Source organism: Arthrobacter rhamnosi (assembly GCF_054510855.1).
This window is the reverse complement of sequence record NZ_JBTNDT010000004.1, coordinates 55,022-111,166: the sequence shown is the minus strand read 5'-3', so window position 1 is coordinate 111,166 and position 56,145 is coordinate 55,022. Positions and strand designations below refer to the sequence as shown.

Here is a 56,145-nt window from a genome sequence, read left to right as displayed (position 1 = left end):
ATGCGGATGGGGCCCCGCGCCTCCGCCTCCACGCGCTCCCCGTGCTGCGTGACGTCCACGCGCCCCTCGCCGGCGAGCTCGAAGGCGATCCGCCGCGCCGCGGGCATCAGCTCCCGCCAGGTGTTGCCGCCGATGCTGCGGGCCGCGTCCGAGGGGCACAACGTCTTCTCACTCCCCCGGTGCTCGGCGATCCGCAGGATCTCCGCGCGCAGGGCCTCGTCGGAGGGATGGTCAGTCATCCCCGGACCGCTTCCGGTCGGTACCGCCGGGCCGCTGCGGGTGCAGCGCGTCGAGTTCCTTCAGTGCGGCGGCCCAGCGGGCCGTCCGTTCGGCCTCGGACTGCTCCCACCAGGGAGTCCCCCGTTCGCCGAGCCCTTCCTTGGCCAGCTGGACGGTACGTCGTGCGCGGGGAAGCGCTCCGCCGTCGTCGCCCCTGGCGCTGTTGCGGACACCCGATCGGCCGCGACCCAGGTGGGACATCAGCCGCGCCTTGATGTCCTCGGGCAGCGACGGATCGGCCCTGCGCCAGCGGCGTCCGCCGGAGAGGAAGTACCGCTCGTCGTCAGTGGTGCCGTCTGGCTCGGTCATGGTGCGCCCGTCAGCTCGAGGATCCGGGAGGCCCGACGATCAGCAGCACGGTGAAGACCACCGAGATGCCGGCGACGGCGACCAGCAGTGCGGCGAGCGGGCTCCGCAGCACCCAGGCCTGGAGGTTCTCGAGGGGGTTCCGGGGTGCCTCGGCGCCGGGGGCGAGGCGCCAGGCCCGCGCGAGCCGCCCGTGGCGTTCGAGCCATCGCTCGTAGGGGACGGTGGCGAAGGGGAGGACCGCCGACGCGAGCCCCAGCAGGCCCGTCGCCACGGACCAGCGCTGGTTGATCCAGACGAACACCGTCGTGACCACGAAGCACAGGAACACGAATCCATGCACCGCTCCCGCCGGCGGCACGAGCGCCTCGGTGGTGCGAGCGACGTACTTGAAGAACATGCCGAGCAGCAGGAAGGCCCAGGTCACCGCCTCCGCGACGGCGACGGTGCGGAATAGCGTGCGGGGGTTCATGGGGGTTGCTCCTGGTCGGTGGTCGGTACTGCCAATTCTTCCATCCCCCGGGGTCGGCACCGCTCCGCCCCGTCCTGCTGTGGGCCGGGTCACACGGCCGTCGGTGGGACATGATGGACTGTAAGAGTCCTGGCAGCACGACGGAAGGGTCCGCAGCACATGTTCCTGCTCGACGGTGGCCCCAAGGCGTCCGGCCCCGATCTCGTGTTCTCCGCGACCGACCTCGTCCTGGCCTCCGAATGCGGGTACCGGCTCCTGCGCGTCCTCGACGAGAAGCTGGGACGGGCCGAGCGTGCCGAGTTCGCCGCGAACGAGATGCTGCAGCGTGCGGCCGCCCTCGGCGACCTGCACGAGCGCAGGGTGCTGGACGAGCTGGTGGCCGAGCACGGACTCTGGTCGCCGGGCAACCCCACGGGCGTGTACGACGTCGAACCAGCCGCGGTGATGGACCGCGGCGTCCTGGCGGACAAGCACGAGGAATCGATCCGCGCGCTGCGCTCGGGAGCATCCGTGGTGTTCCAGGCGGCGTTCTTCGACGGCACGTTCCACGGCCGCTCCGACTTCCTCGTCCGCCAGGGGGACGGCTCCTACGCCGTCTGGGACACGAAGCTGGCGCGCCACGCGAAGGTCGGCGCCCTGCTCCAGCTCGCCGCCTACGGCGATCAGCTGCAGGCGGCCGGCATCCCGACCTCGCCGGACGTGACGCTCGTGCTCGGCGACCGTACGCGCAGCGTCCACAGCCTCTCCGACCTCCTGCCGGTGTTCCGCGAACGCCGCGCACGCTTCCTCGACCTCGTGCACAGCCACCGGAACCAGCCGGACCCCGTGGCCTGGGAGACGGCGGACCTCGCCGCCTGTGGCCGCTGCGACTACTGCGGGGAGCAGGTCGAGGCGACGCGCGACCTGCTGCTCGTCGCCTCGATGACCGGGGAGCGCAGGGCGAGGCTGCGCCGCGAGGGCATCGCGACGATCGAGCAGCTCGCCGCCATGGCACCGCGCCCGGAGGATGCATCCCTCACCCGGCTGCAGGAGCAGGCGCGCCTGCAGCTCGGCACTGCGGAGGTCGACGGTGGCGTCACCTACCGCGACGCCGGAGGCCGGGAGCACACCGTCTCCTACCGCGTCCTCCCCGGCCACGCCCTGGCGTCGCTCCCCGCCCCGAGCAAGGGGGACATCTTCTTCGACTTCGAGGGCGATCCGCTGTGGCAGGACCCCGCGGATGGGAGCTGGGGCATCGAGTACCTGTTCGGCGTCGTCGAACAGCCGGCCGACGACGCGGCGGAGCCGACCTTCCGTCCGTTCTGGGCGCACAGCAGGGCCGAGGAACGCAGTGCCTTCGCCCACTTCCTGGACTACGTGGCGCAGCGCCGCCGGCAGTATCCGGACCTGCACGTCTACCACTACGCGGCCTACGAGAAGAGCGCGCTGCGCCGCCTGTCCCTCGTCCACGTCATCGGCGAGGACGCCGTGGACACGCTGCTGCGGGACGGTGTGCTCATGGACCTCTACGAGACCGTGCGCTCCAGTCTCCGCATCTCCGAACGCTCCTACAGCCTCAAGAAGCTCGAGCCCCTCTACATGGACGGCGACCTCCGCTCGGGCGATGTCACGGATGCCGGCGCCTCCGTCGTCGCCTATGCCGCCTACTGCACCGCTCGTGACGCCGGTGAGCAGGCCGCTGCGGCGGAGATCCTGGCCGGGATCAGCGACTACAACCGGTACGACTGCGTCTCGACGCTCCGGCTCCGGGACTGGCTGCTCGGCCTCCGGGTACGCCACGCGGGGCCAGACCCGGTGGACCGGGATGGTCCGGCCGCCGAGGAGCGGATCGCCTACGGGCCCGCCCCCGAGGAGGCGCGGCTGCTGGACCACCTCGCGCGGCTGTCGCCCGAGGAGGCGAAGCACCCCGACCAGCAGGCCGTCGCCCTCGTCGCGGCGGCGGTGGGCTACCACCGGCGGGAGAGGAAGCAGTTCTGGTGGTCGCACTTCGACCGCCTGGCGGCTCCCGCCTCCGAGTGGGAGGAGTCCCGCGATGTGATGGTCTTCCGCACGCTGGAGGTCGTCGAGGACTGGGCCCGGCCGACGTCCCGGTCCAACCCCGTGCGGACGCTGAAGGTCACAGCCCGGCTACAGCCCGGCGCGGACTTCCGTGAGGGCTCCTCCTACTTCGCCATCTACGACTCCCCCGTGCCCGCCGGCGCCGACGTCGCGGACAGCAGCGGCACCGGGCGCGGCGGGTGGTTCGGGGTCGAGGTGACGGAGCTGTCGGAGGACGGCGACGGCGTCACAGCGGTCCTCCGGGAGAAGCTGAAGCGCGGTGCAGAGCCTCGTCCCGTCGTGCCCGTGGCCCTCTCCCCGGACCAGCCCCTCCTGACGAAGTCCCTGCAGGAGGCACTGGTGGCGCTTGCGGACCGTGTCGGCCGGGCGCTGCCCGGGATCCCCGCGGGTCCTGCACTCGACCTGCTGCGGCGCATACCGCCACGCCTCTCGAGCGGCGTCCTGCCCGCCGTCCCGCCGGGGAGCAACGGCTATGCGGAGGCGATCACCGCGGCACTGCGGTTGCTCTCCGACTCGTACCTCGCGGTGCAGGGACCGCCCGGCACGGGCAAGACGCACGTCGGCGCCGACGTCGTCGAACGACTGGTGCGGAGCGGCTGGAAGGTCGGCGTCGTCGCCCAGTCCCATGCCGTGGTCGAGAACCTGCTGTGCCGCGCGATGGAAGCGGGGGTTCCCGCACAGCTGGTGGCCAAACGGACCGAGGACCCCACCACGCCCTGGAACCAGCGGTCCGACGACGACGTCGCCCGCCTTCTCGGCACGGCGGGCGGGTGCCTCATCGGCGGCACGGCCTGGACGATGACCGGCAGCAAGGTCCCGGCGGGCTCGCTCGACCTGCTGGTCATCGACGAGGCGGGTCAGTTCTCACTCGCCAACACGATGGCCGTGGCGCAGGCCGCCTCCCGGCTCCTGCTCCTCGGGGATCCACAACAGCTTCCGCAGGTGACCCAGGGGACCCACCCCGAACCGGTCGATGCCTCGGCGCTCGGCTGGCTCTCCGCCGGCCACTCGACCCTTCCGGCGGAGTTCGGTTACTTCCTGGCGGACACCTGGCGGATGCACCCGGACCTGTGCCGGGCGGTGTCCGCCTTCGCCTACGACGGACGCCTCACCACGGCTCCGGCCGCCCGGGGCCGCCACCTGGAGAGGTCCGGACCCGGCGTCGAATGCGTGTCCGTGGAGCATTCCGGCAATGCCACGTCCTCACCCGAGGAGGCCGAGGAGGTGGTCGCTCAGGTGCGGCGGCACCTCGGTCTTCCCTGGACCCCGGACGCGCGCGCCACGCCCCGCCCCCTCGCGCAGACCGACATCCTCGTGGTGGCCGCCTACAACGCACAGGTGCAGCTCGTGCGGAAGGCACTGGCCGCCGCGGGGTACGGGGACGTCCGGGTGGGAACGGTGGACCGGTTCCAGGGCCAGCAGGCCGCCGTCGTGATCGTCACCATGGCGGCATCCTCGGCTGCGGAGGCACCGAGGGGCATCGGGTTCCTGCTCAACCGCAATCGCATCAATGTGGCCGTCTCACGCGGTCAATGGCGGGCCGTCCTCATCCGCTCGCCCCGGCTGACCCACCACCTGCCGTCGACGCCGGCAGCCCTCGAGGAGCTCGGCGCCTTCATCGGACTCTGCGCCGGCGTCTCCTGACGGGCGACCCCGTCCGCTGCCCGGCGAGTTAAACGAAGAAGCAGGACGGACCGGAGTCCATCCTGCTTCTTCGAAAAGATCTAGTTGAAGATCCGAGCCTTAGAGGGGCTGGATGTTCGACGCCTGGGGACCCTTGGGGCCCTGCTCGGTGTCGAAGCTGACCTTCTGGTTCTCGTCGAGCGAGCGGTAGCCGCTCGCGTTGATCGCGGAGAAGTGTGCGAACACGTCTGCGCTTCCGTCGTCGGGAGCAATGAATCCAAAGCCCTTTTCAGCGTTGAACCACTTCACGGTACCTGTTGCCATTTTTTGTTCATCCTTCTGAAATTCAGACGCGCTCCGACTTTCGGAACGCCCCAGTCGCGGCGTGCTTGTCCGCTTTTTCAGAGACGCGGCCTATCCCGCGAGGGCTAAACCGCGCGAAATTCAAATGCGCAACACTACAACTAGGTCCTACTTAACCAAACGTTGGAGGGTGATGGCAAGCAGAAGTGCGAGGTTCTTTTTTTCGTGGCCCTCAGGCGCCGACGCGAAGCATGGCGTCGGCCACCAGCTCGAAGGAGCGCAGCCACGCCTCCGTGCTGCCCGCCTGCGTCGCGATGATGAGTTCGTCCGCCCCGGTCTGGGCGGCGAATCGGTCCAGGTAGTCCTGCACGACGTCGGCCGTTCCCACCGCGCTGTAGCGGGCCATGTCGGCCATCTGCTGGCCGCCCGGAGAGGCGAGGATGGCTTCGGACTCCTCGCGCGTGAAGGTCTGGCCGCGCCCGAGGAGGAGGCTCACGCGACGCAGCATCGCCTCGTGGAACTCGTGGTGCGCATCGTTCGCGCTGTCCGCCGCGATCACGTTGACCCCGGCGATGAAGTGCGGCCTGTCGGCCTGCTCGGAGGGCTTGAACTCCCGGCGGTAGATCGCGGCGGCATCCTGCAGGGCCTGCGGCGCGAAGTGGGAGGCGAAGGCGAAGGGCAGGCCGAGGGCAGCGGCGAGCCGCGCGCCGAAAAGCGAGGACCCGAGGATGTACAGCGGGACGTTGGTGCCCTTGCCGGGGGTGGCCTGGACGCCGGGAACCCTCGTCTCCCCCGTGAGGTAGCCCTGCAGTTCGAGGACGTCCTGCGGGAAGCTGTCCGCGGACGCGGGATCGCGGCGCAGCGCGCGGGCCGTGACCTGGTCGCTCCCCGGGGCGCGGCCGAGCCCGAGGTCGATGCGTCCGGGGTGCAGGCTCTCGAGGGTGCCGAACTGCTCCGCGATCGTCAGCGGTGAGTGGTTGGGCAGCATGACGCCGCCGGAACCGAGCCGGATGCTCGAGGTGTGGGCGGCGATGTGGGCGATCAGGACGCTCGTGGCCGAGGAGGCGATGCTGCCCATGTTGTGGTGCTCCGCGTACCAGATACGGCGGTAGCCCCACGTCTCGGCGTGCTGCGCGAGCGACACGCTGGACGCGAACGTCTCCGCCGGAGTGGAACCCTCGGCGACCTGCGCCAGATCCAGGATGGACAGGGGGACAGTCATGGATGCACCTCTCGATTTCCAGAACCACGACGGCAGTCGTGGGCCTGTTGAGGGAACGGTTGCCTCGGCGCATCTATTTCCTGCAGGGCCCGGGCCCTGCAGGGCAGTGGCCGATATCACGCCGCGGCAGGCCGCGCTCTGCGAGACTGGGAGCATGCCGAATCCCGACCTGCCGACCTCCGAGACGGCGCTCCGCGAGCGCCAGGACTCCCTCGTCCGGGCACTCGCCGTGGAACAGAACACCGCGCGCCTGCAGTCCCTCAGCGACGAACTGGAAGCCGTGCAGCGGCGCCTGGAGCAGGTCCGCAACGGCTGAGGGGACGCGGGCGTCCGATCGGCCCTACCTGACCCTGCTCAGGCCGGCCCCCTCGGAGTCTCGATGACGAGGACTCCTTCGGCTCCCTCCGCGGACCCGTAGCAGTGCACCGTGTCGCCGGACCACGACCGCGACCCGCCTGCGTCGACCGGCCGCTCGGCGCCCCGGGGCCCCACCTGCGCACTCCCCCGCACCAGCCGCAGATGCTCGGTGGTGCCCGGGGCATGCGGTGGCGAGGTCCTCGTGCCGCCGGCGGCGATGGTGAGCCAGAAGATCTCCGTGGTCCCGCCGTCGTCGTGCAGGCGGACCGACAGGAGCCGGGCGTCCACCACGCCGTCGGACACGCTGCGGCCCGTCTCGTCCCCCACGAGGCCGGTCAGTGGAACTCCCAGCGGACCCGCCAGCGCGTACAGGGTCTCGAGGGTCGCATTGCGGGTGCCGGCCTCGAGTTCGGACAGCGTGCCCTTGCCGATCCCTGCCCGGGCGGCCAGGCTGCTGAGTGAGAGCCCTTTCTCCTGTCGCAGCGCCGTGATGCGCCGGGCGACGGCGGTTCGGAGCGATCCGGTCCGGTCGGGCTTGTCCTCGGGCATCCCCGCATCCTACGCTTGCCGTTCCATATACAGAACACTTCGATCGACTGGGCGCTCGGCGTTCCGAACAGGAGACCCCGGTGCACACGAGTACCGCCGTCCGGCCCGGCCTGCACGAACCCGTCCTCGCCGGGGTCGTCACGGCCCTCGTCGGCTTCACGTCGTCCTTCGCCGTCGTCCTCGCGGGACTGCGGGCCACCGGCGCCACGCCGGAGCAGGCTGCTTCGGGGTTGCTCGCCCTGACGGCCGTCGTGGGCGTCGGGATCGTCCTGCTGTCGCTGCGGTACCGCCTCCCGGTCACCCTGTCCTGGTCCACGCCCGGAGCCGCCCTCCTGGCCGGCGCGAGCATCCCGGCGGGAGGCTGGCCGGCAGCGGTGGGCGCGTTCCTCGTCACGGGCGTCCTGATCGCCCTGACCGGCGCGGTGCCCTGGCTCGGCCGCCTCGTCGCCCGGATCCCGCAGCACCTCGCCCAGGCCATGCTCGCAGGCGTGCTGCTGCCGCTCTGCCTGGCCCCTTTCCAGTCCCTGGGCTCCATCCCGCTGCTGGTGTTCCCGGTGATCGCCGTCTGGCTCGCTGCCTCCGCGCTCGTGCCGAAGTGGGCCGTTCCGCTCGCCCTCGCCGCCGCCCTGGCGGTGATCGGCGTCCAGCTCACCCTCCACGGGACCGTCATCGACCCCTCCTCCCTGGCACCGACGCTCACCGTCACCCTGCCGGCCCTGGATCCGGCCGCCGTCGTCGGCATAGCCCTGCCCCTCTACGTGGTGACCATGGCGTCGCAGAACCTCCCCGGCGTCGCCGTCCTCGCGTCCTTCGGCTACCGGGCACCCTGGCGGCCGGCGCTCGCCGTGACGGGACTCGGCACCGCCGTCGTCGCGCCCTTCGGCGGGCACGCGGTCAACCTCGCGGCCCTGTCCGCGGCGCTGTCCGCCGGGGAAGGCGCAGGCGAGGACCGGGACCGCCGCTGGATCGCGGCCCTGACGGCCGGGCTCTCCTACCTGGTGCTCGCCGGCGTCTCGGGTGCCCTCGTCGTCGTCGTGGGCGCCGCCCCGGCAGGGCTCGTGGAGGCCGTGGCCGGCCTGGCGCTCATCGGCACCATGGCGACGGCGGTGACGGCATCCTTTCAGGATGCGAGGGGCCGGATGAGCGGCGCCGTGACGTTCCTGCTGGCGGCGTCGGGCCTGTCCGTCCTCGGGATCGGAGGGGCGTTCTGGGCACTCGTCGGCGGGCTGCTGGTCCGGGCGGCCCTGGAACGGAAGGCTCCGCTCGGCTGACGCGGGTGCGGCTAGACGGGGGTGTTCGGCGCCTGCGCCTCATCGCCCTGCGCGCGCGCCTTGCGCTGGCGGGCGCGGTCCAGGGCGTTGATGACGGGCGCGGCAGTGATGCCGTGGACCACGATCGACAGGACGATGACGAGTCCGCCGACCCGCCACAGTGCCGTCTCGTCCGCCGCGAACTCGCCCTTCGACAGCGCGTAGCTGAGGTAGTAGATGGAGCCGATCCCGCGCACCCCGAAGAAGGCGAGCACGGTGCGTTCCCTGGGGCCGGTCTTGCCACGCGCGAGGCTCAGCCAGGCGGTGAGCGGGCGGACCAGCAGGATGAACGCGACGGCGACCACCACCTCCAGGGGTCGCAGGCCCTCGAACAGCCCCCGGGCGACGGCGCCGCCGAGCAGGACGAGCACGACGACGGTCAGGAGCCGCTCCAGCTGCTCGATGTAGCTGTGCAGCACTCCGTGGTAGCCATGGGTCTGTTCGCCGGCCCGGATGGTGACGGCGCAGACGAAGACCGCGATGAAACCGTAGCCCTCCACGGCTTCGGTCAGTCCGTACGTCAGGAACGTCGCGGCCAGCGCCACGAAACCCTCGGAGTAGTTCGCGAGGCGGACGCTCTTGATCGGCGTCCGGAAGAAAATACGGCCCAGCAGCCTGCCGATGCCGAACCCGAAGGCACAGCCGATGATCATCCGCCACAGCACGTCGAGCAGGATCCATTCCGGGAACCAGGCGGACGGCGCCAGCCCGACAGTGCTCATCAGGATGGCGAGGTAGACGAAGGGGAAGGCCAGCCCGTCGTTGAGGCCGGCCTCGGACGTCAGCCCGAAGCGCACCTCGTCCTCGGCACCGAGGTCCTCCTCCGACTCCGACGGCTCACCGACCTGCACCTCGGAGGCGAGGACGGGATCGGTCGGCGCCAGAGCCGCAGCCACCAGCAGGGCGGAGGCCAGGCCGAGCCCGAGCAGCCACAGCCCCATCAGGGTCAGGAGGAGGATGCACAGGGGCATCGCGATGCCGAGGAGGCGCCACGTGGTGGACCAGCTGCGCCAGCCCACCCTGCGGTCCAGGGCGAGCCCGGCTCCCATGAGCGAGATGATCACGCACACCTCGCTGAGGTGGAGCGCCACGTCGCTGTACTTCAGCGGGTCGGGATCGGGCAGGTCACGCGCGAAACCGAAGACCAGGATGCCCGCGGCGAGGAACACCATGGGCATCGAGACCGGCGCGCGCATGAGCAGCCGTGGCAGGAGCGCGGCGGCGAACACGGCGAGCCCCGCCGCCGCATAGATGATGCTGGGTACCTCGAACACGCACGACCTCTTCCGTTTCCGCCGACCCCGGCGTTTGTCAGCCCCCTTACCAACAGTAGGGCAGGCATTCCGACCCATCATCCGGTTGCACCGTCAGGGCGCATGGTCCAGGACCCGCATCCGGGCGGGCGGCGGCAGCCGGCCGCAGCATCCGGGCGCGCGGTGGCGGGCAGCTGCGCGCGAAAGCGGACTCCTGTGGCCCGGGGCGTCACCCTCGCGTGAGAGCATGGAATTATGCCCAATTCCAGCCACCCCATGGTCGATGTCACCGACATCATCCGGATCGTGGGCGGGGCTGCGTTCCAGCGCGGACAGACCTACGCCAAGGACGGCGCCGTCAGCTCCCTCGCGTGGGATGCGGAGTCCAAGATCCTGACCGGAAAGGTCCGCGGCACCGCACCCTCCGACTACCGGACCAAACTCCGCCTCGGGGTGAAGGGCGACGGCCGCTTCCGCCCGCTGGAGAACTTCTGCAGCTGCCCCGTCGGCGCGGACTGCAAGCACGTCGCCGCCACGGCCCTGCAGAGCAACACCGAGAACCTCCTCGCGCAGCACGAGCGCGAACTGGGCGCACGGCCCGCGCCGCGTCCGTCGGCTCCGGAAGGCTGGCAGGCCTCCCTCCTCGAGCTCCTCGACGCCGACGGCTCCGACGAGAGCCCGGCGGCGGCGCTGACGCCCCTCGGGCTCCAGTTCGAGCTGCGGACCCCCGAAGTGGCCGTCCAGCGGTGGGGGTCGGCAGCCCAGCGCCAGGGGCAGCGAACGCTCAATACGCGCCTCGGGGTGCGGCCGGTCAGCCAGAACGGCAAGGGCAAGTGGATCAAGAACAACCTGTCCTGGGGCAGCATCAGCTACCAGACGTACGGGCTGAAGCTCGACCCCGACCAGCACCGCTGGTTCTCCCAGTTCCCGGCGCTGCACCGCGGGACGGGCGTCAACTACTTCGGCAACAACGACTCCTGGCTGTACCTCGACGACTTCAGCAACCCGCTCCTGTGGCAGCTGCTGGATGAGGCGCAGCGCCTCGGGATCGCCTTCGTGGGGTCCAAGAAATCGGTGACGATCGAGCTCGCCGCCCGCGCCACCTTGAAACTCGACGCGACGGAGACGGAGGACGGCTCACTCCAGCTCTGCCCGGCCCTCGACGTCGACGGCCGGCCCCACCCCTCGGAGACCGCCCACGTCATCAGCACCCACGGCATCTACACCGTGGCCCTCGATGACACCATCACGCTCGCGCCGACCTCGCGGAGGCTCACGCCCAAGGACATCGAGCTCCTGCAGCGCGGCCGCGCCGTCGTCGTCCCCGAGGAGGAGAAGTCCCTCTTCCTGCAGGAGTACTACCCCAAGCTGCGGCAGTCCATCTCCGTGGAGAGCAGCGACGGCACCGTCGAGCTCCCCGAGATCCAGCCCCCGGTCCTCGTCCTGACGACGGCCTACGGCGCCGACGGGTCCGTGACCCTCGACTGGCACTTCGACTACCCCCTGGGCGACGCCGTGCAGCGCAGGCCGTTCCGCCGGGGTGGTCCGGGCAGCGACGACGGCTACCGCGACACCGACGCGGAGGACGCGCTCGCCGCTGCTGTCCGCCAGGTCCTCGGGGCCCTGCCCCTGAAGTCCCAGAAGCTCGAGGACATGCAGGCCGTGGAGTTCGCCGAGGACGTGCTGCCGAGACTCCTGGAGCTCGACGGCGTGAGCGTGGACGTCGTCGGCGAGAAGCCGGACTACCGGGAGCTGACGGAGACACCCACGCTGCGCATCAGCACCGTCGAGACGGACAACCGCGACTGGTTCGACCTCGGCGTCATGGTGACGGTGAGCGGGCGCACCATCCCCTTCGACTCGATCTTCCGTGCGCTGGCACAGGGCCGGACGAAACTGAAGCTCGTCGACAACAGCTACCTGTCCCTCGAGCAGCCCGTCTTCGACCAGCTCCGCGAACTCATCGAGGAGGCCCGCGCGCTGAGCGAGTGGGACCCCGAGTCCGGCCTGCAGATCAGCCGCTACCAGGCGGGCTTGTGGGCGGACTTCGAGGACCTCGCCGAGGAGACGGAGCAGGCGCAGTCCTGGCGTGACGCCGTGAGCGGTCTGCTCGAACTCCAGGACGTCGAAGCCACTCCTGCACCCGCGGGCCTCGTCGCGGAGATGCGGCCCTACCAGGCGGAGGGCTTCAGCTGGCTCGCCTTCCTGTGGCGGCACCAGCTCGGCGGAGTGCTCGCCGACGACATGGGCCTCGGCAAGACCCTGCAGGCCCTCGCGCTCATGGCCTACGCGAAGGAGAGCACGGGGCTCGACGCTCCGTTCCTCGTCGTCGCGCCCACCTCCGTGGTGCCCAACTGGTCCAAGGAGGCGCACCGCTTCGTGCCCGGCCTCAAGGTCGCCGCGATCAGTGACACGCAGGGCGCCTCCGGCGTCCCGATCCGCGAGCAGGTGGGCGACGCCGACGTCGTCATCACCTCCTACACCCTGTTCCGGCTCGACTTCTCCGCCTACCAAGACCTCTCGTGGTCCGGGCTCGTGCTCGACGAGGCCCAGTTCGTCAAGAACAGGGCGTCCAAGGTGCACCAGGCGGCGAAGGACTTCGACGCGCCCTTCAAACTCGCCATCACCGGAACGCCCATGGAGAACAACCTCATGGAGCTGTGGTCCCTGTTCAACATCGTGGCGCCGGGCTTGTTCCCCTCCGCCCGGAAGTTCACGGAGGACTACCGGACGCCGATCGAGAAGATCGGCGACAACCGGCCGCTGGTGCGGCTGCGCAAGCGCATCCGGCCGCTGATGATGCGCCGCACCAAGGAGGCCGTCGCGTCCGACCTCCCGCCGAAGCAGGAACAGGTCCTCGAGGTGGAGCTCCATCCCGAGCACAGGCGCATCTACGAGACGTACCTGCAGCGCGAGCGGCAGAAGCTCCTCGGCCTGATCGAGGACATGAACCGCAACCGGATGATCGTCTTCCGGTCCCTGACCCTGCTGCGCATGCTCAGTCTCGATGCCTCGCTCGTCGATCCCGAGCACGAGGGCGTCCCGTCCGCCAAGCTCGAGGTCCTGTTCGAGAACCTCGAGGACGTCCTCGCCGAGGGACACCGCGCGCTCGTCTTCAGCCAATTCACGTCCTACCTCAAGAAGGCCGCCGAGCAGCTCGACGCCCGGGGCATCGAGTATGCGTACCTCGACGGCTCCACCCGCAGCCGGGGCGAGGTCATCGACTCCTTCAAGGACGGCAAGGCCCCCGTGTTCCTCATCAGCCTCAAGGCCGGCGGTTTCGGCCTCAACCTCACCGAGGCGGACTACTGCTTCCTCCTCGACCCCTGGTGGAACCCGGCCTCGGAGGCGCAGGCCGTGGACCGCACCCACCGCATCGGGCAGACGAAGAACGTCATGGTCTACCGCATGGTGTCCACGGGGACCATCGAGGAGAAGGTCATGAAGCTCAAGGAGCAGAAGGCCAAGCTGTTCACCTCGGTCATGGACGACGACGCCGTCTTCAGCTCCGCGCTCACCGCCGAGGACATCCGGGGCCTGCTGGAGGCGTAGCGCGCGCCCGGAACCTCGATCAGGCCTCGCCGCGCAGCGAGGGGTCGAGCAGTTCCGCGAACTCCCGGGGTCGCGAGGCGATCCACCAGTGGCCACCGTGGACAGTGGTGACGGTGAGGTCCTCCACCCACTCCTCCAGTCCGTCGACGAGGTGCCGGGACAGGAACGGATCCTTCCGGGGGACGATGACATGCACGGGAAGGGTGACCGGTCGGCCCCGGGGAGGCTCTGCAGTACGGGACATGTTCGTCCGGTACAGGGCGAGGCCGCGGAGAGGGTCCGCGCCGACGTTGCGCCGCGCCGTCAGCTCGTAGCGGCGGGTCAGGACGTATTTCCAGGACAGCTCGGGCAGGACCGGCAGCTGGAAGGCCGCGACGTACCAGCTGCGCAGTACCTGTCCGATCCCCTGGGGGACCAGCCGAGGGTTCCGGAAGCGGCCGCGCAGCCAGCGGGAGAAATGGCGCAGGTCGGGACCCGAGATGCTCGTGTAGTCGGTGATCCTCCCGTCCGCGCGCTCGTCCTGCACGGCGGCCCAGCCCTGGATGGAACCCCAGTCGTGGCCCACGAGGCGGACCCCGCCGGGGGCGTCGATCCCGTCGAGGACGGCGAAGAGGTCGTCGACCAGTTCCGCCAGCGTGAAACCGGCTCCGTCGCGGGGGCGTGACCGGCCGGCGTTGCGCGTGTCGAACGCGACGAGATGGTGTGTGGGCGCGAGCTCCCGCAGGACCGGGTGGAACACCCGGTGGTTGTCGGGGTATCCGTGCAGGAAGACCATCGTCGGAGCGTCGGGGTGAGGGTCCCGCCCGTACTCGAACACCGCGAGGTCCGCTCCCTGGGTGCGGATCGTCCGATGCCTCTCGCGCAACACGTCCATGCGTCCCACCCTAGGTGCTCACCGGCGCGGACGGGCGCCGAGCCGGTGCAGAAATCCTGTATCAGGAGCCGGAACCTCGTATCAGGAGCCGGGTGCCGAGCCGGGCGCCGAGTCAGGAGGCAGCGCCGGTGCCAGTGCCGGTGGCGCGGATCCTGCCGTCCTCGAGCCAGACGGACCTGTGCGCGACAGTGTCGGCGAAGGCGGCATCGTGCGTCGCCAGGACGACGGCGCCCCCGCCCTCGGCATGGCGGGTCAGCAGGGTGGCGAGCATCGAACGGGTGGGCTCGTCGAGGCCCGCGGTCGGCTCGTCGAGCGCCCAGACCAGCGGGCCCGTGGCCATGAGGGAGGCAAGGGCGACGAGACGCCGCCGGACGAAGCTCAGTTCGTAGGGATGGGCGTCCTTCAGCCCACCCAGTCCCACGCGGTCGAGGGCCTCACCGGCCTTCCGGACGGCGTCCGCCCTGCGCGACCCGGTGGCCCGCGGGCCGTAGGAGACCTCGCGCAGCACGGTGCGCTCGAAGAGCTGCCGGTCCGTGTCCTGGAACAGGTAGCCGACCGTGGTGGCGAGGGTGCCCGTCGGCTGGCGGCGGATCGTGATCCCGTCCACCGTGACGGAACCGCTGTCCGCCCGGTACAGGCCGTCCAGGTGCTGGAGGAGCGTCGACTTCCCCGAACCGTTGGGTCCCCTCACCGCGACGATCTCGCCCGCCGAGATCGTCAGGTTCACGTCCGTCAGGCCCGTCGGCGGGTGGGGCCCACCGGCGGCAGGGTAGCGGAAGGTGACATCGCGCAATGCGACGAGCGGAGGGCCGGGTTTCCGGTCGGGTCCCGGGACGGGAGCGGGGACGGGACCGGGGACGGGAGCGGGGACGGGACCGGGGACGGGACCGGGGACGGGAGCGGGGACGGGACCGGGGACGGGAGCGGGGACGGGACCGGGGACGGGACCGGAGCGGCCCCGGGCGGCTACGGCCCCGGGATCGACGCGGGGAGGTTCCCCTGCCGTGCCGATCCCGTAGCGCCGCAGTCCAGCCCGGAGCCCTTCCTGCAGCGCGCCGTCGAAGACGGGACGTCCGTCGGCCAGCGCGACGACGCGGGCACCGGAGGGTGCGGACCGCGGGAGCATCGGCTCGCAGACCACCACGGCGGTGCCGTCCCGACGAAGGGCCTCGAGGGCCGCCGCTACGTCCTGTACCGCGTCGTCGTCGAGCCCCTGGAACGGCTCGTCGAGGACGAGGATCCGAGGTCGCTGGACCACGGCAGCGGCGATGAGAGTCCGCTGCAGCTGGCCCCCGGAGAGCCGGCGGGGGTCGCGGCCGAGCAGCGGTGTCAGCTTCAGGGACGCTGCGACCTCCGCCACGAGCCGGCGCAGCCGCTCCGTGGGGACGCCGCGGTTGGAGGGGCCGAAGGCTATCTCCTCCCCGACCGTTGCGGATATCATGGACAGCTGTCCCCACGCTCCCTGCGCCACGTAGGCGACCCTGCTGCTCCAGGCGGCGGGGTCGATCCGCGGATCCGTGGGGGTACCCGTGAAACGGATCGTCTCGCCGTCCAGTGCTATCGAACCGCGGAAGACGGACCCGGCATCGGCGCCCGTCATCCCGGCGAGCAGCCGGGCCAGTGTCGTCTTGCCGGAACCCGACGCTCCCGCGATAACGACGTACTCCCCCGGCCGTACCGTGAGGGTCAGACCCGCCAGGAGCGGCACGCCGTCGTCGTAGGCGAAGGTCTCGCTGTCGACGCTGATCACGTGATCGCCGTGACCACGAGCCATGCCGCCGAGAACACGCCGACGACGCCGACCATCGCGCGGCGCACCCGGCGCTGGAGCGGGGTGTCCGTGTCCGGCAGATAGCTCGTGCGCGCGCCGGAGGACGAGAAGCCCCGGGCCTCGAGCATGGAGTTGCGTTCCGATGCGTCCACGAGGAGCCCGATGACGAGCGGCGTCGTGACGGCCACCAGTGCCCGGAAGCGCGAGAGCGGGCCGCGGCCGACGACCAGTCCGCGGGCCTGCTGGGCGCGTGTCACCTGCCCCGCCCGCAGGGTGACATGGGGAAGCAGCCCGACAGCGGATCCCACGATGAACACGAGTTTCCGGTTCCAGCCCCGATGCGTCATGGTGGCCAGGAGTTCGGGGATGTCCAGGGTCATCGTCGCCGTCAGCAGCACTCCGGTGAACACGGTCATGCGCAGGCCCATTCCGGCCGCGAAGGTGAGGCCCTCCGCCGTGACCCGGGCGATGCCCAGATCGACCAGGACCGTGCTGCCCTCGGGGAAGAACAGGCCGTGGAGCAGGAGCGACGAGAGCAGCAGCGGCCCGGCCACCAGCACGATCGCGAGGCCGATCCGGCGCGCCCTGCCGGACAGCAGTACCGCAGGGAGCACCCCGAACACCAGGACCGCGAGGGAGAACTCCCAGCGGTTCACCACGAGGACGAGCACCACCAGCAGGACCGCGGCGAGCAGTTCGGTCAGGGGGTTGTAGATCCGTCGGCGGGGCATGGCCGAGGCTGCGCGGGTGCTATTTCCCCGCGGGCTGGACAGCAGCGTCGCCACTCCGGGTGCCGGCCCGCGTCCCGAGGACCCGGTGGGTCCGTGCGAACGGGAACTGGCGGACGGCGCGCTGCGGCAGGGCGTACACGATCAGGGCCACCAGGACGAAGACCACGATCTTGTCCAGCGAGTCCGACAGCAGTCCCTGCTTGGTGGCCGCGACCAGCAGCTTGTCACCCATCGAGCGGAAGGCGGCGATGATGGCGTTGGTGCCGAAGGTCCCGGCCGCGCCGAACATGAACACGGCCACCGGGGCGGCCACCAACCCGCCGATGGCACCCACGACGAGACCCGCGATGGGCGCGAGGTACACCCGGCGGAACGCCCCGTACTTCGCGGCCAGGCCGGCGAGCAGCCCGATGAGGGCGGCGCCCGCCGCGAAGGGCAGCGCGAAGGGGTTGAAGAGGCCCCAGATCGCGTTGCTGATCGCGCCGGTTGCCGCTCCGGCGGCAGGACCGGCGAGGACGGCCACGAGGACAGTCCCGATCGCGTCGAGGTAGATCTGCATGCCCAGGGAGCCGGCGATCTGCCCGATGGCGATGTTCAGGGCGATGCCGAGCGGCATGACGACCAGGGAACTCGTGGTCAGCATCGGCAGGATGCCGCCGACCAGCAGCGCACCGCCGCCGAGGAACCCGAACAGGGAGACGAGCGACGCCGTGCTGCCCATCCCGCCGGCGATCTCCGCCGGCTGGACGATCACGAGGAACAGGTAGGTGGCAACGATGAGCGCTCCGCCCAGGGCGAGGAGCAGGCGCCGCGGGCGCTGTGCGGTGGGCTCGGCTGCGAGGGTCAGGGGTGAACTCACGATATTCCTTGGGCGCGATGGAGGGAGGAGGACGCACCTCATGTCACCTCGGCGCCAGCCGCGCAGCACTGCGGGCAGCTACCAGTGTACCGGGGCGTTGCGCCGCCGCGCCGGGCGTCCAGACCCGGGGCAACGCCGCCACGGGTCTGCACCGCCGCGCCGGGTGCCCGCTCGACGAACGTCTGCACGCTCGACGAACGTCTGCCCGCCCAGACGCCAGGTGCACACCGGACAGCAGGCCTCAGCCGTGCATCCTCGCAAGGCTCGACAACCGGCGGACCAGAAGCTCGAACACCGCGGCAGGATCGTTGCCCGTGACGATCCGCGCGTTCGGCGCCCGCCTCCACATCCCCGCGACGTCCGCGACCGTCTGCCCGATGGTCAGCGGCGAGTCCGTCTCGACATCGACGGTTGCGAGCCGCTCCTCGAAGCCCGCCTCCCCCGTCGCCACCATCGCCGCGAACAGGTCGTGCAGGTGCGCGATGTAGCCCTGGTCGTACAGGCGGTGGAACTCCATGTAGAAGCGCAGGGCGTCGGACACGCAGGCGACGACGGCGTTGTCGCTGCCGCTGCGGGTCCCCTCCGGTTCGTCGGGGTCGAGCACCTCGGGCCCGGCACCGGCAGCGCGCGCGAGGGCGTCGATGTGAGCCGGCGTGCACTCGATGCGCTCGGTGGTCTCGAGCGCGCACACCACGGGCAGCTTCTCCCGCGGCAGCCCCTCGTAGGCCGCGAAGACCTCCTTGGCCGCGTGGGGGTCCACATGGATGTTCCACTCGGCTACCGGCGTCGTGTTCCCCGGGTAGTTGAAGGCCCCGCCCATGATCACGAGCCCCTTCAGGAGCATGGGCAGCTCCGGTTCGGCACGGAGGGCCAGAGCGAGGTTGGTGAGCGGTCCGGTGACCAGCGCGGTGATCTGCCCCGGATGGCAGCGGACGGCTTCGAGCCACACGTCGACGGCGTGGCGTGCCGAGACGGAACCCCGCGGCGGCGGCAGGACGGCGTACCCGATGCCCTGGTCGCCGTGCGTCTCCTCGGTGGTGACGAGCGGGACCTCGAGCGGGACCTCGCTGCCGATGGCCACCTCGACGCCGGCATGTCCGCACAGTTCGAGCAGGGCGAGGTTGTTGAGGGCCACCTGCCGGGCACCGACATTGCCGGCCGTGCAGGTGATGGCCTCGATGCCCACGCCGGGCGTTGCGAGCAGGTACAGGAGGGCGACGGCGTCGTCGATGCCGGTGTCGACATCGAGCAGGAGGCGCTGCCGGGTGTCCGCCACCGTCAGTCCGCCGCGGCGGTGCGGAGCAGCTGCAGCCGGAGCGTGCGGGCCGTCTCCATGTGCGTGCGCGCGATGGCGCGGGCATCGTCGCTGCGCCGTTCGGCGATGGCGCTGATCAGCGACTCGTGTTCGAGGAGCACCTCCTGCCAGCGGTTGCCCACGGACAGCGTGGAGCGCGGCGTGTGGATGAGGTGGGTCGAGAGCCGCTGCAGGAGGTCCATGAGGATGGGGTTGCGCGCGGAGGCCCAGAGGGAGGTGTGGAATTCGAGGTTGTTGGTCACCTTGGTGGTGTCATCCGGGTCGATGACGGCGCGGTCGCGTTCGAGCAGCGCCTCGAGCCGCATGATGTCCGCCGATCCGCGGTTCAGGGCCGCCTGGCCGGCAGCCTCCTCCTCGAGCATGACCCGGAGGTCGTAGATCTGGATGACTTCCTGGGCATCGATCTGGGGCACCTGCAGGCCGCGGGCCGCCCTCTCGAGGAGCCGCTCGTGCTGGAGCCTGCTGAGGGCTTCACGGACGGGCGTCCGTGACACCCCGAAGCGCTCCGAGATGACCACTTCCCTCAGCGCGGTCCCCGGCGGATGCACGCCGGCGAGGATCTCGCTGCGGAGGACCCGGAAGATGGTATCGCCGTCCACGCGCGCCGACAGTTCTGTGGACTCGGCCATGGCGCCCCCTCGGAATGTCGCGGATCGGATCGCAGGACCGGTGGCCTGCGGACGGCCCGGGCCGGGAGGACTCCCGGCCCGGAACCATGCGGTCGCTAGCTGGCGAGCTGGCGCAGCACGTACTGCAGGATGCCGCCGTTGCGGTAGTAGTCCGCTTCACCCGGCGTGTCGATGCGCAGGACGGCGTCGAACTCGACCGGCGCGCCGCCGTCGGCGGGCGTCGCCGTGACCCGGACCGTACGGGGAGTCCGGCCCTCGTTGAGCTCGGTCACGCCGCTGACCGCGAAGGTCTCCGTGCCGGTGAGGCCCAGGGACTGCGCGTTCTGGCCCGACGGGTACTGCAGCGGCAGCACGCCCATGCCGATGAGGTTCGAGCGGTGGATGCGCTCGTAGCTCTCGGCGATGACGGCCTTGACGCCGAGCAGCGCGGTGCCCTTGGCGGCCCAGTCACGGGACGATCCGGAACCGTACTCCTTGCCGGCGAGGACCACCAGCGGGGTGCCCGCCGCGCGGTAGTTCTCGGCGGCGTCGTAGACGGCGGCCTGCGGCGCGTCCGGCTGCGAGAAGTCCTTCGTGAACCCGCCCTCGACGCCGTCGAGCAGCTGGTTCTTGATGCGGATGTTCGCGAAGGTGCCGCGGATCATGACCTCGTGGTTGCCACGGCGCGAGCCGTAGGAGTTGAAGTCCTTGCGCTGGACGCCCTTCTCGGTCAGGTACCGGCCGGCGGGGGTGTCCGACTTGAACGATCCCGCGGGCGAGATGTGGTCGGTGGTCACCGAGTCGCCGAGCTTGAGCAGGACGCGTGCGCCGTCGATGTCCTCGACCGGGCTCGCCTCGCGCTGCATGCCCTCGAAGTACGGGGGCTTCCGCACGTAGGTGGACTCCGGATCCCAGGCGAAGGTGTCGCCGGCGGGCGTGGGCAGGGACTGCCAGCGCTCGTCGCCCTCGAAGATGGTCCGGTAGCTCGAGGTGAACATGTCCTCGTCGATGGACTCGTCGATGACCCTCTGGACCTCGACCGGGTTGGGCCAGATGTCCTTCAGGAAGACGTCGTTACCGGCTTCGTCCTGGCCGAGCGGCTCGGCGTCGAAGTCGAAGTCCATGGTGCCGGCGAGTGCGTAGGCGACCACCAGCGGCGGCGAGGCCAGGTAGTTCATCTTCACGTCCGGGTTGATGCGGCCTTCGAAGTTGCGGTTGCCGGACAGGACGGCGGTGACGGCGAGGTCGTTGTCCTGGATGGCCTGCGAGATCTCGTCCTCCAGCGGGCCGGAGTTGCCGATGCAGGTCGCACAGCCGTAGCCCACGGTGAAGAAGCCGAGCTTCTCCAGGTACGGGATCAGGCCCGACTTCTCGTAGTAGTCGGTGACGACCTTGGAGCCCGGGGCCACGGAGGTCTTGACCCACGGCTTGGACACGAGGCCCTTCTCGACGGCGTTGCGCGCCAGCACGGCGGCGGCGAGCATGACCGACGGGTTGGACGTGTTGGTGCAGGAGGTGATCGACGCGATGCTGACGGCGCCGTGGTCCAGCTCGAACTCGCGGCCGTCCTTCATGCTCACGCTGACCTTCTTCGACGGACGCGTGGACTCGTTCGCTCCGGCCGGGACCGTCTCGCGGGGCTCTGCGTTCTCGTCGGTGACCGACGAGGTCGTCCCGGGGGTGAAGCTCGGCGAGTCGGAGGCGGGGAAGCTCTCCTGGGAGGACTCGTCGACCGTGCCGCCGGGGGCGAAGGACAGCTCCGGGTCGGTCGAGTAGTTGCGCAGGTCCTCGCGGAACTGGCCCTTGGACTCGGTGAGCGCCACGCGGTCCTGCGGGCGCTTCGGGCCGGCGATCGAGGGGACCACGGTGGACAGGTCCAGCTCGAGGTACTCGGAGAAGCGGATCTCGCGGGACGGGTCGTGCCAGAGGCCCTGCTCCTTCGCGTACGACTCGACCAGCGCCACGTTCTCGGCCGGGCGGCCCGTGAGGCGCAGGTAGTCGAGCGTGACGTCGTCGATCGGGAACATCGCGGCGGTCGAGCCGAACTCGGGGCTCATGTTGCCGATGGTCGCGCGGTTGGCGAGCGGCACGGAGGCGACGCCCTCGCCGTAGAACTCCACGAACTTCCCGACGACGCCGTGCTTGCGCAGCATCTGGGTGATCGTGAGGACGACGTCGGTCGCGGTGGCGCCGGCGGGGATGTCACCGGTCAGCTTGAAGCCGACGACGCGCGGGATGAGCATCGAGACGGGCTGGCCGAGCATGGCAGCCTCGGCCTCGATGCCACCGACGCCCCAGCCGAGCACGCCGAGCCCGTTGACCATCGTGGTGTGCGAATCGGTACCGACGCAGGTGTCGGGGTAGGCGCGGAGGACGCCGTCGACCTCGCGGGTCATGACGGTGCGGGCCAGGTACTCCAGGTTGACCTGGTGGACGATGCCCATGCCAGGCGGGACGACCTTGAAGTCGTCGAACGCGGTCTGTCCCCAGCGGAGGAACTGGTAGCGCTCCCCGTTGCGCTGGTACTCGATCTCCATGTTGCGCTCGAGGGCTCCGGCATTGCCGAAGGCGTCGATCTGCACCGAGTGGTCGATGACCATCTCGGCGGGCGCGAGCGGGTTGACGCGCTTGGGGTCTCCGCCGAGGTCTGCGACGGCCTCACGCATCGTTGCGAGGTCGACGACGCAGGGAACCCCGGTGAAGTCCTGCATAATGACGCGCGCAGGGGTGAACTGGATCTCGGTATCAGGCTCCGCTGCGGCGTCCCACCGCGCGAGTGCACGCACGTGGTCGGCCGTGATGTTCGCGCCGTCCTCGGTGCGCAGCAGGTTCTCCAGCAGGACCTTGAGGCTGAACGGAAGGTTCTCGGCGCCCTCGACCGCGCTTAGCCTGAAAATTTCGTATTCAGCGCCGGCGACATCGAGTACGCCCTTCGCGCCGAATGAGTCCGCGGTCGACATGACGTTGGCTCCCTTCAGAGAGATTGTGGAATACCTTCATCCTATTCCACGTCCAGCGTCACTGTATACAGTCGTACACCAATGCTGCCGACAGCGAGATTCTAGGCTTCGCGGCGCCTCGGGCCGTCCCGCCCGACAGTGCCCTGCGGCCCGGCGAAGACGCCCTCCTGGTCCGGCGATCCGATCCTGCTGTGGTCCACCACGGGGCCCGTGCCGGCGATCTCCCGGATGAGTTCAATCCCCGCGATCGCCTCTTCCTTCGAGGCGTAGTACGTGGAGACTGCGACGAGCGTTCCATCCGGAGCGGTCAGTTTCACCCGGAACCCGTCGTCATGCGCATCCACCAGTTTGAAGTATCCTGCCATCGTCCTACCTCCTTGTAAGGGGCATTCCCACGAACCTGCGGTCCCATATGATAAGCATACTTACCGACCTGTTTTGCGGGACCCGGTACTCGTTTCCGGGGAACGGACACCACGCGGGAGCGGAGGGGTCCAGTAGTGTTCCCGGTGCCACCTCCGTTTCGACCAGGCGGTGTCGACGACAGCGCATCGACCAGAAGGAGCACGATGACAGAGTCAAGCAGCGCCGGGAACCCTGCCGGCGCAGCCCTTCCCGCTGATCACCCCCTCGGGCCCGCAGTTCCCGTTCCCCCGCTCGAGAAGGAAGCGCGGCGCAGCCGGGAGGACCCCATCACCCCGACCGGTCGCCGGGATTCCGGTTCCGCAGTCCGGGGCGGCGCGTCCGGTCACGGCGATGACGGTCGCCCCCACGCGGATCGACGCGAGAACGCCCTCGATCCCTCGCCGGGATCCGGCGACCACCACGGGACCTCCATCCGGGACGAGCAGCACACCCACCAGGCAGGCGTGGTGCCCGCCGCGTACGTGGGCGGAGGCACGCCGGACCATCCGGACGAGAACCGCCACCCCGAGGACGCCGTCCTGGAGCCCGATGCCTGGGACCGCGACACGGAGGACTGACGCGAGGAGTCAGCGACCCCGCTGCGCGAGCCGCGCCACGACCGACGACGGCGCCACCCGTGCCAGTGCCGTGAGCGCCTTGTAGCGGAGGCTGGGCACGGACACGGCCCTGCCCGCGGCCGTATCCCTCAGTGCCTCGCGGACCACGAGCCCGGCGTCGAGCCACAGGACGGCAGGGACGCTGGCCTTGTCGGCTCCCATCCGCTGGTGGAACTGGGTGTGGACGAAGCCCGGGCAGACCGCCGTCACCCGGACACCCTCCGGCCCGTAGGTGAGGTTCGCCCAGCGGCTGAAGCTGATCATGGCCGCCTTGGCCGCGCCGTAGGTACCCCTCGGGGTGAATCCGGCGACGCTCGCCACGTTGATGATGGTCCCGGCCCTCCGCGGGCGCATGGACTGCAGGGCCGCGTGGGCGAGCGCCAGGGGCACCTCCACGTGGATCCGGAGATGCCGGATCTCGTCCTCGAGCGTATTGTCCGCGAACGGCCTGACCAGCCCGTACCCGGCATTGTTGACCAGCACCGTGACGGCACGCGGCACGGCGCCCGGTCCCCCGGCAGCAGGCTCCCCCGGATCGGATTCCCCCGCGGCGCGGATCCTGCCGAGCACCCGTCCCAGGCCGTCGTCGTCGAGCAGATCGGCGGCGAGAGTCTCCACGTCGACGCCCCACGTCTCCCGCAGGATCGTCGCCGCCTCCTCGAGCGGACCGGGAGCCCGGGCCACCAGGACCAGGTTGCAGCCGCGGGCGGCGAACTGCCGCGCGAACTCGGCTCCGATGCCGGACGTGGCACCCGTGACAAGCACAGTCTCAGTCATGCAGCCACCTTCCCCCGCGCCGGCCACCCGCGCAAGACAGCCTGCTGACCATGCAACGTCGATGCGACCCTTCGGGTTGTACGGTCGCGCTATCGGCGTCATCGGGCATTCCTGCCCGTCGTACGCCGGGGTGCAGCGCCCGGGCACACCGGACCCACCACGTGCAGGCACGAGAGGAAGTTCCATGAGCGGTAACAGAGCTGTTGCGTACAAGGGACCAGGGAAGGTCGAGGTCATCGACACCGACTACCCGACATTCGAACTCAAGGACGGACCGGGGGTGAACCCGGCCAACATCGGCCGGAAACTCAATCACGGCGTGATCCTGAAGACCGTGACCACCAACATCTGCGGCTCGGACCAGCACATGGTCCGCGGCCGCACCACGGCGCCGTCCGACCTCGTGCTGGGGCACGAGATCACCGGCGAGGTCGTGGAGGTGGGGCCCGACGTCGAATTCATCAAGAAGGGGGACATCTGCTCCGTGCCCTTCAACATCGCCTGCGGGCGGTGCCGCAACTGCAAGGAGCGCAAGACGGGCATCTGCCTCAATGTGAACCCGGCTCGTCCGGGAGCCGCCTACGGCTACGTCGACATGGGTGGCTGGGTGGGTGGCCAGGCCGAGTACGTCCTGGTCCCCTACGCGGACTGGAACCTGCTGAAGTTCCCGGACCGCGACCAGGCGCTGGAGAAGATCCTCGACCTGACGATGCTCTCGGACATCTTCCCCACGGGTTACCACGGCGCCGTGACGGCCGGAGTAGGGGTCGGCTCGACGGTCTACATCGCCGGGGCCGGTCCGGTCGGTCTTGCCGCTGCTGCGTCGGCACAGCTGCTGGGCGCCGCCGTCGTGATCGTCGGCGACCTCAACGAGGGCCGGCTGGCGCAGGCACGGAGCTTCGGCTGCGAGACGGTGGACGTGTCCAAGGGTGATCCCCGGGACCAGATCGAGCAGTTGCTCGGCGTCCCCGAGGTGGACTGCGGCGTGGACGCGGTGGGCTTCGAGGCGCGCGGACATGGGAAGGGCTCGTCGAGCGAAGCCCCTGCCACGGTGCTGAACTCCCTCATGGAGGTCACCGCGGCCGGCGGCGCCCTGGGCATCCCGGGACTGTATGTCACGGGCGACCCGGGCGCGGTGGACGATGCCGCGAAGGTGGGATCCCTCTCCATCAGCCTCGGCACGGGGTGGGCAAAGTCACTGTCCTTCACCACGGGCCAGTGTCCGGTCATGAAGTACAACCGGGGGCTGATGATGGCCATCCTGCACGACAGGGTGTCGATCGCGAAGGCCGTCAACGCGAAGTCGATCGGACTCGAGGAGGCACCGCGCGGCTACGAGGAGTTCGACGCCGGAGCTGCGACGAAGTACGTGCTCGATCCGCACGGCTACGTGGCGGCCTGACCGGACGACGCGCCTCGAGGACGGCGAGCCGACGCGGCAGGAATGACTCGTCGATGCCGTTCTGACGTGGTGGCGAAGCCCCACTGACGGGCGGTTGCGACGCCCTGTCCACGGAGCGGCGAGGGGCCCGGGCACGAGCTGTCCGGGCCCTTCCTGCGCCCTCCCGGGACTGCAGAACGCAAGTGTGCCAGAGGATCCTCAAATGATCCACTTTTTCTTCCCTTGTTTTTCATCAATGTCAAGCACCGCACCGTACCGGTTTGGCAACGAATGAAAATTAATCTACGGTGGAGGTAGTTCCCCGTCCGGGGAAGCGAAAAAGCTGCCGACAATCGGGCAGCGATGAATGCCCGGCGCCGCCCTCCACCGCTCGTTGCTCAACAGGCGGCTGCCGAACCATGACCTCTATATCGTCAAGGTGAGCAGCGGCGCGAAGAAGTCCGGGGACGGGCCTAGTGCGGGTGGCCTTTCGGAGCATCGTAACCCCATGAACAAAATGACCTTCAGCACCAGCGCACGTCGCGGACTCGCAGCAGTAGCACTCACCGGCCTCGGCCTCGGCGCAGCGGCTGGCGCAGCCAACGCTGCCCCCGCCAGCGACTGGGATGCACTGGCACAGTGCGAGAGCGGCGGAAACTGGGGCATCAACACCGGCAACGGCTTCTCCGGCGGACTGCAGTTCACCCCCTCGACCTGGGCAGCCTTCGGCGGCCAGGGCGCCCCCCAGAACGCATCCCGCGAGCAGCAGATCGCTGTCGCCGAGAACGTCCTCGCCGGTCAGGGCTGGGGAGCATGGCCCGCATGCTCGGCCAAGCTCGGCCTCGGCAGTGCAGCCGCTCCGGCTCCGGTCCAGTTCCAGCAGGCCCCGGCTCCGGTTGTCGTCCAGGCTCCCGTTGTCGTCCAGGCTCCCGTCCAGGCTCCCGTCGTCGAGGCTCCCGTTCAGGTCCAGGCCCCCGTCGCGGCTCCGGTCGTCGTCGAGGCTCCCGTCGCGGCTCCGGTCGTCGTCCAGGCTCCCGTCGCAGCTCCCGTCGCAGCTCCCGTCCAGGCTCCCGTCGCACTGAGCGGCCAGACCTACACGATCCAGGCCGGCGACACCCTCAGCACGATCGCCGAGAAGCTCGGCATCGAGGGTGGCTGGCAGGCTCTGTTCGCCGCCAACACCGACACCGTGATCCACGCGGACCTGATCTTCACCGGTTCCATCCTGCAGCTCCCGGCCTAGTCCGGCCGATCGGCGCCGGGCCGGACCCCACGCCCTCCGCGTGACCTGCCCGGCCTGACTCCGAACTGAGCCCCCGTCTCCTCGAGACGGGGGCTCAGTCGTTTAACGGCTACGCGGCTCGGACACCGGCTGCTCGGCGAATGCCGGGAGTACGTACCTAGCCGCAGGACGTGGCGTCGACGTCGATCGCGAGGTCGTGGGCCACCGAGTAGTCGCGATCGGGGGTGGAGTAGGCGACGAGGATGTTGTCCGCGCTCCCATGGCTGACGCCCTCCGCCAGTTCGACGGTGATGATGATGTTGACATGCGCATCGGGCTCGAACTCGTAACCGTCCGCGGGGACGGGCGGGCCGATCGGCTCCGGCGGTGTGCTCGGGGTCGGCGTGGCGGCGTGTTCTTCGTGGGCGCCCGGAGTCGATTCCGCCCCCGGGTGGTGGTGCCCCTCGCGATTCGCGGTCTGCACCATGGACGAGAGGACCACCAGGCCCTCGGGATCGCCCAGTGTCATCTTCCCGAAGGTGAAGGTCTCGAGGGTCGGATTGTGCAGCATGACCGTGTAGCGCAGGCGGCTGTCATCGGGCTGCACACCGCACAGCTGCGCGCCGTCGATGCCCACGCCGAGTGGATCGTCCCCGAGGTCCCCCACGGGCACGGCCTGACTGCCGTCCTGCGGGGCGCTCTCCGATCCGGGCTGCTCCCGGCCCGAGGTGTTGACGCCCAGAGGATTCTCCTCGACGGTGCCGCAGCCCCCGAGTGCCAGCGAGGCCGACAGCGCGACAGCGAAGAGGGCGATCCGGCGTCCGGGCGGCAGTGCGGTTCCGAGGTTCACGATCGATTCGACCCATCCTGTCAGCTGGCCGCCGGGGTGCGAGGCTCCGGCGCTGGTACCTGGCATTCGTCGCACCGCCGGGCCCGGCTTGGTCCTGCTCCGGAACCGTCCGGAGGACGCTCCGTCAGGCGAGCGGCTTGCCACCTGTGACGCCCAGGATCTCTCCCGAGACGTACCGGGCGTCGTTGGAGGCGAGGAAGACGTAGGCGCCCGCCAGTTCGGCCGGCTGCCCCATCCGGCCGAGGGGCGTGTCCTCCCCGAACGACTCGAGTTTCTCGCTGGTGGTCGTCGCCGGTTGCAGTGGGGTCCAGATGGGCCCCGGAGCCACGGCATTCACCCGGATCCCGCGCTCCCCCAGCAGCTGGGCCAGGCTGAAGGTCAGGTTGTTCAGCGCGGCCTTGGTGGCGGCGTAGTCCATGAGGCTCGTGGACGGATGGTAGCCCTGCACCGAGGTGGTGTTGATGATCGAGGAGCCCTCGGTGAGGTGGGGCAGGGCGGCCTGCGTCAGCCAGATGGTGCCGTAGACGTTCGTCTCGAAGGTGCGGCGCAGTTGGTCCGCGTCGATGTCGGGAAGACCCTGGGGCTGGGCGATGTGGAAGCCTGCGTTGTTCACGAGGATGTCGAGCCCTCCGAGCCCGTCCACCACCTGGCGGACAGCCGAGGACGCGTACGCCTCGTCGCGCAGGTCTCCCGGCACGGCCATCGCCGTCCGCCCCTCAGCACGGATCAGTTCCAGGCAGCTGGCGCCGTCCTCCTCCTCCTCGGGAAGGTACCCGATCGCGACGTCGGCACCCTCCCGGGCGAAGGCGAGGGCCACCGCCCTGCCGATGCCCGAGTCACCGCCGGTGATGAACGCCCGCCGGCCCTGCAGCCGGCCGTGTCCCGTGTAGCTGTCCTCCCCGTGGTCCGGACGCGGGTCCATGCGCTCCGTGAAGCCGGGATATTCCTGCAGTTCCGGAGACGCATCGACGGCGGGCCCTCTCGGGTCGTCCTGGTCGAGCGTGCCTGACGGATCGTTGCCCATGGTGCTCCTGATGGTGGCGGACGGGAATACTAAGCCTACTGTCATTGTGTTTGTCGCGTTAGTCCTCTAGTAATTGACCTATGACAGTGATCCTGAGGTCCCTTGAAACGGCTGTACCCGACACGGTCCTGGTGCAGTCCCAGGTCCGGGACGCGTTCGCGGCGCAGCCGGGACTCACGCGGCTGGGGCAGCGCCTCGTCGGGGCGGCCTTCGACTCCTCCGGCATCGAGACCCGGTACAGCGTCATCGGGGAGTTCACCCTCGGCAAGTCCTTCGACGACCCCGTCTTCTTCGACCGGGAGAACATGCGGGTCCTCTCGCCGAGCACCAAGACCCGCAACGAGGTCTACGCCGAGGAGGGTGCGAAACTCTTCATCGAGGCCGGGCGGAAGGCACTGGAAGCGGCTCCGGGCATCGAGGCTGCGGACATCACGCACGTCGTCACCGTGTCCTGCACCGGCTTCTTCGCCCCGGGCCCCGACTACAAGGTGGTGCGTGCCCTGGGCCTCAACCCGTCGGTGCAGCGCTCCCACCTCGGCTTCATGGGCTGCTATGCGGCCCTCCCCGCGCTGCGGTCCGCGAAGGCCTTCTGCGAGGCGGACCCGGACGCCGTCGTCCTCGTGATCTCGGCGGAGCTGTGCTCTCTGCACGTCCGCTCGTCGAACAACCCCGACACCATCGTGGGATCCTCCCTGTTCGCCGACGGTGCGGCGGCGGCCATCGTCTCCGCGCGGGACATCCCCCTGGCGGGGCCCGCCCTCAGTCTGGACCACTTCGAGACAGTCCTGACGCCCGTCGGTGAGGAGTCCATGGCCTGGAACATCGGCGACGAGGGTTTCGAGATGGTCCTCGGCACGTACGTCCCCCACATCATCGACGACCACATCGTGGGCGCCCTCGAACCGCTCCTGGCCCGGGACGCGTCGCTGCAGGGCCTCGACTACTCGGACATCGAGCACTGGGCCATCCATCCCGGCGGGCGGAGCATCCTCGACAAGGTGGAGGCGAAACTCGGCCTGAGCGAGCAACAGCTCGTCCCGGCGCGCGAGACCCTGCGCGACTACGGCAACATGAGCAGCGCAACCGTGATGTTCGTGCTTCGGAACATCCTCGACACGCCGGCCACCGGCGGGAACAACCGGATCTGCTCGATGGCGTTCGGCCCCGGCCTCACGGTCGAGACCGCACTGCTCACCAGGATCGGCGCACCCTCCGCCGACGCCGCGGCAGATGGCACGACGGCAGCGGGCACGACGGCGGCGGGTACGACGGTCCGCGACGCGTCCATCGCCGAAGACCTCAAGCCCGTTCTCGCAGAAGCCGGCGCATGAGCCGACTCGGGTTCCTCGCACAGCGGGACCCGGAGGCCATCGAGGAGATGGACCGGCCCGACTGCGACCCCCGGAAGCTCGACCGGACCTACGCCCAGTTCGGGGTCGTCAACGCCGTGGTGTCGGGCTGGCGGCGCACCTACGCCTCGCTGCTCCGGCCGGCCTTCTCGCGGGACCGCACGAACACGCTGCTGGACATCGGCTCGGGTGGCGGCGACGTACCGCGGACGATCGCGCGCTGGGCCCGCCGCGACGGCTTCCGGCTCGAGGTGACGGCGATCGATCCCGACGAGCGCGCCCACGCCTACGCGTCGTCGCGCCCGCCCCTGCCAGGGCTGTCCTTCCGGCGCGCCCTCAGTGCCGAGCTCGTGGCCGAGGGCGCGGTGTTCGACGCCGTGGCCTCCAACCACGTCCTGCACCACCTCGACCCCGCCGGCTTCACCGGCCTGCTCGACGACACGGAACGGCTGGCACGGCGCGTCGCGGTCCACAGCGACATCGCCCGGCACCCCCTCGGGTACGCCCTGTTCTCGGCCGGCACGCTGCCGCTCCCCGGGTCCTACATCCGCCGGGACGGCCTGACCTCCATCCGCCGGAGCTACACGCCGGACGAGCTGCGCTCCTCGATCGCGGACCGCGAAGGCTGGCAGGTACGCACAGCGGTGCCCTTCATCAACCTGCTGGTACTGGATCCGTCCCGCGGGGCACCGCGCAGTGCATGACGTGATCGTCGTCGGCGCCGGTCCGGTCGGGCTCTACACCGCACTGCTCCTGCGGCGGGCGGGCCTCGACGCCGTGGTGCTCGAACGCCGTACGGAACGCAGCAGCCACTCGCGGGCCATCGGGATCCACCCGCCGGCGCTGCGGGCCCTCGCCGCGGGAGGCATCGCCGACGAGCTGCGCGACCGCGGGGTCCTCATCCGCGAAGGAGTCGCCCGGAGCGCTGGACGGCCGGTGGGCACGCTGTCCTTCGGCATCCTGCCCGGCGACGAGAAATACGTGCTCGCCGTACCGCAGGCCGTCACCGAGGAGGTCCTCGAACGCCGGCTCGAGGAGGCCTTCCCCGGCACCCTGCGGCGCGGCGTCGCCGTCGTCGGGACGCGGGACGCCGGTGGGTCCGTCCTGGCCGCCACGAGGACCGAGCGGGAGGACGGCGTCCTCGAAGCGAGGCTCGTCGTCGCCGCGGACGGGGCCCGGAGCCCGCTTCGGGACGCCGCGGGGATCCGTGCGCCGGTGCGGCGCTACCCGGACTGCTACGTGATGGGGGATTTCCGGGACAGTACGCAGGACGGCGACGACGCCGTCCTCTACCTCGAGACCGGAGGCATCGTCGAGTCCTTCCCCCTCCCCGGCGGCATCCGCCGCTGGGTGGTCCGCGTCGGCTGCCCGGTGGAACGCCCGACGGCGGAGGACCTCACGCAGCTCATCCTGGACCGGACGGGTGTCGGCGTCGATCCGGGCACCAACTCGATGCTCAGCGCCTTCGAGGTCCAGTCGCGGCTCGCCGATCGCTTCGTCTCGGGGCGCACGGTGCTGGTGGGCGACGCGGCGCACGAGGTGTCTCCCATCGGCGGACAGGGCATGAACCTGGGCTGGCTCGACGCCGTTCGGCTGGTACCGATCATCGCGGCATCGGTGCGGGACGGGCGGGACGTCGCCGGGGAACTGGTGCTGTACGAGAAGGAACGCCGCGCTGAGGCCGCGGAGGCACGCCGGAAGGCCGCCATCAACATGGCACTGGGACGTCCGCTGCCGGCGCCGCTGATGCGTCTGCGCAACGCGGTCTTCGGGGCGCTCCTCAGGAGCGACGCGATCCACGGGGGCGTCGCGCGCGCCTTCACCATGCAGTAGGAGACCGCGCCGCCTGCAGTGCCCCGACGCAGAAACCCCCGCAGCGTACCGCCATCCGCACCGGAGGGTGCGGACGGCGGGGCGCTGCGGGGGTCGACCGGCCAGGGAACCGGAGGGCCTACTTCTTGAACAGGCCCTTCTTGACGTTCTCGGGGCGCTGCATCTCGCCCTGCTTCGCACCCATCACCACGACGATGCCACTGATGAGGGGCAGGAGCCACTGGGTGACCTTGAGCTGCGACTGTGCTTTGGCCAGTTCGTCGCTGGCGCCGGGCCGGGGCTCGGTGGCGCCCGCGCTACCCTGCTCGGCGAGCTCACCGACCTTCTTGCCGAGGATGCCCGAGTACAGCGAGAGCGCCATACCCAGGACGGTGACGACGGACTTCCAGACGGTGTTGGAACCGACGCTGTCCTGGGCGGCGACGCGACCCTTGTTGCCGAGGATCAGGCCGATGCCACCGACCGCGTGGGCTGCGAAGGCGGCGACCTGGACCGGGGTCCACTTGGCCCAGCCGAGCGCGGAGAGGCGCGTGCGCTCCTTGGGGTCCTTCGCCTTGCCTGTCGCACCGTTGAGTCCGACGGCGCCCATCAGGGTGCCGCCGAACCATGCAGCGGCGCCGAGGTCATGGGCTGATCGTGCCAAAAGGTTTCCTGCCATGATGTAGAGCTCCTTAGACGTTGGTTCGACCTACCCTCTACATTTATCAGCATGCTTAGGATTAAGCTACGGGAAACCGGACGGGAAGACCGGGTGGGATCCTTCCCGGGGAGCTGCTACGAAAGGCCGACGCGCATGACGGACCCTACGAACGATCTCGACCAGCTGTGGCCCGCGTGGAAGGAAGCGGTCAACATGAGCGCTTCCCAGCTCGCGGCGTGGCTGGACACCGCTGAATCACGAGCCGTGGGACAGAAGGAGTCGGGCTCGGACGAGTCCGTGGGACATCGATCGGGCAAGCAAATCGTCGACATCCTGAACACGAAGCGCGAAGACCTCACGGACGACGACGTCGAGCACATGCATAAGGTCGTGGGCTACGTCCACCGCCATCTCGCCCAGCGACCCACCAAGGAGGACGTCGAATCCTCGAAGTGGCGCTACTCGCTCATGAACTGGGGACACGATCCCCTGAAATAGCAGCAGCGGACCGGCACCCCCGATGCGACGGAGGGCGCCCCGCTGGTGCGGGACGCCCTGCGCTGCGTCGGTCGGTTACTTCTTCGACAGCGCGCTTTCCTTGTGCGCAGCCTTCTTGCCGGACTTCGAGCTCTCGACCGTGTAGTACGGCTCATCCTTCGACGCGTTGAATTTCTGGTCGTCGAACGTGAACTCCTTGTCGTGCTTCTCCACGACCTTGCCCTCGGTCGTGCCCTGGGACGTGTTCCAGGTGACCGTATCGCCCTTGCGAAATGACATCGCGCTCCTTCCCCGAGGTGGTTGTGCTTCCGACACTCTCACCTGACGGGAAGAAACGGAAGGCTACTGGTCGAGGTGCGTGGGAGCGAAGAGCCGCACGAGCGTCTCCACCACGACGACGTTGGGGCCCTCGGCTTCGAGGCTCTCGCGGAGGGCCGGGCCGATGTCCTCGGGTGCCACGCGGCGGGCCGGCACCCCGAAGGATTCGGCGAGGGCCACGAAGTCGGGGCGCGCGAGCTCGGTCGCCGTGGCCTTGCCGAAGGCACCCTCCATGTATTCGCGGAGGATGCCGTAACCGCCGTCGTCGACGATCAGCCAGGTGACGGGGATGTCGTGCTGCCGGGCGGTCGCCAGTTCGGCGATCGAGTACATCGCCGATCCGTCGCCGGACACTGCGAGGACCCTCGCGGGAAGCCCGCGGGACTGCAGGCCGACGGAACCGCCGATGGCTCCGGGGAAACCGAAGCCCAGACCGCCGGCGCCCTGCGCGGAGTGGAACTGGCCCTCGCGGGCGTCCCAGCAGCTCCAGGCCCAGTACGCCGAGATCGTCATGTCCCAGAAAGTCTGCATGGCCGCGGGAACGGCGTCGCGGATATCCTGCAGGAACGCCCGCTCCTTGGCGAGGTCCTGTGCGTCGAGCCGCGAGCGCACCTTCGCGAGTGTCCCGGCCACGACTTCAGCGGCGTCGTAGCCGGGTTCGCGGTCCCGGTCGAGCGGCTCGAGGGCGGCGTCGAGGGCGGCGAGTGCCTGTCCGGCGTCGGCCCGGATACCGAGCGCCGGCCGGTTGGACTCGAGGACGCGCGGTTCGGCGTCGATCTGGATGATGCGTCCGCGCGGTTCCAGGGTGAAGTAGTTGGACGTGACCTCGCCGAGCGACGAGCCGACGACGAGCAGGACGTCGGCTTCCTCGAGGACCTCGGTGACGTGCCGGTCCTCGACCCAGGACTGCAGGGACAGCTCGTGCGTCCAGGGAAAGGCCCCGTTGCCGCCGGGCGAGCACACCACGGGTGCGCCGAGTTTCTCGGCGATGGACAGGAGCCACTTCTCGGCCCTGCCCCGCCGGGTGCCGCCGCCGGCGACGATCGCCGGCCGCCGGGAATCCCTGAGCCACGCGACGGCTTCGCGTACCAGTTCGATCCTCGGCGGGTTGTCGAAGGGTTCCGCGAGCGCGTCCTCCACCTCCGGGACCATCACGGGATCCAGCAGGACGTTCTGCGGCACCTCCACCCACACGGGGCCCTGCGGGGAGGAGACGGCCTCGGTCCAGGCGTCCTGGATGGCCGAGGGGATTCCGGACGCGTGCTGGATCAGGCGCTGGCTCTTGGTGACGTTCGCCGCCGACGCCTTCTGGTCATCGAGCTGGTGCAGCATGCCCTTGCGTCGCGCCCCGAGGCCCTCGAGGGGGATCTGGCTCGCGACGACGACCATGGGCACGCCGGTCGCGTACGCCTCCTGCAGTCCCGCGAGCGAGGTCAGCGCGCCGGGGCCGGTGGAGAGGAACAGGACGCCGACGTCGCCGGTGGCCCGGGAGAAGCCGTCGGCGGCGAAGGCCGAGTTGTTCTCGACGCGCGACGACACGAAGCGGAGGTCGGAACGGGACAGGGCGTCGAAGAGGCCGAGCGCGTGCTGGCCGGGGATGCCGAACACCGTCGTGGCCCCCAGGGCGGAGAGCGTCTCGACGACGAGATCACCGCCGTTCCGCTGCCCGCTGACGGGAGTGGGAGGCACGGAGGCCGCGCCGCCGGTGATGTCCATCTACTCGCCCTCGGAGGCCGGCGTCAGCGTGTCGGCCATCAGCGTCACGAGGTCGTAGGCGACGTGGGAGGCTGCGACGCCGGTGAGTTCGGCGTGGTCGTAGGCGGGAGCGACCTCGACGACGTCGGCGCCGACGAGGTTCAGTCCGCGCAGCCCGCGCAGGATCTCGAGCAGTTCCCGGCTCGTGATGCCACCGGCTTCGGGTGTTCCGGTACCGGGCGCATGCGCCGGGTCGAGCACGTCGATGTCCACCGACACGTAGAGGGGGCGGTTGCCGATGCGTGCCCTCAGTTTGTCGATGACCTCGTCCACGCCCTGCCGGTAGACGTCGGAGGACGTCACGATGCCGAAACCGAAGCGGCGGTCGTCCTCGAGGTCCCGCACGCCGTAGAGGGGCCCGCGCGTGCCGACGTGGGAGATGGCCTCCGTGTCGAGGATGCCCTCCTCCACAGCCCGCCGGAAGGGGGTGCCGTGGGTGTACTCGGCGCCGAAGTAGGTGTCCCAGGTGTCGAGGTGGGCATCGAAGTGCAGCATGGCGACCGGGCTTCCAGCCCGTTCCGCGGCTGCGCGGAGCAGCGGCAGGGCGATGGTGTGGTCCCCGCCGAGGGTCACGAGGCGCGTTCCGTCCGCCGTCAGGTCCAGCGCGTTCTGCTGGACCGTCTCGATGGCCTCGTGGATGTTGAACGGGTTGACGGCCATGTCGCCGGCATCGGCGACCTGCACGCGCTCGAACGGCGAGACGTCGAGCGCCGGGTTGTACGGCCGCAGGAGGCGCGACGCCTCGCGGATGTGGTTGCCGCCGAAGCGCGCCCCGGGCCGGTAGGACACCCCGGAGTCGAAGGGCACGCCGACGACGGCGACGTCGGCGCGGTCCACCTGGTCCAGGCGGGGCAGGCGCGCGAAGGTCGCCGCGCCCGCGTAGCGGGGAATACGGGAGGAGTCGATGGGCCCGAGGTGGCCGCCTCCGGTGACGCGCAGTTCTTCCACAGCTTCCATCCGATCCGGGCGAGAAAGTTGCCCAATATGCACCAAACGTTTTGCATAAGGCTATTCTCCCGCGGGACCGGGGTCAAGGATCGGGACGGAGACCGGTTGTCTCGAAAACCCGTTAAGGAAGTGTTAAGACGCCCGAAGAGGAACCGCCCCGGCCCTACTGTGATGCTGTGAGTTCAACATCGGTACGCACCCTGCCGGCGCCGTCGAGCAAGCGCCTCGAGCGCTGGCTGCTCAACGAGTCCAGCCAGCCCACCGCCCACCAACCCGAACCGGAGCGGACGCAGCCCTGGTGGAAGGTCATGTGCCTGACCGGCGTCGACTACTTCTCGACCCTCGGCTACCAGCCGGCCATTGCCGCTGCTGCCGCCGGGGTCCTCTCCCCCCTCGCCACCCTCGTCCTGGTGGCCGTGACGCTCTTCGCCGCACTCCCCGTGTACAAGCGCGTGGCAGCGGAGAGTCCGCGCGGCGAGGGCTCCATCGCGATGCTGGAGAAGCTGCTGCCCAAGTGGCGCGGCAAGGTCTTCGTCCTGGTCCTGCTCGGATTCGCCGCGACCAGCTTCCTCATCACCATGACGCTGTCCGCCGCGGATGCCAGTGCGCACCTCATCGAGAACCCCTTCGCCCCGTCCTGGCTGCAGGGCCAGGAGATCCTCCTCACCGTGGTGTTCCTCGGCCTGCTGTCCGCCGTCTTCCTCCGGGGATTCCGCGAGGCCATCGGCATCGCGGTCGCGCTCGTCGCGATCTTCCTGCTGCTGAACCTGTGCGTCGTCGTCGTCGCCGCCGTGCAGATCGTCGAGCAGGGCGGGCTGGTGGGGAACTGGTGGGCCGCACTCAACACCCAGCACGGCAATCCGCTCGTGATGGTGGGGCTCGCCGTCCTGATCTTCCCGCGCCTCGCACTCGGCCTCTCGGGCTTCGAGACCGGCGTCGTCGTGATGCCCCAGATCGAGGGCAGGCCCGGCGACACGGAGGAGGACCCCGCGGGCCGCATCGCCGGCGCCCACAAGCTCCTCACGTCCGCGGCGCTCATCATGAGCGGCTTCCTCATCGCCTCGAGCTTCGTCACCACCCTGCTCATCCCCGCCGAGGCCTTCGCGGAGGGCGGGCCCGCCAACGGCCGGGCACTCGCCTACCTCGCGCACCTGTACCTCGGGGACGGCTTCGGCACCGCGTACGACATCTCGACGATCGGGATCCTCTGGTTCGCCGGCGCATCCGCCATGACCGGCCTGCTCAACCTCGTGCCGCGCTACCTTCCGCGCTACGGCATGGCCCCGGCGTGGGCCAAGGCCGTCCGCCCGCTCGTGCTGGTCATCACGCTGATCGCCATCGTGGTCACGTTCTTCTTCCGGGCCGACGTCGAAGCCCAGGGCGGCGCGTACGCGACGGGCGTCCTCGCCCTCATCACGTCGGCCTCCGTCGCCGTCACGCTCTCCGCCCACCGCAGGCACCAGCGGGGGCGGACCATCGGGTTCGGTATCGCCGCCGCCGTCTTCGTGCTCACGACGGCGGTCAACATGGTCGAGCGCCCCGACGGGCTCAAGATCGCCACCTGCTTCATCCTCGGCATCATCGTGATCTCGTTCATCTCCCGCTCACGCCGCGCCTTCGAGCTGCGGGCCACGAGCATCCGCCTCGACGAGACGGCACTGTCCTTCGTCAGTGCGCAGGACGACGGCGAGATCCTGCTGATCGCCCATGAGCCCAAGCGCCTGAGCAGCTCCGCCTACCGCCACAAGCTCCAGCACGCCTGCGCGGTCTCCCACTTCCCGAACACCGCCAGGCCCCTCTTCATCGAGGTGACCGTCGACGATTCCTCGGAGTTCGAGACGGAGTTGCAGGTGCGTGGCGTGGTGCGCCACGGCTTCCGCATCCTGGAGGTCCACAGCTCCAACGTGCCGAACACCATCGCCGCGGTGATGCTGCACATCCGCGACATCACCGGGCTCATGCCCCACGTGTACTTCCGGTGGACCGAAGGGGACCCCGTCGCCAACCTGTTCAAGTTCCTGTTCACGGGCGAGGGCGAGATCGCCCCGGTGACGCGTGAGGTCCTGCGTGCCGCGGAACCGGACGTGACCAAGCGTCCGTGGGTGCACGTCGGCTGAGGCCGGCTATTTCCCCGACGCCGCGGGCACGAGCGTCCACAGCACGACGGCCGTACGTCCGTCCGGATTCAGCCAGGTGTGCGGTTCGCGGCCCGGGAAGGTCACGGTGTCCCCGGCGTCCAGTTCGTACCGGTCGTTGGAGAAGATGAGCACGAAACGGCCTTCGATCACATGCAGGGTCTCCACCTCGCAGTCCACGGAGTAGAGCTCGTCCTCTCCCCGGCCGTGCGGCTCCACGACGGCGCGGATCATCTGCAGCCGCCGCTCCGAGCGCGCCGTCATCAGGCGCTCGTTGATGCCCTCCCCGCCGAGGCTGATGCGCGGGGCATCGGCGAGGCGCGTCAGGTGCGTCTCCGGCACGAGGAACAGGTCGCCGATGGAGATCGAGAGCACCTGGCACAGCGTCACGAGCGAGGCGACGGACGGCGACGTGAGGTCCCGCTCCACCCTGCTGAGGAAGCCCTTGGTCAGGCCCGTGGAGTCGGCCACCTGCTCGATGGTCATGCGCTGGGCCTGGCGCGTGGCCCGGATGCGCGAGCCGATGGCGACCGGCGTGTTCGTCGGCTCAACGGGTAGGGCCTTCATGCTTGTCCTCTCCTACGGCAATTCCGGAAGCCTACCTGTTCCCCGAGGGACATCCGGCCGACACACGACCTTGCCATGATTGGCAGGTGACGTCCGTCACGGGTAGCTTAACGGTCAACAATAGTTGCCCTTAAGGCATCAGGACCAGCAGCCAAAGGACCTCTTCATGCAAGCACTCAATATCGGCATCGTGGTGGCGTACCTCGTCGCCATGCTCGGCTTCGGGTGGTGGGGCAAGTCCCGCACCCGGAACGCCAGCGACTACCTCGTGGCGGGACGGCGCCTCGGTCCGTTCCTCTACACCGGGACCATGGCCGCCGTCGTCCTCGGCGGGGCATCCACGGTCGGGGGCGTGGGCCTCGGCTACCAGTACGGCATCTCCGGGATGTGGCTGGTGGTGGCCATCGGCACGGGCGTCCTGCTGCTCAGCCTCCTGTTCGCTCCCACAATCCAGAGGCTGAAGATCTACACGGTCTCCCAGATGCTCACGCTGCGCTACGGGCACCGTGCCACCCGGGTCTCCGGCATCGTGATGCTCGCCTACACGCTGATGCTCTGCGCCACGTCCACCGGCGCCTATGCCACGATCTTCGTGGTGCTCTTCGGCTGGGACCGGGCGGCGTCCATCGCCGTCGGCGGCGTGATCGTCCTGATCTACTCCACGGTCGGCGGCATGTGGTCCATCACCCTGGCGGACATGGCGCAGTTCGTCATCAAGACCGTCGGCGTCTTCGCCCTGATGCTCCCCTTCTCGCTGGCCGCCGCCGGGGGCTTCTCGGGGATCGCCGAACGGGCCGGGGAGGAGTTCTTCAGCATCACGGGGATCGGCGCGCAGAGCATCATCACCTACTTCGTGGTCTACACGCTCGGGCTGCTGATCGGCCAGGACATCTGGCAGCGCGTCTTCACGTCCCGGACGCCGGAGATCGCCCGCTGGGGCGGTTCCGCCGCCGGGATCTACTGCATCCTCTACGGCATCGCGGGCGCGGTCATCGGCATGAGCGCCAGCGTCATCCTGCCCGCCATCGAGTCCCGGGACGACGTCTACGCGGATGTCGCCCTGAACGTCCTGCCGATCGGCATCGGCGGGCTCGTGCTCGCCGCGGCCGTGGCCGCTATGATGTCGACGGCGTCCGGTGCGCTGATCGCCGCCGCCACCGTCGCACGGACCGACGTCGTCCCCTTCGTGGCCGGCTGGTTCGGCAGGGACACCGGGGAACGCGCGACGTCGGACCACGACGTCCGGTCCAGCCGCTGGTGGGTCCTCGGCCTCGGCATCGTAACGATCGCCCTTGCCGTGATCGTGCAGGACGTGGTGGCCGCCCTGACCATCGCCTACGACATCCTCGTCGGCGGGCTCCTGGTGGCGATCCTCGGCGGCCTGGTCTGGCGTCGGGGCAACGGCATCGGAGCAGGAGCGTCCATGGCGGCGGGTTCGCTCGTCACCCTCGGCGTCATGGCCTATCTCGAGATCACCGCGGAGAACCAGTACGACGGCATCTACGCCAACGAGCCGATCTACTACGGGCTCGCGGTGTCGGCGCTCGTGTACGTCGCCGTCTCCCTCCTCACCCGCCCCACCGCGCCGGAGGTGATGGAGGCCTGGGACCGCCGGGTTGCCGGGCAGGTGCCTGACGACGTGCCGGTCGACGCCGCCCGCTGACCGCGGGCAGGCCGGACGCGACGGAAACGCAGGAACGCAGGAGGGCTCCCGGCATGCGCCGGGAGCCCTCCTGCGTTCCGGGGCGATCGCGGCCGGTGACGCTCGAGCGCCGCGGACCACGATGCGGTCGCCGTCAGGCGGGTGACGACCCTCCGTGACGGCCGGTGGTGTCGCGGGTGCGCGAATCGTCGAGGGCGCGGGCGCCGTCGAAGGTGCCGGCAGTGTCCGCGCGGTCGTCGCCGTCGTCGTCGTGCCCCTGGACCCTGCGGTTCTGCGTGCCCGGGCGGTCGTCCGCCTCGTCCGTCGCGGGGAGCGCCTGGGCGACCCTGGCGGCCTGCTCCTCCTTGGGCGTGGAGCTCAGGCCGTGCCCGGTCTCGTCGAGCGCCGTCAGCACCTCGGCCTTGTCGACCTCAGCCTCCGTGATCTCGTCGTCCTTCTCCTGGTTCCACGCCTTGATCGCGGCCCAGCCGACGGCGGCCACGGGGACGGAGAGGATCGCGCCGATGATCCCGGCGAGGATGGTGCCGGCGGTCAGGGCCAGCAGGATGACGAGGGCATGGACCTGTAGCGTACGGCCCATGACCACGGGCTGCAGGAAGTTGCCCTCGAGCTGGTTCACGACGATGACCGCGATGATGACCATGAGCGCCACGAAGGGCCCGTTGGCCACGAGGGCGATCAGGGCCGCGAGCACGCCGGCCAGCGTCGCGCCGACCAGCGGGATGAAGGCGCCGATGAAGACGATGGCGGCCAGCGGGAGTGCCAGCGGGACGCCGAGGAAGAAGAGCGCGAGTCCGATGAAGACGGAATCGACGAGGGCCACGATCGCGGTGCCGCGCACGTAGCCGCCGAGGACGGCCATGCTGCTGTAACCCACCCGGCGGGCCTTGACCAGGCGCTTGCCCTTGAACGCGCGGAGCATGAAGGCCCAGATCTTCTCGCCGTCCTTGAGGAAGAAGAAGAGGATGACCACCATGAGCAGGGCACCGGCGATGAAGTTGCCGGCCGCGCTGAGGCCCGAGATGGCGCCCGCGCCAGCGGTGCTGCTCGTCGCGAAGTCCACAGCCGCGTCGCGCGCCTGCTGGATCTGGGCGTCGTCGATCGGGATGGGACCGTTCTGTGCGTAGGCGTAGAGCTGGTCGAAGCCCTCCGTCGCGCTGGACGCCAACTCGCCGGCCTGACCCACGACGGCGAACACGATGCCCGTGATGAGGCCACCGAACACCAGCAGGAGCAGCAGGAAGGACACGCCGGTGGCCAACGACGCCCCCCAGCCCTTGCGCCGTAGCCAGTTCACGAACGGGCCGATCGCGGCCGCGAGGATCAGTGCCAGCAGCATCGGGATCACCACGAGCCGGACCTGGATCAGGGCGTACACGGCCACCACGGCGAGCACCAGGAGCAGGAGCACCTGCGCCACACGGATGCTGGCGCGCCCCAGGGTGTCGTGCCAGGGGCTTTGTGGAGCGGACGTTTCCGCCCGCGCTAATGGAGTCATCGAATGTCACCTTTTCCTTCGGCCCGAGGGCCATCGTCGAGCAATTGGGTGCGCACCTCGCGCCGGAGGACCTTCCCGATCAGGGACCGGGGCAGGTCCTCGGCCTGCACGATGGTGCGTGGGACCTTGTAGGCGGCGAGCGCCGCGCGGCAGGAGGACCGTAGCGCCTCGGCATCGAGCACGGCGCCGGGGGCCAGGACGACGACGGCGGCGACGTCCTCGCCCCCGCCGGCCCGCGGGAGTCCGACGACGGCCGCATCCGTCACGTCGGGATGGGCCCGGAGCGCGTCCTCCACCTCGGACGGCGCCACGTTGAAACCGCCGGTGATGATCAGTTCCTTGATGCGGTCGACGATCGTCAGGAAGCCGTCGTCGTCCATACGGACGATGTCGCCCGTGCGGAACCAGCCGCCGTCGAGCAGGGCCGCGTGGGTCTCGTCGGGCCTGCGCCAGTAGCCGGCGAACACCTGGGGCCCGCGGATGAGCAGCTCCCCCGCCTCGCCCGGCCCGCGGTCCCGGGTGGGGTCCTCCGGGTCGACGATCCGCACGTCGGTGCCGGGGAACGGCACTCCGACGGTCCCCGGACGCCGGGTGGGACCGATCGGGTTGCCTGCCGCCACGGGCGAGGTCTCCGTCAGTCCGTAGCCCTCGATCAGGTAACCCCCCGTCGCGGCCTCCCAGGTCTCGACCGTGGCCTGCGGGAGGTTCATGGCGCCGGAGATCGCGAACCGGATGCTGCGGAGGTCCGCTCCGCGGTCCGCAGCGCCCGCTGCGAGCCGGTCGTAGATGGGCGGGACGGCGGGCAGGAAGGTGGGTGGGCTCGTCCGGGCGGCGTCCAGCACCAGCCCGACGTCGAACCGGGGAAAGAGGACCAGGCGTGCCCCGATGCTCATCGCGAACGTCAGGCACAGCGTGAGGCCGTAGGCGTGGAACATCGGCAGGACGGCGTAGACGGTTTCACGGCCCGCCTCGAGGCCGGGCACCCAGGCGCGGCCCTGGGCGGCGTTGGCCAGCAGGTTCCGATGCGTGAGGATCGCGCCCTTGGGCGCGCCGGTGGTGCCGCTGGTGTACTGGAGGACGGCCGTGTCCTGGGGTGCCGGGCGGGGATGCCGGTGCGGCAGGGGCCGGTGGCGGAGCAGGTCCCGCCACGGCACCACGGTCCGGGGGCCGGCCGGTTTCTCCGTCGTCGTGAGCGCGGCCCTCGCGTCGCGGGCCCGGCGGACAGGCAGTCTCAGGGCGAGGCGGCGTGCTGCGGGCATGGCCCGGATGAGGTCGACCGTGACGACCGCGGTGACCGGGATGTCCCCGGGCAGCCTCTGGACGCGCGGGGCCACCCGATCCCAGACGATCGCCACCTTCGCTCCGTGGTCCTCGAACTGGTGCCTCAGCTCGCGGTCGGTGTAGAGCGGGTTGTGCTCGACGACGATCGCCCCGAGGCGGAGGACGGCGTAGAAGGCGATGATGTGCTGGGGGCAGTTCGGCAGCACGAGGGCCACGCGGTCGCCGGCGGTGACGCCGAGCGAGCGCAGGCCTGCCGCGGCGCGCGCCACGGCGTCGCCCAGGGCGCGGTACGTCGTGGAAGCACCGAAGAATTCCAGTGCCGTCGCTGCGCCGTAGGAGCGTACCGAGGAATCGAGCAGGTCGGAGAGCGTGCCGTCGGGCACGTCGAAGGACCGGGGTACGCCGGGCGCGTAGCTCGCCACCCAGGGCCGGGCTGCCAAATCCATAAGCCTGCTTCCTGTTATCCGTTCGACTGTAGCGCGGGTCTCCGGCTTCCGGTACCTGACCCGCCGGGACGGAGCCTGCGGCCCGGCGGTCCGGGGCGGTCCGGTAGGATGGATGGTCGAAGGGGAGTAGCTCCGCGTCCCGAGGACGCGCGGCCTGTCGACATACTGGCGCCAGAGGTGCCCGGCAGTCCACCGGATCCACCCGGCGAGCGAGACCTTCGGCCGAACCAGCGCACCTGCGTTCCACGGCCGGAGCCCCCCCCGCTTCGGCCGTGGCGCGCACGGGCACCCCGACCACCGGAGCATCCCCGTGACATCCCCTGAGCAGTCCCCTTCCCGGAACGACATCAAGCGCTGGCGCCAGTACCTCGCCGACGAGCGGGGCGAGGCCGCCACCTACCGCGATCTCGCCCGCCGCAGGACGGGCGAGGAGCGTGAGATCCTCCTCGGCCTGGCCGAGGCGGAAGGCCGCCACGAGGCGCACTGGCTTCAACTGCTCGGCAACGACGTCGGACGGCCCCTGAGGCCCTCCGTCCGCAACCGGATCCTCGGCGTGCTCGCCCGGCGCTTCGGGTCGGTCTTCGTCCTGGCCCTCGCGCAGCGTGCCGAAGGACGGTCCCCGTACGCGACGGACCCCTCCGCCACGAGCGCCATGGTGGCCGATGAGCAGATCCACGAGGAAGTGGTGCGTGGCCTCGCGACCCGCGGCCGCAACCGGCTGTCCGGGAACTTCCGGGCAGCGGTCTTCGGCGCGAACGACGGGCTCGTCAGCAACCTCGCGCTGGTCATGGGCATCGGTGCCACCGGCGTCTCTCCCTCGTTCATCCTGTTCAGCGGGCTGGCCGGGCTCCTGGCCGGCGCCCTGTCGATGGGCGCCGGCGAATACGTGTCCGTCCGGTCCCAGCGTGAGCTGCTGTCGGCGACGCGTCCCACGCAGATCACCCTCACAGCGGCGAAGGAACTCGACATCGCCGCGAACGAACTGGTGCTCGTCTACCGCGCGAGGGGCATGACGCCGGCGGCCGCCGAGCACCGCGCGGCGGAGCGCCTCGGCCTGTACAGCTGCGACTGCGACCCGAGCTTCTCCCTCCAGCCCGAGGAGGACGACGCCGTCGACGAGCACGAGGCGGTCGGCACCGGCCTCGGCGCCGCCGCGTCGAGCTTCTGCTTCTTCGCCTCGGGTGCCGTCATCCCGGTGCTCCCGTACCTCGTGGGCCTCAGCGGCGTGACAGCCGTCGTCGTCGCGTGCGTCCTGGTGGGACTGGCACTGCTGGCCACGGGTGCGGTCGTCGCCCTGCTGTCGGGCGCCTCGCCGCTGCGGCTGGCGCTCCGGCAGCTGGCGATCGGTCTCGGCGCGGCCGCGGTGACCTACCTCCTCGGCCTGCTCTTCGGCACGTCCGTGGCCTGAGCCGGCATCCGGGGAACGCCGTGCGCCCTGCGCGAACGGCGTTTCCCGTCGACCGCCGGAGTGCTGGAATGGTGCGCATGGACGAGCAGGAGGCGCTCGACGCGTACTCGGCGGCGATCGTGCGCATCGCAGAGTCCACCCTGCCCTCGGTGGCGGCGGTGACGGTGCGAACCGCCCGCGGTACCGGTGCGGGTAGCGCATCCGTGATCTCGCCCGATGGGCACCTGCTGACGAGCGCGCACGTGGTCGCCGGCGCGCGGCGTATCGAGGTCGCGTTCGGCGACGGATCCGTGCTGCCCGCCCAGGTGGTCGGCAGCGACCCGCTCTCGGACCTCGCCGTCCTCGCGGCGGACGGCCGCACTCCCCCGCCGGTGCCCTGGGGGGATGCCTCCAGACTCCGGGTCGGACAGCTCGTGGTGGCACTCGGCAACCCGCTCGGCATGGCAGGCAGCGTCACCGCGGGGATCGTGTCCGCACTCGGCCGATCCCTTCCCACGGTGTCCGGACGCGTGGTGGACGAGGTCATCCAGACCGACGCGACCCTCAATCCGGGCAGCAGCGGGGGCGTGCTCGCCGACAGCACGGGACGCATGGTGGGCGTCAACACGGCCGTCGCCGGTATCGGACTCGGCCTGGCCGTCCCCATCAACACGACGACGCGGGAGATCATCGACGCGCTCACCACCAGGGGCCGCGTGCGCCGTGCGTGGCTCGGCGTCGTCGGAGCCCAGATTCCGCTCATCCCCGAGATCGCGGCCCGCGTCGGTTCGCCCACGGGGATGCAGGTGGCATCCGTCGTCGCCGGGAGCCCCGCCGCCGGCGCCGGAGCCCGCGCCGGGGACGTGGTCATCTCGCTGGACCGCATACCCGTCCGCAGTGCCACGGGCATCCAGCGGCTGATGGTCGAGACCGCGATCGGCCGCCGGATGGAGATGACGGTGTGGCGCAACGGCGCGCTGGTGGACATCGTCGTGCAGCCCGAAGAGCTGCGGGTCGCATGACCGGCGCGGCGTCCCGCCCTGAGCGGCGGGCCGCACCTAGGTGGCGTCCCGCTCCACGTAGTCCTTGAGGTTGGCCAGCGTCGCCTCGATGCTGGCCGGATGGCGGCGGGTGAAGCCGGTGAGCCGGAAGACGAATCTCCAGGGCACCGCACGGCCGTCCCACTCCTCACGCACCAGCGTGGCGTCGCCGCGTGGCTCGAGCGTGTAGCGCCAGACGTGCGCCGAGAAGTGCCGCCATGCGATGCGGCGGCCCTCCTCGAACTCGACCACGTGGTTGAGGATCCTGTACCGGCCACCCAGCTTCATGTCCATCCCGAACTTCGCGCCCGGCGAGAGGCGGGACGGGCCGTTGGGCTGCTCGCCCCGCACGGTCCCCGATCCGTCGATCACGCTGTGCAGGGCGGGCGTCGCGAGGACCTCGAAGATGCGGGCTGCCGGTGCGTCGATGAGCCGCTCGCGGGAGATGAGGTAGGCGGAGTCCGTGCCGGAGCCGGCTGTCATGGCTTGAGCAGCACCTTGATGGCACGCCGCTCGTCCATTGCCCGGTACGCCTCGGCGACCTCCTCCAGCGGCATCTCGACGTCGAACACCCGGCCCGGGTTGATCGTCCCGTCCAGGACGTCCTTCAGCAGTTCGGGGATGTACGTGTGGGCCGGGGCCATGCCGCCGCCCACGGTGATGTTCTTCGCGAAGAGGAGGCTGACCGGCAGCTCGGGTCCGCCCGCAGGGACCCCGACGAAGCCGAGGTGCCCGCCCGGACGCGTGCTGCGCAGCGCCTGGTCCATGGACTCCTTGGTCCCCACGCACTCGAGGACCGAGTCCGCGAGGACTCCCCCGAGCAGTTCTCGCACCTTCGCCACGCCCTCGTCGCCGCGTTCCGCGACGATGTCGGTGGCCCCGAACTCACGCGCCAGGGCCTGGCGGTCCTCGTGGCGGGACATCGCGATGATGCGCTCCGCGCCGAGGCGCTTGGCGGCGAGCACCCCGCACAGGCCGACCGCCCCGTCACCCACGACGACGACGGTGCTGCCCGGGCCCACGTTCGCCGACACGGCAGCGTGGTGACCGGTCGACATGACGTCGGAGAGGGTCAGGAGGCTGGCGGTGAGGGCGGCGTCGGGCTCGGTGACGCCCTCGACCCTGCGGAGCGTGCCGTCCGCCTGGGGGACCCGCACGGCCTCGCCCTGGCCACCCTGCAGGAAATCGCCGTGCTCGTCGGTGCTGCCCCAGCCCGCGAGGTGGTCGCAGGCGACGGTGACGCCGTTCAGGCACTGCGGGCACTTGCCGCAGCTGTCGACGAAGGGGGCGATCACGAAGTCGCCGACCGCCAGGTCCCGGACGTCGTCGCCCACGGATTCCACGACGCCGACGAACTCGTGGCCGATCGCCTTGGGCTCCTTCGTGGGCCGGACACCGCGGTAGGGCCAGAGGTCGGATCCGCAGACGCACGAGGCCGCGACCCGCACGACGGCGTCCGTGGGACGGATGATCGTCGGATAGTCGCGGTCCTCGACGCGGATGTCGCCGGGCCCGTGGATGATGGTGGCGCGCATGAAAATCTCCTAGAAGCTTGCCTGACGCAAACGGTGGTTCCCCTGTCGCCACCTTACAAGCAGCGGAGGTCCCGCCCCACCGCCCGGGGTCGTCCGCCGTTCCCTTGCTCCGGCGCTCCGGCTCCGGGAGGGTCTTCCCGCCCGGACGGCGACCCATCCGACCGGGCCTTAAAGGCGGCAGCCTCCCCCGCACGGATGCGGGGGAGGCTGCCGGGGTGGGACGTGGATCAGAGCGTCGCGTAGACCTCGCGGAGGAGCTTCGCGGTCTCGGAGGGGGTCTTGCCGACCTTGACGCCGGCGGCCTCGAGGGCCTCCTTCTTGGCCTGCGCGGTTCCTGCCGAGCCGGAGACGATGGCGCCGGCGTGGCCCATGGTCTTGCCCTCGGGAGCCGTGAAGCCCGCCACATAGCCGACGACCGGCTTGGTGACGTTCGCCTTGATGAACTCGGCGGCACGCTCCTCGGCGTCTCCGCCGATCTCGCCGATCATCACGATCGCCTTGGTCTCGGGATCCGCTTCGAAGGCTGCCAGGGCGTCGATGTGGGTGGTCCCGATGACCGGATCGCCGCCGATGCCGATGGCGGTCGAGAAGCCGAGGTCACGCAGTTCGAACATCATCTGGTAGGTCAGCGTGCCCGACTTCGAGACGAGGCCCACACCGCCCTTGCCGGTGATGTTCGCCGGGGTGATGCCCACGAGGGACTCGCCGGGCGTGATGATGCCCGGGCAGTTGGGGCCGATGATCCGGGTGACCTGCTGGCCGTCGGCGTCGACCTTCGACTGGGCGAGGGCCCAGAACTCGGCCGAGTCCTGGACGGGGACGCCTTCGGTGATGACGACGACGAGGCCGATACCGGCCTCGATGGCCTCGACGACGGCGTCCTTGGTGAAAGCCGGCGGCACGAAGACGATCGACACGTCGGCGCCGGTCTCACGGATTGCTTCCTCGACCGTGCCGTAGACGGGGAGGGTGACGTCGCCGTGCGTGACGGTGGTGCCGGCCTTGCGGGCGTTGACGCCGCCGACGACCTGGGTTCCGGCCTTCAGCATGAGGGCGGTGTGCTTGGTGCCCTCGCCGCCCGTGATGCCCTGGACGATGACCTTCGAGTCCTTGTTGAGGTAGATAGACATGTGGGGAACCCTTTACTTTCCGTAGGCCAGCGCGGCGGCCTTGTCGGCGCCTTCGTCCATGGTGTCGGCGATGGTCACCAGCGGGTGGTTCGCCTCGGCGAGGATGCGGCGGCCCTCTTCGACGTTGTTGCCGTCCAGTCGCACCACCAGGGGCTTGTTGGCCTCGTCGCCGAGGATCTCGAGGGCGCTGACGATGCCGTTGGCGACGGCGTCGCATGCGGTGATGCCGCCGAAGACGTTCACGAAGACGCTCTTGACCTGGCTGTCGTTGAGGATGACGTCCAGTCCGGCGGCCATGACCTCGGCGGACGCTCCACCTCCGATGTCCAGGAAGTTGGCGGGCTTCACGTTGCCGTGCGCCTCGCCGGCGTAGGCCACGACGTCGAGGGTCGACATGACCAGCCCGGCGCCGTTGCCGATGATGCCGACCTCACCGTCGAGCTTGACGTAGTTGAGGTCGTTCTCCTTGGCCTTGGCCTCGAGGGGGTCCGCGGCGTCCTTGTCCTCGAGGGCGGCGTGGTCCGCGTGGCGGAACCCGGCGTTCTCGTCGATGGTGACCTTGCCGTCCAGCGCGAGGATGTCGCCGCTGCCGGTCTTGACGAGCGGGTTGACCTCGACGAGCGTGGCGTCCTCCTTCACGAAGACGTCCCACAGCTTGAGGATCGTGTTCACGACGCCCGTCCGCAGCTCGGGTGCGAAGCCGGCGGCGTCGACGATCTCCTCGGCCTTGGCCTGGTCGATGCCGGTCCCCGCGTCGACCGCGATGCGGGCGAGTGCCTCGGGACGCTCGACGGCGAGCTGCTCGATCTCCATGCCGCCCTCGACCGAGCACATGGCCAGGTAGTTGCGGTTGGACCGGTCGAGCAGGACGGAGAAGTAGTATTCCTCGGCGATGTCCGCGCCCTGCGCGATCATCACCGTGTGGACCGTGTGCCCCTTGATGTCCATCCCGAGGATGTCCGAAGCGTAGGAATAGGCCTCGTCGGGGGTCTTGGCGACCTTCACGCCGCCGGCCTTGCCTCGACCGCCCACCTTGACCTGCGCCTTGACGACGACGACGCCGCCGATCTTCTCGGCTGCTGCCTTTGCTTCTTCTGGGGTGTGCGCCACGATGCCGGCGAGCACGGGAACTCCGTGTGCCTCAAAGAGATCGCGCGCCTGATATTCAAACAGGTCCACGGGCTAGAGTCCTTCTACGTCGAAGTAGGTTTACAAGAGGGAACTTTAGCCCCTCGGCCCTGAGGCCTTCCCCAGAGTACCGGTTTAGTGAGTAAGGCCACACTTCTATCTTTTGTAGAAGAAATGCCCGGAATTGCCGGGTTTTCGGCCCCTGGAACCCGTGCCGGAGGCGGCTCAGGAACCGGCGTCAGGCGACCTTGGTCAGCGGGGCGTAGCGCAGCAGCAGCCGCTTCTCCCCGACGTCGAACCGCACCTTCGCCACGGTCTTGTCACCGGCCCCCTCCACGGACAGGACGGTGCCGTTCCCGAAACTGGCGTGGTTGACCCGGTCCCCGACCGCGACCGAGACGACCTCCTTCTGGGGCTGCACGCGTCCCACGCTCTTCGAGGGAGCCGGGGCGCTGCCGTTGAAGCCACCACCGCTGGCGCCCCAGTAGGATCCGCTGAACCTCGGTCCGCTGATGCTCCCGCCGGACGTCCAGGCCGGCTTCACCGCACCCTCGCGCTTCCAGGAGATGAGCTCCTCGGGGATCTCGCTGACGAACTGGCTGGCCGGGTTGTACTGGCTCTGGCCCCACATGCTGCGCACCTCGGACCGCGTGATGTAGAGGCGCTGGCGGGCCCGGGTCAGGCCCACGTACGCCAGGCGGCGCTCCTCCGCGAGCTCCTTGGGATCGGTCGCGGACCGCTGGTGCGGGAAGATCCCCTGCTCCATGCCCGTCAGGAATACCACCGGGAACTCCAGGCCCTTGGCGGTGTGCAGCGTCATGAGCGTCACGACGCCCTGCCTGCGGGCCTCCTCGACGGCGCGCTGCACGTCGGCTGCGGAACCGTCGGGAGCGTCGGGGATGGAGTCGGCGTCGGCCACGAGGGACACCTGTTCGAGGAAATCGCCCAGCGTCCCCTCCGGGTTGTCCCGCTCGAATTCGCGCACGACGGCGACGAGCTCGGCCAGGTTCTCCACCCGGGATTCGTCCTGGGGGTCGTTGCTGGTCCTCAGTTGTTCGAGGTAGCCGGTCTGCTCGAGGACGGCTTCGAGGGCGGCCGAGGCGCCCGATCCGCTGGCGACCTCCGCGAGGTCGTCGATCAGCTTCACGAAGCCGGCCACGGAATTGACCGAGCGCGTGGCCATGCCGGGCGCCTGGTCCGCCCGCCGAAGGGCCTCCATGAAGCTGACCCGCTCGCGCTCACTGAGCGCCGCGATGGCGTACTCGGCGCGGTCGCCGATGCCGCGCTTGGGCTCGTTGAGGATGCGGCGCAGGTTGACGACGTCGTCGGAGTTCACGAGGACCCGCAGGTAGGCGAGCGCGTCCTTGATCTCCTTGCGCTCGTAGAACCGGGTGCCCCCGACCACCTTGTAGGGCAGGCCGACGCGCAGCAGGATCTCCTCGATGGACCGCGACTGGGCGTTGGTCCGGTAGAACACGGCGACGTCGCCGGGGCGGAGGTTCGCCTCGTCCTGCAGCCGGTCGATCTCCTCCGCGATGAAGCGGGCCTCCTCGTGCTCGTTCTCGCCCACGTAGCCGACGATCTTCTCGCCGCTGCCCTCGGCGGTCCACAGCCGCTTCTCCGGCCGGTCGGGGTTGCGGGAGATCACCGCGTTGGCCGCGCTGAGGATGTTCTGGGTGGAGCGGTAGTTCTGCTCGAGCAGGATGGTGCGGGCGCTCGGGTAGTCGTTCTCGAATTCGACGATGTTGCGGACGTCGGCGCCCCGGAAGGCGTAGATGGACTGGTCGGAGTCGCCGACGACGGTCAGCTCCGCCGGATCGTCGGAGGACTCCCCCGGGACGCCGACGATCTCGCGGACCAGCGCATACTGCGCGTGGTTCGTGTCCTGGTACTCGTCGACGAGGACGTGGCGGAACCGCCGCCGGTAGTAGTCGGCGACGCCAGGGAACGCCCGGAACATGAAGACCGTCTGCGCGATCAGGTCGTCGAAGTCCATGGCGTTGGCCTGGCGCATGCGCTGGGCGTAACCCGTGTAGACCTCCGCCACGGCCAGCTCGAAGGGATCGGACGGATCGGCGTCGGACGCGAAGGTCTCCTCGTCGATCAGCTCGTTCTTCAGCGCGGAGATCTTGTGCTGGATCGCCTTCGGCGCGAACTTCTTCGGGTCGAGATCCAGCCCCTTGGCGACCAGCGTGATGAGGCGCAACGTGTCCGCGGAGTCGTAGATGGAGAAGTTCGAGTTCAGGCCGACGGACGCGGCCTCCCGGCGGAGGATGCGCACGCAGGAGGAGTGGAAGGTGGAGATCCACATGCGCTTGGCGACGTCGCCGATGAGGCCCTCGATGCGCTCCCGCATCTCCGCTGCGGCCTTGTTCGTGAAGGTGATGGCCAGGATCTGCCCGGGGTGGGACCGGCCGGTCGCCAGAAGGTAGGCGATCCGGTGGCTCAGCACGCGCGTCTTGCCGGAGCCCGCACCGGCGACGATCAGCAGCGGGGTCCCGCCGTGCTTCACCGCCTCCTCCTGCTGGGGGTTCAGGCCCAGGAGGAGTTCGTGCGCACGGTGCTCGTCGACGCCGACCCGCGAGGGGACGTGCCCGGCCGCGGGATCCGCCGGCTCGGCCGCCATCGCCGCCTCGCGTGCACGCTTCTTCTCGGCGGGCGTGGGCGGGGAGACGTAGGGATCGAAGAGCATGTCCATGGTCCTCCAATTCTAGGCGGTGCCCCCGACACTTCCTCCCGTCCCGCCCGGGGGCGGGCCGGTCCGGCGTCGCCCATACTGGGAGGGTGGCGAAGACGAGGGCGCAGATCAACCGGAAGCATGCAGCAGGCGCACCAGCGGCGGTACCCTCCGCCCCGCCTGCCGGAGATCGGGCGGACCGTAAGGACAACGGCAGCCTGATCCTCATCGCGGCGGCCGTCGCGTCCCTGTTCCTCTTCTGGTACTTCCACCTGCTCACGCTGGGCCAGATGACGCAGCTCAGCGGCGGGCTCGCCATGCCGGACATGAGGGTCGGCGGGTACGACGTCGGCTCCGTGGAGCGCCTGCGCGGAGCGATGGACGACGACGCCCGCGGCCAGTTGAGCTACCTCCACAAGACGGCGGGCACGCTCTTCCCCCTGATCTTCGCGTTCGCCTGGCTCCTGCTCGTCCAGCTCCAGGTGGGGCGCCGCCGGCTGCGCTGGCTGCTGTGGTCCCCCGTGATCCTGTTCGTCGTCGTCGACCTGTGGGAGAACATCGCGATCGACGCCATGCTCGCGCAGGCTCCTGATGCGGGCGCCGTGGCACTCGCCTCGACGCTGACGGTCCTGCGGTGGGTGCTGCTCGCGGGAAGCCTGGGAGCCGGCGCCGTGGCGGTCTTCCTGCCGCGGCGCGTGCGGCATCCGCGGACCGGCGCGGAAAGCGGCGCGAAGAACGGGTAAGCTGGGATCGCTGGATCAGCGGATCCGCGCCTCTGTAGCTCAGTAGGATAGAGCGTCCCTCTCCTAAAGGGAAGGTCGTCGGTTCGATTCCGGCCAGGGGCACAGGCAGCCCGGGACGACGGGGAACGACGTCGCCGGGGACGAGGAGGATGGGCACCGCGCCCGTCCTCCTCGCTTTTAACCACCAGGAGCAACCGCCAGGAGGCCGGACCGATGACGGACGTCCCGACGATCACCGTCACCGCGCTGTGCCTGCTCGACGACCACCGCCGCCTGCTGCTCGTGCGCAAGCGCGGAACCACGATGTTCATGCAGCCGGGAGGGAAACCGGAGCAGGGCGAGACGCCGGAGGAGACCGGCGTGCGTGAACTGTTCGAGGAACTGGGCCTCGTCGTCGGGCCCGGGGACCTCACCCTGGTCGGCTCGTGGGAAGGCCCGGCGGCCAACGAGGCCGATACCCGGCTGCTGGCCACCGTCTTCCTGTGCCCGCTGGCCGCGGAGCCCCTGCCGGCCGCCGAGATCGAGGAACTGGACTGGCTGGACCTGGACTCCGAGCATCACCGGCAGGACCTCGCACCGCTGCTGACGGACTTCGTCCTCCCGGCACTACGCGGCAGAACCCTCCGCCGGGCATCCTCCTAGACGCCGCTGAGGGCCTCGGGCTCCTCGTCCATCGCCACGTTCTTCTGCACGGCGAACTGCGTGCGGTGCAGTTCCTCGTAGCGCCCGCCGAGGGCCAGCAGCTCGTCGTGCGATCCCCGTTCGACGATGGTTCCGCCCTCGACCACGAGGATCACGTCCGCACTCCGGATGGTCGAGAGGCGGTGCGCGATGACCATGGCGGTCCGCCCCTCGAGCGCCTCGCTGAGAGCTGCCTGCACGGCCGCTTCCGACGTCGAATCCAGCGCCGCCGTCGCCTCGTCGAGGATGACGACACGCGGCTGGGCGAGGAGGAGGCGAGCGATGGTCATCCGCTGGCGTTCGCCGCCCGAGAGCCGGTAGCCACGCTCGCCCACCATCGTGTCGAGCTGGTCCGGCAGCGACCGGACGAGGGGCTCCAGCCGGGCACGGCGGACGGCGTCCCAGACCTCGTCGTCGGTGGCGTCCGGCCGGGCGAGCCGGAGGTTCGAGAGGATCGTCTCGTGGAACAGGTGACCGTCCTGGGTCACCATGCCGAGTGTGTGCCGCATGGACGCGAAGGTCAGGTCCCGGACGTCGGTGCCGGAGAGGCGCACGGCACCGCTGTCGACGTCGTATAGGCGCGCGAGCAGTTGGGCGATGGTCGACTTGCCCGCACCCGAGGTGCCCACCAAGGCCACCGTCTGCCCGGGCTTGATCCGGAAGGACACGCCGTGGAGCACCTCCTCACCGCCGCGCGTGTCCAGCGTCGAGACCTCCTCGAGCGAGGCGAGCGAGACCTTGTCCGCGGACGGGTAGGCGAAGCGGACGTCGTCGAACTCGACCGAGACCGGGCCGGCCGGGACGACGACGGCGCCCGGCTTCTCCTGGATGAGCGGTTCGAGGTCCAGGATTTCGAAGACCCGCTCGAAGCTGACGATCGCGCTCATGATCTCCACGCGCGCGTTGGCCAGGCTCGTGAGCGGCGCGTAGAGGCGTGTGAGGAGGAGTGCGAGCGTGACGACCTCGCCGGTGTCGAGCTGTCCGCCGAGGGCCAGGAACCCGCCCAGCCCGTACACCAGGGCGAGCGCCAGCGCGGAGACGAGCATCAGGGCCGTGAAGAACACGAACTGCAGCATGGCCGTGCGGACGCCGATGTCGCGCACGCGTGCGGCGCGGACCCGGAACTCCTCGGCTTCCTCGTCGGGCCGGCCGAAGAGCTTCACCAGGGTGGCACCCGGGGCGGAGAACCGCTCGGTCATCTGCGTGCTCATCGCCGAGTTGTGGTCGGCGGCCTCACGGCGGAGCGAGGCGAGGCGGCTTCCCATCCGGCGGGCCGGCACCAGGAAGATGGGCAGCATGACGACGGCGAGCACCGTGACCAGCCACGAGGTGCTCAGCATGACGGCCAGGGTGAGCACGAGGGCCACGGTATTGGTGACGACACCGGAGAGCGTCCCGCTGAACGCCTGCTGGGCGCCGATCACGTCGTTGTTGAGGCGGCTCACCAGGGCGCCCGTGCGGGTCCGTGTGAAGAAGGCGATGGGCATCTTCTGGACGTGGTTGAAGACGGCGGTGCGCAGGTCGAGGATGACGCCCTCGCCGATGCGTGCCGAGTACCACCGCGTCACGAGGGACACCGCGGCGTCGGCCACGGCGACCAGCGCGATGACGACGGCGAGCCACACCACGGTGCGGACCTCGCCGCGGGCGACGATCACGTCCACGACCTTGCCGGCGAGCACCGGCGTCGCCACGGCGAGGAACGCACCCACCACGGACAGCAGGATGAAGAGCACCAGCTTCGTCCGATACGGCACGGCGAACGTGAGGATCCTCCGGACGGATTCGCGGGAGAACCCGTGCGTGCCGTTCTTCGCCGTCGATATCTTGTACAGCGAGCTCCAGGCCGCGCCTTCCATGCTCATAGCAATTCCTCCCGTGCCAGTCCCGGCGCGGATCCCCGGTGTGTGGACCCGCGTCGCAATACTTCGGAACAATTAGTGCATGTCCCGGTGTTCACCCCAGTAGTGTTCTACTCCGGTCCCGGCCGGGTGGAGTGGAGGTACCTAGGGTTCAAGCCGTTGGCCACCTCTTCTATTTCCCCCGCCCGGCGCGCCCGTCCGTCCGAAACCGAAGGAAGTCCCATGACCAACCGCCTGTCCATCCTTGGTGCCGCTGCCGCCCTGACCCTCGCGCTCGCCGGCTGCGGGTCGTCGACCCCTGCGAATGAGGGTAGCCCCTCCGGGTCCGCGGAGTCCGGGGAGTCCAGCGCCCT

Annotated in this window: 49 protein-coding genes and 1 tRNA gene (2 of these 50 only partly in view); 19 read left to right on the top strand and 31 right to left on the bottom strand. The window is 69.9% G+C overall.

Going from position 1 to position 56,145, the window contains the following annotated elements:
- The 3 genes in view from ACX80I_RS09395 to ACX80I_RS09385 are tightly spaced (at most 10 nt apart) and all read right to left on the bottom strand, a layout consistent with a single transcriptional unit that may run on beyond the window.
- Nucleotides 1–239 carry the 5' portion of a DUF3253 domain-containing protein gene (locus tag ACX80I_RS09395; RefSeq protein ID WP_459344846.1) on the bottom strand. It extends 31 nt beyond the left edge of the window, so 239 of the gene's 270 nt are visible here — the first part of the coding sequence; it begins with the start codon at nt 237–239; the stop codon falls past the left edge of the window.
- On the bottom strand, nt 232–588 hold the full coding sequence (locus ACX80I_RS09390; protein ID WP_459344845.1) for a hypothetical protein: 357 nt from the start codon (nt 586–588) through the stop codon (nt 232–234). The genes ACX80I_RS09395 and ACX80I_RS09390 overlap by 8 nt, the downstream gene beginning before the upstream one ends.
- A gap of 10 nt (nt 589–598) precedes the next feature.
- Nucleotides 599–1,057 carry a DUF3817 domain-containing protein gene (locus ACX80I_RS09385; protein WP_459344844.1) on the bottom strand — a complete coding sequence of 153 codons (459 nt, stop codon included), beginning with the start codon at nt 1,055–1,057 and terminating at the stop codon, nt 599–601.
- Nucleotides 1,058–1,216: 159 nt separating this feature from the next.
- Between ACX80I_RS09385 and ACX80I_RS09380 the strand changes: the two genes are divergently transcribed.
- Nucleotides 1,217–4,759, top strand: coding sequence for a TM0106 family RecB-like putative nuclease (locus tag ACX80I_RS09380; RefSeq protein ID WP_459344843.1), 3,543 nt, complete (start codon nt 1,217–1,219; stop codon nt 4,757–4,759).
- Between the two features lie 99 nt (nt 4,760–4,858).
- On the opposite strand, the gene ACX80I_RS09375 is transcribed toward ACX80I_RS09380, so the two are convergent.
- Together ACX80I_RS09375 and ACX80I_RS09370 are read right to left on the bottom strand one after the other, a co-directional pair.
- A complete protein-coding gene (locus tag ACX80I_RS09375) occupies nt 4,859–5,062 on the bottom strand; it encodes a cold-shock protein (protein ID WP_026533290.1) in 204 nt (67 codons plus the stop codon).
- 211 nt (nt 5,063–5,273) lie between these two features.
- Nucleotides 5,274–6,263 carry an LLM class flavin-dependent oxidoreductase gene (locus tag ACX80I_RS09370; protein ID WP_459344842.1) on the bottom strand — a complete coding sequence of 330 codons (990 nt, stop codon included), beginning with the start codon at nt 6,261–6,263 and terminating at the stop codon, nt 5,274–5,276.
- A gap of 154 nt (nt 6,264–6,417) precedes the next feature.
- On the opposite strand from ACX80I_RS09370, the gene ACX80I_RS09365 reads away from it, so the two are divergent.
- Nucleotides 6,418–6,579 carry a hypothetical protein gene (locus ACX80I_RS09365; RefSeq protein ID WP_459344841.1) on the top strand — a complete coding sequence of 54 codons (162 nt, stop codon included), beginning with the start codon at nt 6,418–6,420 and terminating at the stop codon, nt 6,577–6,579.
- Nucleotides 6,580–6,617: 38 nt separating this feature from the next.
- Here the strand turns inward: ACX80I_RS09365 and ACX80I_RS09360 are convergent, their stop codons facing one another.
- Nucleotides 6,618–7,169, bottom strand: coding sequence for a helix-turn-helix domain-containing protein (locus ACX80I_RS09360; protein WP_459344840.1), 552 nt, complete (start codon nt 7,167–7,169; stop codon nt 6,618–6,620).
- A gap of 80 nt (nt 7,170–7,249) precedes the next feature.
- Between ACX80I_RS09360 and ACX80I_RS09355 the strand changes: the two genes are divergently transcribed.
- Nucleotides 7,250–8,440, top strand: a complete 1,191-nt coding sequence (locus tag ACX80I_RS09355; RefSeq protein ID WP_459344839.1) for a benzoate/H(+) symporter BenE family transporter — start codon at nt 7,250–7,252, stop codon at nt 8,438–8,440.
- A gap of 11 nt (nt 8,441–8,451) precedes the next feature.
- Here ACX80I_RS09355 and ACX80I_RS09350 read toward each other — a convergent pair whose 3' ends face one another.
- Nucleotides 8,452–9,753, bottom strand: coding sequence for a cation:proton antiporter (locus ACX80I_RS09350; RefSeq protein ID WP_459344838.1), 1,302 nt, complete (start codon nt 9,751–9,753; stop codon nt 8,452–8,454).
- Nucleotides 9,754–9,987: 234 nt separating this feature from the next.
- Here ACX80I_RS09350 and ACX80I_RS09345 point away from each other — a divergent pair, with 234 nt between their 5' ends.
- Entirely contained in the window at nt 9,988–13,284 is a 3,297-nt protein-coding gene (locus ACX80I_RS09345; RefSeq protein WP_459344837.1) for a DEAD/DEAH box helicase, read from the top strand.
- Nucleotides 13,285–13,303: 19 nt separating this feature from the next.
- Here the strand turns inward: ACX80I_RS09345 and ACX80I_RS09340 are convergent, their stop codons facing one another.
- The 8 genes from ACX80I_RS09340 to ACX80I_RS09305 all read right to left on the bottom strand — a co-directional run bounded on the left by ACX80I_RS09340 (nt 13,304) and on the right by ACX80I_RS09305 (nt 22,767).
- A complete protein-coding gene (locus ACX80I_RS09340) occupies nt 13,304–14,158 on the bottom strand; it encodes an alpha/beta fold hydrolase (RefSeq protein ID WP_459344836.1) in 855 nt (284 codons plus the stop codon).
- Nucleotides 14,159–14,270: 112 nt separating this feature from the next.
- The gene (locus ACX80I_RS09335; protein ID WP_459344835.1) at nt 14,271–15,908 is read right to left on the bottom strand and encodes an ABC transporter ATP-binding protein; all 1,638 of its coding nucleotides are present in this window, start codon (nt 15,906–15,908) and stop codon (nt 14,271–14,273) included.
- The gene (locus ACX80I_RS09330) at nt 15,905–16,660 is read right to left on the bottom strand and encodes an energy-coupling factor transporter transmembrane component T (protein ID WP_459344834.1); all 756 of its coding nucleotides are present in this window, start codon (nt 16,658–16,660) and stop codon (nt 15,905–15,907) included. Before ACX80I_RS09330 ends, ACX80I_RS09335 begins: the two co-directional genes overlap by 4 nt.
- 19 nt (nt 16,661–16,679) lie before the next feature.
- Complete coding sequence (locus ACX80I_RS09325; RefSeq protein ID WP_459344833.1) at nt 16,680–17,519, bottom strand: ECF transporter S component; 840 nt, start codon at nt 17,517–17,519, stop codon at nt 16,680–16,682.
- A gap of 241 nt (nt 17,520–17,760) precedes the next feature.
- Nucleotides 17,761–18,795: a nucleoside hydrolase gene (locus ACX80I_RS09320; RefSeq protein ID WP_459344832.1), complete on the bottom strand. Its 1,035-nt coding sequence runs from the start codon at nt 18,793–18,795 to the stop codon at nt 17,761–17,763.
- A 2-nt stretch (nt 18,796–18,797) separates the two neighbouring features.
- Nucleotides 18,798–19,463 (bottom strand): GntR family transcriptional regulator, encoded by a 666-nt coding sequence (locus ACX80I_RS09315; RefSeq protein WP_459344831.1) that lies wholly within the window; start codon nt 19,461–19,463, stop codon nt 18,798–18,800.
- Between the two features lie 95 nt (nt 19,464–19,558).
- Nucleotides 19,559–22,402, bottom strand: a complete 2,844-nt coding sequence (locus tag ACX80I_RS09310) for an aconitate hydratase (protein ID WP_459344830.1) — start codon at nt 22,400–22,402, stop codon at nt 19,559–19,561.
- Nucleotides 22,403–22,503: 101 nt separating this feature from the next.
- The gene (locus tag ACX80I_RS09305) at nt 22,504–22,767 is read right to left on the bottom strand and encodes a YegP family protein (protein ID WP_459344829.1); all 264 of its coding nucleotides are present in this window, start codon (nt 22,765–22,767) and stop codon (nt 22,504–22,506) included.
- Between the two features lie 204 nt (nt 22,768–22,971).
- On the opposite strand from ACX80I_RS09305, the gene ACX80I_RS09300 reads away from it, so the two are divergent.
- Nucleotides 22,972–23,385, top strand: a complete 414-nt coding sequence (locus ACX80I_RS09300) for a hypothetical protein (protein ID WP_459344828.1) — start codon at nt 22,972–22,974, stop codon at nt 23,383–23,385.
- A 9-nt stretch (nt 23,386–23,394) separates the two neighbouring features.
- On the opposite strand, the gene ACX80I_RS09295 is transcribed toward ACX80I_RS09300, so the two are convergent.
- A complete protein-coding gene (locus ACX80I_RS09295) occupies nt 23,395–24,201 on the bottom strand; it encodes an SDR family NAD(P)-dependent oxidoreductase (protein ID WP_459344827.1) in 807 nt (268 codons plus the stop codon).
- Between the two features lie 184 nt (nt 24,202–24,385).
- Between ACX80I_RS09295 and fdhA the strand changes: the two genes are divergently transcribed.
- Nucleotides 24,386–25,603 (top strand): formaldehyde dehydrogenase, glutathione-independent, encoded by a 1,218-nt coding sequence (fdhA, locus tag ACX80I_RS09290; protein ID WP_459344826.1) that lies wholly within the window; start codon nt 24,386–24,388, stop codon nt 25,601–25,603.
- A 487-nt stretch (nt 25,604–26,090) separates the two neighbouring features.
- Nucleotides 26,091–26,825 (top strand): transglycosylase family protein, encoded by a 735-nt coding sequence (locus ACX80I_RS09285; RefSeq protein ID WP_459344825.1) that lies wholly within the window; start codon nt 26,091–26,093, stop codon nt 26,823–26,825.
- Between the two features lie 157 nt (nt 26,826–26,982).
- Here ACX80I_RS09285 and ACX80I_RS09280 read toward each other — a convergent pair whose 3' ends face one another.
- Nucleotides 26,983–27,720: a hypothetical protein gene (locus ACX80I_RS09280; protein WP_459344824.1), complete on the bottom strand. Its 738-nt coding sequence runs from the start codon at nt 27,718–27,720 to the stop codon at nt 26,983–26,985.
- 58 nt (nt 27,721–27,778) lie between these two features.
- Entirely contained in the window at nt 27,779–28,678 is a 900-nt protein-coding gene (locus ACX80I_RS09275) for an SDR family oxidoreductase (protein WP_459344823.1), read from the bottom strand.
- 80 nt (nt 28,679–28,758) lie between these two features.
- Here ACX80I_RS09275 and ACX80I_RS09270 point away from each other — a divergent pair, with 80 nt between their 5' ends.
- Genes ACX80I_RS09270 through ACX80I_RS09260 form a run of 3 tightly spaced genes read left to right on the top strand, consistent with a single transcriptional unit; the run spans nt 28,759 to nt 31,860 of the window.
- Nucleotides 28,759–30,009: a type III polyketide synthase gene (locus tag ACX80I_RS09270; RefSeq protein ID WP_459344822.1), complete on the top strand. Its 1,251-nt coding sequence runs from the start codon at nt 28,759–28,761 to the stop codon at nt 30,007–30,009.
- Nucleotides 30,006–30,731 (top strand): class I SAM-dependent methyltransferase, encoded by a 726-nt coding sequence (locus tag ACX80I_RS09265; protein WP_459344821.1) that lies wholly within the window; start codon nt 30,006–30,008, stop codon nt 30,729–30,731. Before ACX80I_RS09270 ends, ACX80I_RS09265 begins: the two co-directional genes overlap by 4 nt.
- Nucleotides 30,724–31,860: an FAD-dependent oxidoreductase gene (locus ACX80I_RS09260; protein ID WP_459344820.1), complete on the top strand. Its 1,137-nt coding sequence runs from the start codon at nt 30,724–30,726 to the stop codon at nt 31,858–31,860. The genes ACX80I_RS09265 and ACX80I_RS09260 overlap by 8 nt, the downstream gene beginning before the upstream one ends.
- A gap of 118 nt (nt 31,861–31,978) precedes the next feature.
- Here the strand turns inward: ACX80I_RS09260 and ACX80I_RS09255 are convergent, their stop codons facing one another.
- Nucleotides 31,979–32,518, bottom strand: a complete 540-nt coding sequence (locus tag ACX80I_RS09255) for a hypothetical protein (protein WP_459344819.1) — start codon at nt 32,516–32,518, stop codon at nt 31,979–31,981.
- A 135-nt stretch (nt 32,519–32,653) separates the two neighbouring features.
- On the opposite strand from ACX80I_RS09255, the gene ACX80I_RS09250 reads away from it, so the two are divergent.
- On the top strand, nt 32,654–32,998 hold the full coding sequence (locus ACX80I_RS09250; RefSeq protein WP_459344818.1) for a DUF3140 domain-containing protein: 345 nt from the start codon (nt 32,654–32,656) through the stop codon (nt 32,996–32,998).
- A gap of 75 nt (nt 32,999–33,073) precedes the next feature.
- Here ACX80I_RS09250 and ACX80I_RS09245 read toward each other — a convergent pair whose 3' ends face one another.
- The 3 genes from ACX80I_RS09245 to speB form a co-directional block, all read right to left on the bottom strand.
- Nucleotides 33,074–33,277 carry a hypervirulence associated TUDOR domain-containing protein gene (locus tag ACX80I_RS09245; protein WP_301228990.1) on the bottom strand — a complete coding sequence of 68 codons (204 nt, stop codon included), beginning with the start codon at nt 33,275–33,277 and terminating at the stop codon, nt 33,074–33,076.
- 63 nt (nt 33,278–33,340) lie between these two features.
- Nucleotides 33,341–35,032 carry a thiamine pyrophosphate-binding protein gene (locus ACX80I_RS09240; RefSeq protein ID WP_459344817.1) on the bottom strand — a complete coding sequence of 564 codons (1,692 nt, stop codon included), beginning with the start codon at nt 35,030–35,032 and terminating at the stop codon, nt 33,341–33,343.
- Nucleotides 35,033–36,019 (bottom strand): agmatinase, encoded by a 987-nt coding sequence (speB, locus tag ACX80I_RS09235; RefSeq protein WP_459345155.1) that lies wholly within the window; start codon nt 36,017–36,019, stop codon nt 35,033–35,035.
- Nucleotides 36,020–36,327: 308 nt separating this feature from the next.
- On the opposite strand from speB, the gene ACX80I_RS09230 reads away from it, so the two are divergent.
- Nucleotides 36,328–38,136 (top strand): APC family permease, encoded by a 1,809-nt coding sequence (locus ACX80I_RS09230; RefSeq protein ID WP_459345154.1) that lies wholly within the window; start codon nt 36,328–36,330, stop codon nt 38,134–38,136.
- Nucleotides 38,137–38,142: 6 nt separating this feature from the next.
- Here ACX80I_RS09230 and ACX80I_RS09225 read toward each other — a convergent pair whose 3' ends face one another.
- Complete coding sequence (locus ACX80I_RS09225) at nt 38,143–38,721, bottom strand: helix-turn-helix domain-containing protein (protein ID WP_459344816.1); 579 nt, start codon at nt 38,719–38,721, stop codon at nt 38,143–38,145.
- 166 nt (nt 38,722–38,887) lie between these two features.
- Between ACX80I_RS09225 and ACX80I_RS09220 the strand changes: the two genes are divergently transcribed.
- Nucleotides 38,888–40,384: a sodium:solute symporter family protein gene (locus tag ACX80I_RS09220; protein WP_459344815.1), complete on the top strand. Its 1,497-nt coding sequence runs from the start codon at nt 38,888–38,890 to the stop codon at nt 40,382–40,384.
- 133 nt (nt 40,385–40,517) lie between these two features.
- Here the strand turns inward: ACX80I_RS09220 and ACX80I_RS09215 are convergent, their stop codons facing one another.
- The gene (locus ACX80I_RS09215) at nt 40,518–41,882 is read right to left on the bottom strand and encodes an AI-2E family transporter (RefSeq protein WP_459344814.1); all 1,365 of its coding nucleotides are present in this window, start codon (nt 41,880–41,882) and stop codon (nt 40,518–40,520) included.
- On the bottom strand, nt 41,879–43,609 hold the full coding sequence (locus ACX80I_RS09210) for a long-chain-fatty-acid--CoA ligase (protein WP_459344813.1): 1,731 nt from the start codon (nt 43,607–43,609) through the stop codon (nt 41,879–41,881). Before ACX80I_RS09210 ends, ACX80I_RS09215 begins: the two co-directional genes overlap by 4 nt.
- Before the next feature lie 304 nt (nt 43,610–43,913).
- Here ACX80I_RS09210 and ACX80I_RS09205 point away from each other — a divergent pair, with 304 nt between their 5' ends.
- Nucleotides 43,914–45,017: a VIT1/CCC1 transporter family protein gene (locus ACX80I_RS09205; RefSeq protein WP_459345153.1), complete on the top strand. Its 1,104-nt coding sequence runs from the start codon at nt 43,914–43,916 to the stop codon at nt 45,015–45,017.
- Between the two features lie 77 nt (nt 45,018–45,094).
- Nucleotides 45,095–46,018 (top strand): S1C family serine protease, encoded by a 924-nt coding sequence (locus ACX80I_RS09200; RefSeq protein ID WP_459344812.1) that lies wholly within the window; start codon nt 45,095–45,097, stop codon nt 46,016–46,018.
- A 36-nt stretch (nt 46,019–46,054) separates the two neighbouring features.
- Here the strand turns inward: ACX80I_RS09200 and ACX80I_RS09195 are convergent, their stop codons facing one another.
- The 5 genes from ACX80I_RS09195 to pcrA form a co-directional block, all read right to left on the bottom strand.
- On the bottom strand, nt 46,055–46,519 hold the full coding sequence (locus ACX80I_RS09195) for an SRPBCC family protein (RefSeq protein ID WP_459344811.1): 465 nt from the start codon (nt 46,517–46,519) through the stop codon (nt 46,055–46,057).
- Nucleotides 46,516–47,571, bottom strand: coding sequence for a zinc-dependent alcohol dehydrogenase family protein (locus tag ACX80I_RS09190; protein ID WP_459344810.1), 1,056 nt, complete (start codon nt 47,569–47,571; stop codon nt 46,516–46,518). Before ACX80I_RS09190 ends, ACX80I_RS09195 begins: the two co-directional genes overlap by 4 nt.
- 227 nt (nt 47,572–47,798) lie before the next feature.
- Nucleotides 47,799–48,701, bottom strand: coding sequence for a succinate--CoA ligase subunit alpha (gene sucD / locus ACX80I_RS09185; protein WP_459344809.1), 903 nt, complete (start codon nt 48,699–48,701; stop codon nt 47,799–47,801).
- A gap of 12 nt (nt 48,702–48,713) precedes the next feature.
- Complete coding sequence (gene sucC, locus ACX80I_RS09180; protein ID WP_459344808.1) at nt 48,714–49,880, bottom strand: ADP-forming succinate--CoA ligase subunit beta; 1,167 nt, start codon at nt 49,878–49,880, stop codon at nt 48,714–48,716.
- Nucleotides 49,881–50,067: 187 nt separating this feature from the next.
- Nucleotides 50,068–52,527: a DNA helicase PcrA gene (pcrA, locus tag ACX80I_RS09175; RefSeq protein ID WP_459344807.1), complete on the bottom strand. Its 2,460-nt coding sequence runs from the start codon at nt 52,525–52,527 to the stop codon at nt 50,068–50,070.
- 86 nt (nt 52,528–52,613) lie between these two features.
- On the opposite strand from pcrA, the gene ACX80I_RS09170 reads away from it, so the two are divergent.
- From ACX80I_RS09170 to ACX80I_RS09160, 3 genes are all read left to right on the top strand, one after another.
- Entirely contained in the window at nt 52,614–53,249 is a 636-nt protein-coding gene (locus tag ACX80I_RS09170) for a hypothetical protein (RefSeq protein WP_459344806.1), read from the top strand.
- 28 nt (nt 53,250–53,277) lie between these two features.
- A tRNA-Arg gene (locus ACX80I_RS09165) sits at nt 53,278–53,351 on the top strand.
- 111 nt (nt 53,352–53,462) lie between these two features.
- Nucleotides 53,463–53,891, top strand: a complete 429-nt coding sequence (locus tag ACX80I_RS09160; RefSeq protein WP_459344805.1) for an NUDIX hydrolase — start codon at nt 53,463–53,465, stop codon at nt 53,889–53,891.
- On the opposite strand, the gene ACX80I_RS09155 is transcribed toward ACX80I_RS09160, so the two are convergent.
- Complete coding sequence (locus ACX80I_RS09155; protein WP_459344804.1) at nt 53,888–55,795, bottom strand: ABC transporter ATP-binding protein; 1,908 nt, start codon at nt 55,793–55,795, stop codon at nt 53,888–53,890. The genes ACX80I_RS09160 and ACX80I_RS09155 overlap by 4 nt on opposite strands.
- A 219-nt stretch (nt 55,796–56,014) precedes the next feature.
- On the opposite strand from ACX80I_RS09155, the gene ACX80I_RS09150 reads away from it, so the two are divergent.
- A protein-coding gene (locus tag ACX80I_RS09150) for an amino acid ABC transporter substrate-binding protein (RefSeq protein WP_459344803.1) crosses the window boundary here: on the top strand, nt 56,015–56,145 show its 5' portion. The gene runs 697 nt beyond the window's last position; the window shows 131 of its 828 coding nt (coding positions 1–131); it begins with the start codon at nt 56,015–56,017; its stop codon lies off the right edge, out of view.

Excerpts from the sequence above, each read along its gene's own strand:
- ACX80I_RS09390 (WP_459344845.1), bottom strand. The coding sequence starts at position 588 with ATGACCGAGCCAGACGGCACCACTGACGACGAGCGGTACTTCCTCTCC.
- ACX80I_RS09385 (WP_459344844.1), bottom strand. The coding sequence starts at position 1,057 with ATGAACCCCCGCACGCTATTCCGCACCGTCGCCGTCGCGGAGGCGGTG.
- ACX80I_RS09380 (WP_459344843.1), top strand. The coding sequence starts at position 1,217 with ATGTTCCTGCTCGACGGTGGCCCCAAGGCGTCCGGCCCCGATCTCGTG.
- ACX80I_RS09375 (WP_026533290.1), bottom strand. The coding sequence starts at position 5,062 with ATGGCAACAGGTACCGTGAAGTGGTTCAACGCTGAAAAGGGCTTTGGA.
- ACX80I_RS09370 (WP_459344842.1), bottom strand. The coding sequence starts at position 6,263 with ATGACTGTCCCCCTGTCCATCCTGGATCTGGCGCAGGTCGCCGAGGGT.
- ACX80I_RS09365 (WP_459344841.1), top strand. The coding sequence starts at position 6,418 with ATGCCGAATCCCGACCTGCCGACCTCCGAGACGGCGCTCCGCGAGCGC.
- ACX80I_RS09360 (WP_459344840.1), bottom strand. The coding sequence starts at position 7,169 with ATGCCCGAGGACAAGCCCGACCGGACCGGATCGCTCCGAACCGCCGTC.
- ACX80I_RS09345 (WP_459344837.1), top strand. The coding sequence starts at position 9,988 with ATGCCCAATTCCAGCCACCCCATGGTCGATGTCACCGACATCATCCGG.
- ACX80I_RS09340 (WP_459344836.1), bottom strand. The coding sequence starts at position 14,158 with ATGGACGTGTTGCGCGAGAGGCATCGGACGATCCGCACCCAGGGAGCG.
- ACX80I_RS09330 (WP_459344834.1), bottom strand. The coding sequence starts at position 16,660 with ATGCCCCGCCGACGGATCTACAACCCCCTGACCGAACTGCTCGCCGCG.
- ACX80I_RS09315 (WP_459344831.1), bottom strand. The coding sequence starts at position 19,463 with ATGGCCGAGTCCACAGAACTGTCGGCGCGCGTGGACGGCGATACCATC.
- ACX80I_RS09310 (WP_459344830.1), bottom strand. The coding sequence starts at position 22,402 with ATGTCGACCGCGGACTCATTCGGCGCGAAGGGCGTACTCGATGTCGCC.
- ACX80I_RS09305 (WP_459344829.1), bottom strand. The coding sequence starts at position 22,767 with ATGGCAGGATACTTCAAACTGGTGGATGCGCATGACGACGGGTTCCGG.
- ACX80I_RS09300 (WP_459344828.1), top strand. The coding sequence starts at position 22,972 with ATGACAGAGTCAAGCAGCGCCGGGAACCCTGCCGGCGCAGCCCTTCCC.
- ACX80I_RS09295 (WP_459344827.1), bottom strand. The coding sequence starts at position 24,201 with ATGACTGAGACTGTGCTTGTCACGGGTGCCACGTCCGGCATCGGAGCC.
- fdhA (WP_459344826.1), top strand. The coding sequence starts at position 24,386 with ATGAGCGGTAACAGAGCTGTTGCGTACAAGGGACCAGGGAAGGTCGAG.
- ACX80I_RS09285 (WP_459344825.1), top strand. The coding sequence starts at position 26,091 with ATGAACAAAATGACCTTCAGCACCAGCGCACGTCGCGGACTCGCAGCA.
- ACX80I_RS09280 (WP_459344824.1), bottom strand. The coding sequence starts at position 27,720 with ATGCCAGGTACCAGCGCCGGAGCCTCGCACCCCGGCGGCCAGCTGACA.
- ACX80I_RS09275 (WP_459344823.1), bottom strand. The coding sequence starts at position 28,678 with ATGGGCAACGATCCGTCAGGCACGCTCGACCAGGACGACCCGAGAGGG.
- ACX80I_RS09270 (WP_459344822.1), top strand. The coding sequence starts at position 28,759 with ATGACAGTGATCCTGAGGTCCCTTGAAACGGCTGTACCCGACACGGTC.
- ACX80I_RS09265 (WP_459344821.1), top strand. The coding sequence starts at position 30,006 with ATGAGCCGACTCGGGTTCCTCGCACAGCGGGACCCGGAGGCCATCGAG.
- ACX80I_RS09255 (WP_459344819.1), bottom strand. The coding sequence starts at position 32,518 with ATGGCAGGAAACCTTTTGGCACGATCAGCCCATGACCTCGGCGCCGCT.
- ACX80I_RS09250 (WP_459344818.1), top strand. The coding sequence starts at position 32,654 with ATGACGGACCCTACGAACGATCTCGACCAGCTGTGGCCCGCGTGGAAG.
- ACX80I_RS09245 (WP_301228990.1), bottom strand. The coding sequence starts at position 33,277 with ATGTCATTTCGCAAGGGCGATACGGTCACCTGGAACACGTCCCAGGGC.
- ACX80I_RS09240 (WP_459344817.1), bottom strand. The coding sequence starts at position 35,032 with ATGGACATCACCGGCGGCGCGGCCTCCGTGCCTCCCACTCCCGTCAGC.
- ACX80I_RS09230 (WP_459345154.1), top strand. The coding sequence starts at position 36,328 with ATGTGCCTGACCGGCGTCGACTACTTCTCGACCCTCGGCTACCAGCCG.
- ACX80I_RS09225 (WP_459344816.1), bottom strand. The coding sequence starts at position 38,721 with ATGAAGGCCCTACCCGTTGAGCCGACGAACACGCCGGTCGCCATCGGC.
- ACX80I_RS09220 (WP_459344815.1), top strand. The coding sequence starts at position 38,888 with ATGCAAGCACTCAATATCGGCATCGTGGTGGCGTACCTCGTCGCCATG.
- ACX80I_RS09215 (WP_459344814.1), bottom strand. The coding sequence starts at position 41,882 with ATGACTCCATTAGCGCGGGCGGAAACGTCCGCTCCACAAAGCCCCTGG.
- ACX80I_RS09210 (WP_459344813.1), bottom strand. The coding sequence starts at position 43,609 with ATGGATTTGGCAGCCCGGCCCTGGGTGGCGAGCTACGCGCCCGGCGTA.
- ACX80I_RS09200 (WP_459344812.1), top strand. The coding sequence starts at position 45,095 with ATGGACGAGCAGGAGGCGCTCGACGCGTACTCGGCGGCGATCGTGCGC.
- ACX80I_RS09195 (WP_459344811.1), bottom strand. The coding sequence starts at position 46,519 with ATGACAGCCGGCTCCGGCACGGACTCCGCCTACCTCATCTCCCGCGAG.
- ACX80I_RS09190 (WP_459344810.1), bottom strand. The coding sequence starts at position 47,571 with ATGCGCGCCACCATCATCCACGGGCCCGGCGACATCCGCGTCGAGGAC.
- sucD (WP_459344809.1), bottom strand. The coding sequence starts at position 48,701 with ATGTCTATCTACCTCAACAAGGACTCGAAGGTCATCGTCCAGGGCATC.
- pcrA (WP_459344807.1), bottom strand. The coding sequence starts at position 52,527 with ATGGACATGCTCTTCGATCCCTACGTCTCCCCGCCCACGCCCGCCGAG.
- ACX80I_RS09160 (WP_459344805.1), top strand. The coding sequence starts at position 53,463 with ATGACGGACGTCCCGACGATCACCGTCACCGCGCTGTGCCTGCTCGAC.
- ACX80I_RS09155 (WP_459344804.1), bottom strand. The coding sequence starts at position 55,795 with ATGAGCATGGAAGGCGCGGCCTGGAGCTCGCTGTACAAGATATCGACG.